This is a genomic window from Malikia granosa (assembly GCF_002980595.1).
Classification (GTDB): Bacteria; Pseudomonadota; Gammaproteobacteria; order Burkholderiales; family Burkholderiaceae_C; genus Malikia; species Malikia granosa.
In genome coordinates this window covers 1-57,671 of the sequence record NZ_PVLQ01000011.1, presented here as the reverse complement: position 1 = coordinate 57,671, position 57,671 = coordinate 1, and the positions used below count along the sequence as shown (strand labels likewise).

General features: G+C 68.7%; 43 protein-coding genes (1 of these 43 running past the window's edge). 18 read left to right on the top strand and 25 right to left on the bottom strand.

Features of this window, described 5'->3' with window-relative positions; translation table 11 throughout:
- The 3 genes from C6P64_RS02930 to recA all read right to left on the bottom strand — a co-directional run.
- Positions 1–257, bottom strand: partial view of a GGDEF domain-containing protein gene (locus tag C6P64_RS02930; protein WP_105747096.1) — the 5' end (the start) only. The gene continues 898 nt to the left of window position 1, outside the view; the window shows 257 of its 1,155 coding nt (coding positions 1–257); its start codon is at positions 255–257; its stop codon lies off the left edge, out of view.
- 122 nt (positions 258–379) lie between these two features.
- Entirely contained in the window at positions 380–940 is a 561-nt protein-coding gene (recX, locus tag C6P64_RS02925) for a recombination regulator RecX (RefSeq protein WP_105747095.1), read from the bottom strand.
- The gene (gene recA / locus C6P64_RS02920) at positions 937–2,025 is read right to left on the bottom strand and encodes a recombinase RecA (protein WP_105747162.1); all 1,089 of its coding nucleotides are present in this window, start codon (positions 2,023–2,025) and stop codon (positions 937–939) included. Before recA ends, recX begins: the two co-directional genes overlap by 4 nt.
- Before the next feature lie 140 nt (positions 2,026–2,165).
- Here recA and C6P64_RS02915 point away from each other — a divergent pair, with 140 nt between their 5' ends.
- The 3 genes from C6P64_RS02915 (at position 2,166) to C6P64_RS02905 (ending at position 4,962) form a co-directional block, all read left to right on the top strand.
- Positions 2,166–2,702, top strand: a complete 537-nt coding sequence (locus C6P64_RS02915; protein ID WP_105747161.1) for a MarR family winged helix-turn-helix transcriptional regulator — start codon at positions 2,166–2,168, stop codon at positions 2,700–2,702.
- Between the two features lie 96 nt (positions 2,703–2,798).
- Positions 2,799–3,473: a response regulator gene (locus C6P64_RS02910; protein WP_105747094.1), complete on the top strand. Its 675-nt coding sequence runs from the start codon at positions 2,799–2,801 to the stop codon at positions 3,471–3,473.
- A 91-nt stretch (positions 3,474–3,564) separates the two neighbouring features.
- On the top strand, positions 3,565–4,962 hold the full coding sequence (locus tag C6P64_RS02905; protein ID WP_105747160.1) for a sensor histidine kinase: 1,398 nt from the start codon (positions 3,565–3,567) through the stop codon (positions 4,960–4,962).
- A 6-nt stretch (positions 4,963–4,968) separates the two neighbouring features.
- Here C6P64_RS02905 and C6P64_RS02900 read toward each other — a convergent pair whose 3' ends face one another.
- Positions 4,969–7,674, bottom strand: a complete 2,706-nt coding sequence (locus C6P64_RS02900; protein ID WP_245911607.1) for a DNA topoisomerase III — start codon at positions 7,672–7,674, stop codon at positions 4,969–4,971.
- A gap of 92 nt (positions 7,675–7,766) precedes the next feature.
- On the opposite strand from C6P64_RS02900, the gene C6P64_RS02895 reads away from it, so the two are divergent.
- The 3 genes from C6P64_RS02895 (at position 7,767) to C6P64_RS02885 (ending at position 9,694) form a co-directional block, all read left to right on the top strand.
- Positions 7,767–8,294, top strand: coding sequence for an SET domain-containing protein (locus C6P64_RS02895; RefSeq protein WP_105747093.1), 528 nt, complete (start codon positions 7,767–7,769; stop codon positions 8,292–8,294).
- Positions 8,291–9,133, top strand: a complete 843-nt coding sequence (locus tag C6P64_RS02890) for a biotin--[acetyl-CoA-carboxylase] ligase (protein ID WP_105747092.1) — start codon at positions 8,291–8,293, stop codon at positions 9,131–9,133. Before C6P64_RS02895 ends, C6P64_RS02890 begins: the two co-directional genes overlap by 4 nt.
- Positions 9,134–9,217: 84 nt before the next feature.
- Positions 9,218–9,694 (top strand): FKBP-type peptidyl-prolyl cis-trans isomerase, encoded by a 477-nt coding sequence (locus C6P64_RS02885; RefSeq protein ID WP_105747091.1) that lies wholly within the window; start codon positions 9,218–9,220, stop codon positions 9,692–9,694.
- Positions 9,695–9,741: 47 nt separating this feature from the next.
- Here C6P64_RS02885 and C6P64_RS02880 read toward each other — a convergent pair whose 3' ends face one another.
- Entirely contained in the window at positions 9,742–10,875 is a 1,134-nt protein-coding gene (locus tag C6P64_RS02880; protein ID WP_245911606.1) for a methyl-accepting chemotaxis protein, read from the bottom strand.
- 310 nt (positions 10,876–11,185) lie between these two features.
- Between C6P64_RS02880 and C6P64_RS18690 the strand changes: the two genes are divergently transcribed.
- Positions 11,186–12,904, top strand: coding sequence for a methyl-accepting chemotaxis protein (locus C6P64_RS18690; RefSeq protein WP_211296786.1), 1,719 nt, complete (start codon positions 11,186–11,188; stop codon positions 12,902–12,904).
- Between the two features lie 4 nt (positions 12,905–12,908).
- On the opposite strand, the gene C6P64_RS02870 is transcribed toward C6P64_RS18690, so the two are convergent.
- The 6 genes from C6P64_RS02870 to C6P64_RS02845 all read right to left on the bottom strand — a co-directional run bounded on the left by C6P64_RS02870 (position 12,909) and on the right by C6P64_RS02845 (position 23,335).
- Positions 12,909–13,508 carry a 4'-phosphopantetheinyl transferase family protein gene (locus C6P64_RS02870; RefSeq protein ID WP_105747089.1) on the bottom strand — a complete coding sequence of 200 codons (600 nt, stop codon included), beginning with the start codon at positions 13,506–13,508 and terminating at the stop codon, positions 12,909–12,911.
- Entirely contained in the window at positions 13,508–17,479 is a 3,972-nt protein-coding gene (locus tag C6P64_RS02865; protein ID WP_105747088.1) for a Pls/PosA family non-ribosomal peptide synthetase, read from the bottom strand. Before C6P64_RS02865 ends, C6P64_RS02870 begins: the two co-directional genes overlap by 1 nt.
- A 168-nt stretch (positions 17,480–17,647) precedes the next feature.
- On the bottom strand, positions 17,648–18,190 hold the full coding sequence (locus tag C6P64_RS02860; RefSeq protein WP_105747087.1) for a hypothetical protein: 543 nt from the start codon (positions 18,188–18,190) through the stop codon (positions 17,648–17,650).
- A gap of 270 nt (positions 18,191–18,460) precedes the next feature.
- Positions 18,461–19,462 (bottom strand): type I glyceraldehyde-3-phosphate dehydrogenase, encoded by a 1,002-nt coding sequence (gap, locus tag C6P64_RS02855; RefSeq protein WP_105747086.1) that lies wholly within the window; start codon positions 19,460–19,462, stop codon positions 18,461–18,463.
- A gap of 116 nt (positions 19,463–19,578) precedes the next feature.
- Positions 19,579–21,654 (bottom strand): transketolase, encoded by a 2,076-nt coding sequence (gene tkt, locus C6P64_RS02850; protein WP_105747085.1) that lies wholly within the window; start codon positions 21,652–21,654, stop codon positions 19,579–19,581.
- Between the two features lie 67 nt (positions 21,655–21,721).
- Complete coding sequence (locus C6P64_RS02845; protein WP_105747084.1) at positions 21,722–23,335, bottom strand: M48 family metalloprotease; 1,614 nt, start codon at positions 23,333–23,335, stop codon at positions 21,722–21,724.
- A gap of 54 nt (positions 23,336–23,389) precedes the next feature.
- Here C6P64_RS02845 and moaC point away from each other — a divergent pair, with 54 nt between their 5' ends.
- Positions 23,390–23,872: a cyclic pyranopterin monophosphate synthase MoaC gene (gene moaC, locus C6P64_RS02840; RefSeq protein ID WP_211296785.1), complete on the top strand. Its 483-nt coding sequence runs from the start codon at positions 23,390–23,392 to the stop codon at positions 23,870–23,872.
- A 33-nt stretch (positions 23,873–23,905) separates the two neighbouring features.
- On the opposite strand, the gene C6P64_RS02835 is transcribed toward moaC, so the two are convergent.
- Both C6P64_RS02835 and C6P64_RS02830 read right to left on the bottom strand, forming a co-directional pair.
- The gene (locus C6P64_RS02835; protein WP_105747082.1) at positions 23,906–25,462 is read right to left on the bottom strand and encodes a methyl-accepting chemotaxis protein; all 1,557 of its coding nucleotides are present in this window, start codon (positions 25,460–25,462) and stop codon (positions 23,906–23,908) included.
- Between the two features lie 192 nt (positions 25,463–25,654).
- Positions 25,655–26,005, bottom strand: coding sequence for a MarR family winged helix-turn-helix transcriptional regulator (locus C6P64_RS02830; protein ID WP_105747081.1), 351 nt, complete (start codon positions 26,003–26,005; stop codon positions 25,655–25,657).
- Between the two features lie 240 nt (positions 26,006–26,245).
- On the opposite strand from C6P64_RS02830, the gene C6P64_RS02825 reads away from it, so the two are divergent.
- Positions 26,246–26,731, top strand: coding sequence for a universal stress protein (locus tag C6P64_RS02825; RefSeq protein WP_105747080.1), 486 nt, complete (start codon positions 26,246–26,248; stop codon positions 26,729–26,731).
- Positions 26,732–26,749: 18 nt separating this feature from the next.
- On the opposite strand, the gene C6P64_RS02820 is transcribed toward C6P64_RS02825, so the two are convergent.
- Positions 26,750–27,370 carry a MarC family protein gene (locus C6P64_RS02820; protein ID WP_105747158.1) on the bottom strand — a complete coding sequence of 207 codons (621 nt, stop codon included), beginning with the start codon at positions 27,368–27,370 and terminating at the stop codon, positions 26,750–26,752.
- A gap of 77 nt (positions 27,371–27,447) precedes the next feature.
- Here C6P64_RS02820 and C6P64_RS02815 point away from each other — a divergent pair, with 77 nt between their 5' ends.
- Entirely contained in the window at positions 27,448–28,137 is a 690-nt protein-coding gene (locus C6P64_RS02815; RefSeq protein WP_105747079.1) for a dienelactone hydrolase family protein, read from the top strand.
- A gap of 123 nt (positions 28,138–28,260) precedes the next feature.
- On the opposite strand, the gene C6P64_RS02810 is transcribed toward C6P64_RS02815, so the two are convergent.
- The gene (locus C6P64_RS02810) at positions 28,261–30,441 is read right to left on the bottom strand and encodes a PhoX family protein (protein ID WP_105747078.1); all 2,181 of its coding nucleotides are present in this window, start codon (positions 30,439–30,441) and stop codon (positions 28,261–28,263) included.
- A gap of 133 nt (positions 30,442–30,574) precedes the next feature.
- Positions 30,575–32,533 (bottom strand): PhoX family protein, encoded by a 1,959-nt coding sequence (locus tag C6P64_RS02805; protein WP_105747077.1) that lies wholly within the window; start codon positions 32,531–32,533, stop codon positions 30,575–30,577.
- A 177-nt stretch (positions 32,534–32,710) separates the two neighbouring features.
- On the opposite strand from C6P64_RS02805, the gene C6P64_RS02800 reads away from it, so the two are divergent.
- The 5 genes from C6P64_RS02800 to secF all read left to right on the top strand — a co-directional run bounded on the left by C6P64_RS02800 (position 32,711) and on the right by secF (position 40,091).
- Entirely contained in the window at positions 32,711–36,319 is a 3,609-nt protein-coding gene (locus C6P64_RS02800; RefSeq protein ID WP_105747076.1) for an indolepyruvate ferredoxin oxidoreductase family protein, read from the top strand.
- A 67-nt stretch (positions 36,320–36,386) separates the two neighbouring features.
- On the top strand, positions 36,387–36,767 hold the full coding sequence (locus C6P64_RS02795; RefSeq protein WP_105747075.1) for a hypothetical protein: 381 nt from the start codon (positions 36,387–36,389) through the stop codon (positions 36,765–36,767).
- Positions 36,768–36,829: 62 nt separating this feature from the next.
- Complete coding sequence (yajC, locus tag C6P64_RS02790; protein WP_105747074.1) at positions 36,830–37,150, top strand: preprotein translocase subunit YajC; 321 nt, start codon at positions 36,830–36,832, stop codon at positions 37,148–37,150.
- 69 nt (positions 37,151–37,219) lie between these two features.
- Entirely contained in the window at positions 37,220–39,124 is a 1,905-nt protein-coding gene (gene secD / locus C6P64_RS02785; RefSeq protein WP_105747073.1) for a protein translocase subunit SecD, read from the top strand.
- A 13-nt stretch (positions 39,125–39,137) separates the two neighbouring features.
- Entirely contained in the window at positions 39,138–40,091 is a 954-nt protein-coding gene (gene secF, locus C6P64_RS02780) for a protein translocase subunit SecF (RefSeq protein ID WP_105747072.1), read from the top strand.
- Between the two features lie 55 nt (positions 40,092–40,146).
- Here secF and dprA read toward each other — a convergent pair whose 3' ends face one another.
- Both dprA and C6P64_RS02770 read right to left on the bottom strand, forming a co-directional pair.
- Positions 40,147–41,292: a DNA-processing protein DprA gene (dprA, locus tag C6P64_RS02775; protein WP_105747071.1), complete on the bottom strand. Its 1,146-nt coding sequence runs from the start codon at positions 41,290–41,292 to the stop codon at positions 40,147–40,149.
- 18 nt (positions 41,293–41,310) lie between these two features.
- On the bottom strand, positions 41,311–42,543 hold the full coding sequence (locus C6P64_RS02770) for a LysM peptidoglycan-binding domain-containing protein (RefSeq protein ID WP_105747070.1): 1,233 nt from the start codon (positions 42,541–42,543) through the stop codon (positions 41,311–41,313).
- A 223-nt stretch (positions 42,544–42,766) separates the two neighbouring features.
- Between C6P64_RS02770 and def the strand changes: the two genes are divergently transcribed.
- Both def and fmt read left to right on the top strand, forming a co-directional pair.
- Positions 42,767–43,285: a peptide deformylase gene (gene def, locus C6P64_RS02765; RefSeq protein ID WP_105747069.1), complete on the top strand. Its 519-nt coding sequence runs from the start codon at positions 42,767–42,769 to the stop codon at positions 43,283–43,285.
- Between the two features lie 10 nt (positions 43,286–43,295).
- Positions 43,296–44,270 carry a methionyl-tRNA formyltransferase gene (gene fmt, locus C6P64_RS02760; protein ID WP_105747157.1) on the top strand — a complete coding sequence of 325 codons (975 nt, stop codon included), beginning with the start codon at positions 43,296–43,298 and terminating at the stop codon, positions 44,268–44,270.
- Positions 44,271–44,311: 41 nt separating this feature from the next.
- Here fmt and C6P64_RS02755 read toward each other — a convergent pair whose 3' ends face one another.
- The 6 genes from C6P64_RS02755 to C6P64_RS02730 form a co-directional block, all read right to left on the bottom strand.
- Positions 44,312–46,153 carry a response regulator gene (locus tag C6P64_RS02755; protein WP_105747068.1) on the bottom strand — a complete coding sequence of 614 codons (1,842 nt, stop codon included), beginning with the start codon at positions 46,151–46,153 and terminating at the stop codon, positions 44,312–44,314.
- A 4-nt stretch (positions 46,154–46,157) separates the two neighbouring features.
- On the bottom strand, positions 46,158–46,679 hold the full coding sequence (locus C6P64_RS02750) for a putative pterin-binding protein (RefSeq protein ID WP_146115850.1): 522 nt from the start codon (positions 46,677–46,679) through the stop codon (positions 46,158–46,160).
- Between the two features lie 37 nt (positions 46,680–46,716).
- On the bottom strand, positions 46,717–48,762 hold the full coding sequence (locus C6P64_RS02745; RefSeq protein ID WP_105747066.1) for an ATP-dependent helicase: 2,046 nt from the start codon (positions 48,760–48,762) through the stop codon (positions 46,717–46,719).
- Between the two features lie 117 nt (positions 48,763–48,879).
- Positions 48,880–51,066 (bottom strand): replication restart helicase PriA, encoded by a 2,187-nt coding sequence (priA, locus tag C6P64_RS02740; protein WP_211296784.1) that lies wholly within the window; start codon positions 51,064–51,066, stop codon positions 48,880–48,882.
- Between the two features lie 282 nt (positions 51,067–51,348).
- A complete protein-coding gene (gene hemE, locus C6P64_RS02735) occupies positions 51,349–52,482 on the bottom strand; it encodes a uroporphyrinogen decarboxylase (RefSeq protein WP_105747065.1) in 1,134 nt (377 codons plus the stop codon).
- 82 nt (positions 52,483–52,564) lie between these two features.
- Positions 52,565–54,736, bottom strand: coding sequence for a protein-disulfide reductase DsbD family protein (locus tag C6P64_RS02730; RefSeq protein ID WP_105747064.1), 2,172 nt, complete (start codon positions 54,734–54,736; stop codon positions 52,565–52,567).
- 105 nt (positions 54,737–54,841) lie between these two features.
- Here C6P64_RS02730 and C6P64_RS02725 point away from each other — a divergent pair, with 105 nt between their 5' ends.
- A complete protein-coding gene (locus C6P64_RS02725; RefSeq protein ID WP_105747063.1) occupies positions 54,842–55,687 on the top strand; it encodes a creatininase family protein in 846 nt (281 codons plus the stop codon).
- 4 nt (positions 55,688–55,691) lie between these two features.
- On the opposite strand, the gene C6P64_RS02720 is transcribed toward C6P64_RS02725, so the two are convergent.
- Positions 55,692–57,632 carry an ATP-binding cassette domain-containing protein gene (locus tag C6P64_RS02720; RefSeq protein ID WP_105747062.1) on the bottom strand — a complete coding sequence of 647 codons (1,941 nt, stop codon included), beginning with the start codon at positions 57,630–57,632 and terminating at the stop codon, positions 55,692–55,694.
- Positions 57,633–57,671: the final 39 nt, after the last annotated feature.

Genomic DNA, 57,671 nt, shown 5'->3' with positions numbered 1-57,671 from the left:
ATCTGGGTCGCTACCAGGTTGAGCCAGGCCGCGGTGAAGAGCAGGACTTGCGAGATGATGACCGACACCCCCTCGGGGCTGTAGGGCCTGAGCAGGAAGCTCAGGCAGAGCAGCAGGCCGCCGAGGTAGGAGTAGGCCCAGGCGCGCAAGCCGGGAATCTCCTGGTTCGCCCGCTGCACGGCAAACAGCACGACGGTCATGATCACGACCAGGATCACTGTCAGGAGCATCAGGATCTGGAATATCGGGCTGTTCATGTCGCGGCTTTGGTGTCGATGCCCTTCACTGTGCCATAGGTCCGGGTCGATCGGACCAGGATGCTGCTCGCTGACCCCGTGCCGTGGCCACTCCAGCGCCGCGGGCCGTGGTCGGCGACAGCTCAGACCTCGTCGTCCGCACCCGCGATCACCCGCCTGGCAGTCTCGCCCGAGAAGCCGCGCGCGGCCAGGAAGCGCATCTGCTTGGCGCGCTCGCTCGCGTCGGCGGGTGGCTGGCCGAACTTGCGGCGCCACACTTCGCGTGCGCGCTCGAGCTCGGTGCCGCGCAGCTGCTCGACCGCCTCGCGCACCACGGTCTCGTCCAGGCCCTTGGCCTGCAGCTCGGCCTTGATCCGGCTGGCGCCGAGCTTGGCCGATCTGCGGTGCAGCAGGCTGTCGGCGACGCGCTCGTCGCTGATGAAGCCGCGCGCGGTCAGCACGTCGAGCGCTTCGGCCAGCTCGCCCTCGTGCGTCTCGTACTGGCTCAGCTTGCGTTCGAGCTCGAGCCGGGAATGCTCGCGCATCGAGAGCAAGCGCAGCGCCCGGCCCTTGAGCGAGGGTTCGGGTCGGGTGCGCCGGCCTGGCGCGGCTTCGGCCAGGTCGTCGGTCGGCGCGCGCCCGGCCTCGTCCTCGGGCTGTTGCGGCAGACCGCGCGCCGGGTCGGGGCGGCGCCAGCCGCTCATTCGGCGCCGGACGGGTCGAGCTCGTCGGCGGATGCCGCAGGCTTGACGCTGGCCGGGTCGAAGGCGGGCAGGGCCGGCACGCCGAGCGCGGCGCGGATCTTGTTCTCGATCTCGTGCGCCAGCTGCGGGTTCTCGCGCAGGAACTCGCGCGCGTTCTCGCGGCCCTGGCCGATCTTCTCGCCCTGGTAGGCATACCAGGCGCCCGACTTGTCGACCACCTTCTGCGCCACGCCGAGGTCGATGATCTCGCCCTCGCGGCTGATGCCCTCGCCGTACAGGATGTCGAACTCGGCGGTCTTGAAGGGCGGCGCGACCTTGTTCTTGACCACCTTGACCTTGGTCTCGGAGCCGACGACTTCCTCGCCCTTCTTGATCGAGCCGATGCGGCGGATGTCGATCCGCACCGAGGCGTAGAACTTGAGCGCGTTGCCGCCGGTGGTGGTCTCGGGGCTGCCGAACATGACGCCGATCTTCATGCGGATCTGGTTGATGAAGATGACCATGCAGTTGGTCTTCTTGATCGTCGCGGTCAGCTTGCGCAGCGCCTGGCTCATCAGGCGCGCCTGCAGGCCGGGCAGGCTGTCGCCCATGTCGCCCTCGATCTCGGCCTTGGGCGTCAAGGCGGCGACCGAGTCGACCACGATCATGTCGACCGCGCCCGAGCGCACCAGGCTGTCGACGATCTCGAGCGCCTGCTCGCCGGTGTCGGGCTGGCTGATCAGCAGGTCCTGCAGGTTGACGCCGAGCTTCTGCGCGTATTGCACGTCGAGCGCATGTTCGGCATCGACGAAGGCGCACTGGCCGCCGAGCTTCTGCATCTCGGCGATGACCTGCAGCGTCAGCGTGGTCTTGCCCGAGGATTCCGGGCCGTAGATCTCGACCACCCGGCCGCGCGGCAGGCCGCCGACGCCGAGCGCCACGTCCAGCCCGAGCGAGCCGGTCGAGACGACCTGGATGTCCTCGGCCTTCTCGCCTTCGCCCAGGCGCATGATCGCGCCCTTGCCGAATTGCTTCTCGATCTGGGCCAGCGCGGCCTGCAGGGCCTTGGCCTTTTCGGTGTTCAGGGTCTTGTTCGGTGCGTCCATGGTGGGCTCCTTGAAAAACAATGGGTTGCAGCACCCTGGAGCGGAATTTCCGGTTCGGCCTGGAGTGCTTGGGATGCAGTGTAGCGAGTAATTGAAATCAATAAACTGTTTTTTTAGTCAGTTTGCATTACCATTTTCCGATGGAAAAAAGTCTCGATTCCACTACCTCCGACGAGGGCTGGCGGCTGACCCACATGGGCCGGCTGCTCGGTCATGCGCTGCGCCGCTTCGACGAGCGGGTGCTCGAGCTGATGGCCCATGCGCTCGACGTGCCGCTGGCGCTGTCCAACCTGGCGGCGCGTGGCCAGGTCGGAGCGGCCCATGTGCACATCACGCGCCATCTGCCGCTGGCCGGTGCGCGCCTGACCGAGCTCGCGCAGAGCGCGGGCATGAGCAAGCAGGCCATGGCCGATCTGGTCGACCAGTGCGAGGCCTGGGGCCTGGTGCGGCGTGAACCCGATCCGCTCGACGCGCGCGCGCGTCGCATCCGCTTCACCCCGGTCGGGCTCGAATGGCTGCAGGCGTTCCGGCAGGCGGTGCAGCAGGCCGAGGCCGAGTTCCGCGACCAGGTTGGCGCGCCGGTCGCCACCGTGATCGCGCTGGGCCTCGAGGCCTACGCGATCGGCTACGATGCTGGCCGCCGCGCGCAGTCCGGCCGGCCTAGGGCAGGGGCCTAAAATAGTCCGTATACAACATGCAGCGTCGCGGATGGCGCTGCCGTTCCGGTCGCGGCAGTCCGACCAGGCCGCCGGAATGTCACAAGAGGAGATCCCATGCGCATCCTGATTGCAGAAGATGACCAGGTCCTGGCCGATGGACTGTTGCGCATCCTGCGCACAGCCGGTGCAGCGGTCGATCATGTCGCGAGCGGCAGCGAAGCCGACGCGGCGCTGATGACCAACCACGAATTCGACCTGCTGATCCTCGACCTCGGTCTGCCCAGGATGCATGGCCTGGAGGTGCTCAAGCGCCTGCGCGCGCGCGGCTCGACGCTGCCGGTGCTGATCCTGACCGCTGCCGACAGCGTCGAGGACCGGGTCAAGGGCCTGGACTATGGCGCCGATGACTACATGGCCAAGCCCTTCGCGCTGCAGGAGCTCGAGGCGCGCGTGCGCGCGCTGACGCGGCGCGGCCTGGGCGGTGCGACCAGCCAGATCAAGCACGGGCCGCTGGTCTACGACCAGGCCGGCCGGGTCGCGAGCATCGATGGCAAGATGATCGACCTGTCGGCGCGCGAACTCGGCCTGCTCGAGGTGCTGCTGCAGCGCGCCGGTCGCCTGGTCAGCAAGGACCAGCTGGTCGAGCGCCTGTGCGAATGGGGCGAGGAGGTCAGCAACAACGCGATCGAGGTCTACATCCACCGCCTGCGCAAGAAGATCGAGAAGGGGCCGATCCGGATCGCGACCGTGCGCGGGCTGGGTTACTGCCTTGAAAAAATCCCCGGCTGATTCCGACCGTCCGGCCCGCCTGCGCGGCACGACCGCGTTCGGGCTGTTCCAGCGCGAGCAGCGCAGCCTGTTCGGCGAGATCCTGGACTGGATGCTGACGCCGCTGCTGCTGCTGTGGCCGCTGTCGCTGGCGCTGACCTGGTTCGTCGCCCAGGGCATCGCGAACAAGCCCTTCGACCGCGCGCTCGAGTTCAACCTGCAGGCGCTGACGCAGTTTGTCGTGCTGCGCAGCGGGCAGCCGCAGTTCAACCTGACCCCGCAGGCGCGCGACCTGCTGCGCGCCGACGACACCGACCAGGTGTTCTACGTGGTGCGCAAGGCCGATGGCCAGTTCATCAGCGGCGACCCCGAATTCCCGGCGCCGCCCAACTATGTGCTGCCCGATGCCGGCCATGTGCGCCTGCGCGACGACCAGATCCGCGGCGAGGAGGTGCGGGTGGCCTATACCTGGATCGCGCGCGGCGAGCGCGACGAGCAGCTGGTGCTGCTGCAGGTGGCCGAGACGCTGGGCAAGCGCTCGCGGCTGGCGACCGAGATCATCAAGGGCGTGATGGTGCCGCAGTTCGTCACCCTGCCGCTGGCGGTGCTGCTGGTCTGGATGGCGCTGGTGCGCGGCATCCGGCCGCTCAACGAGCTCGAGCAGCGCATCCGCGCGCGCAAGCCCGACGACCTGAGCCCGCTCGAGCAGGAGTTGATCCCGCAGGAGGTGACGCCGCTGGTGGGCTCGATCAACGACCTGCTCGAGCGGCTGGCGGTGTCGCTGACGACGCAGCGGCGCTTCCTGGCCGATGCCGCGCACCAGCTCCGGACCCCGCTGGCGGGCTTGCGCATGCAGGCCGACATGGCGCTGCGCGCGCAGGATGCCGAGGAGGTCAGGCGCTGCCTGCAGCAGATCACGCGCTCGAGCGTGCGCGCGACCCACACCGTGAATCAGCTGCTGTCGCTGGCGCGCGCCGAGACCACCGGGCGTGCGCTGCCGAGCGAGCCGGTCGATCTCGGCGACCTCGCGACCGAGGTGATCGCCGATTCCTTCCCGCTGGCGCAGGACAAGCGCATCGACCTCGGCTACGAGGGGCCGGACCGCATACCCGAGGCCTGCCTGCTCGACGGCAACCCGACCCTGCTGCAGGAGCTGGTGCGCAACCTGGTCGACAACGCGATCCACTACACGCCGGCCGGCGGCGTGGTGACGGTGCGGGTGCGGCTCGACGGCGAGAGCGGCGCCCAGCAGCTCGAGGTCGAGGACGACGGCCCCGGCATCCCCGAGTCCGAGCGCGAGCTGGTGTTCCAGCCCTTCTACCGCGTGCTGGGCAGCAACGTCGATGGCTCGGGCCTGGGGCTGGCCATCGTCAGCGAGGTCGCGCAGCAGTACCGCGCCACGGTCGAGCTGGCCGATGCGCACCCGGGCCAGGGCACGCGCCGCGGCCTCAGGGTCACGGTGAGCTTTCCGCCGCGCCCGGCGCCGGATGGCGCTTGGCCGGGCGCCTGAGCGGCCTCAGCTCGCGGTGGCCTTGGCGGTCTTCTTCGCGGCCGCCTTCTTGGCAGCGGCCTTCTTGGCCGGCGCCTTCTTGGCGGCGGCGGTCTTGCGCGGCGGGTACTTGCTCTCGCGCGGCTCGAACTCGAAGCCGACCTTGCCGGCTGTCGCGTCCCAGGCCAGGAAGGCCTTGAAGGCGCGCTTGGTCTTGTTCGAGACGAACTTCTCGAGCAGGTCGGTCTTGCCGGTGCTCAGCAGCTTCTGCATCTGCTCGGGCGCGATCTCCTGCTGCAGGATGGTGGTGCCGCTCTTGAAGTCGCAGCTCGGCACGGCCTGCTCGAGCGTCGGCACTGCCTTGCTGCAGACATAGTTGCTGCCATGGGCATGGACCGGGCTGCCGCACTTGGGGCAGTTGCCGAGCGGCTCGCGGCCGCTGAAGTCGGCCAGCTCGCCGGTTTCCTCGTCCTTCTTGTCGCCGAAGTCGAACTCGAGCTTCCAGTTCTGGTCCTCGTCGTTGAACTTGAGCGCCAGTTCGGCCACGAAGGGCCAGCCGGCCTTGGAGCGGAAGCCTTCGAGCGGGCCGATATGCTTGTTGGCCAGGAAGGACTCGGCCTCCTCGATCTCGAAGGTGCGACCGGCCGGCGACTTGCCGAACGAGAAGCCGCAGCCGTCCGACTTGCCGTCGGCGCCGCAGCAGGCGTAGCGGCGGTAGTTCTCCTTGACCACGCCGCCGCAGTTCGGGCAGGGCGTCTGCAGCGTGGCGTAGTTGCCCGGCACGCTGTCGCGGTCGTATTCCTTCGCCTTGCGCACGATGTGCTCGGTCATGGCCGCGATCTCGCGCATGAAGGCCTCGCGGCTGAGCTGGCCGCGCTCCATCAGCGACAGCTTGTGCTCCCACTCGCCGGTCAGCGCCGGCTTGGACAGTTCCTCGACCCCGAGGCCGCGCAGCAAGGTCATGAGCTGGAAGGCCTTGGCGGTCGGGATCAGCTCGCGCCCTTCGCGCAGCATGTATTTCTCGGTCAGCAGGCCCTCGATGATGGCCGCGCGCGTGGCCGGCGTGCCCAGGCCCTTGTCCTGCATCGCGCTGCGCAGCTCGTCGTCGTCGATCAGCTTGCCGGCGCCTTCCATCGCGCCGAGCAGGGTGGCTTCGCTGTAGCGTGCCGGCGGCCGGGTCTTGAGCGGCTTCGGTGCTGCCTCGAGCGTCTCGACCTGCTCGCCCGGCTGCACCGGCACCAGGTTCTGGCCCTTGTCGCCCTCTTTCGCGTCGGCCACGTCCTCGGCCGCCTCCTTGCCATAGACCGCCATCCAGCCCGGCTTGACCAGCACCTTGCCCTCGGTCTTGAAGTGATGGACCGCGCCCGCTGCCTCGACCTTGCTGATGCGGGTCGTGACCATGAACTCGGCCGCCGGGAAGAACACCGCCAGGAAGCGGCGCACCACCAGGTCGTACAGCTTCTGCTCGGCTTCCGACAGGCCGCTGGGCGCCTGCAGCGTCGGGATGATGGCGAAGTGGTCGCTGACCTTGCTGTTGTCGAAGACGCGCTTGCTCGGCTTGATGTAGCCGTTGTTGAGCGCCACCAGCGCGTGCGGCGCCAGGTGGTTCAGCCCGCTGTCGGCGATCATCTCGAAGGTCTGCCTGACCGTCGGCAGGTAGTCCTCGGGCAGCGCGCGGCTGTCGGTTCGCGGGTAGGTCAGCGCCTTGTGCTTCTCGTACAGGCTTTGCGCCAGCGCCAGCGTGGTCTTGGCCGAGAAGCCGAAGCGGCCGTTGGCCTCGCGCTGCAGGCTGGTCAGGTCGTAGAGCAGGCCGCTGGCCTGGGTGGTGGGCTTGGATTCCTCGCTCACGCTGGCCGGCTGGCCACGCACCGCGTCGGCGATCTGCTGCGCCTGCTGCGCGTTCCAGATCCGGTCGGCCTTGAGCTCGGGGTCGATGCCTTCCTCGCCGTTCTTGGCCGAGGGCTTCTTGAACGCGGGATCGAACCACTTGCCCGGGTAGTTGCCAGCCTGGGCGCCGAAGCTGGCGTGGATTTCCCAGTAGTCGCGGCTGCGGAAGGCGCGGATCTTTTCCTCGCGCTCGACCACCACTGCCAGCGTCGGCGTCTGGACCCGGCCGACGGTGGTGAGGAAGAAGCCGCCGTCGCGCGAGTTGAACGCGGTCATGGCGCGGGTGCCGTTGATGCCGACCAGCCAGTCGGCCTCGGAGCGGCTGCGCGCGGCGTCGGCCAGCGGGCGCATCTGCTCGTCGCTGCGCAGCTGTTCGAAGCCGTCGCGGATCGCCTGCGGCGTCATCGACTGCAGCCACAGGCGCTGCACCGGCTTGCCCAGGCCCTTGGCACCGCCGGCGTACTGCTCGATCAGGCGGAAGATCAGCTCGCCCTCGCGCCCGGCGTCGCAGGCGTTGATCAGCGCGCCGACATCCTTGCGCTTGGCCAATCGGACCACCGCCGACAGGCGCGACTTGCTCTTGTCGATCGGCTTGAGGTCGAAGTGCGGCGGGATCACCGGCAGGTGGGCGAAGCTCCACTTGCCGCGCTTGACGTCGTAGGCCTCGGGCGCGGCGATCTCGACCAGGTGGCCGACGGCCGAGCTGACCAGGTAGCGCTCGTTCTCGAAATGGTCCTCGTGCTTCTCGAACTTGCCCACCACGGGCGTGAGCGCCCGCACGATGTCCTGGGCGACGGAAGGTTTCTCGGCTATGACCAGCGTTTTGGCGGAACTTTCGGTTTTCATCTCTACAATCTGCTCCCGTGCGCGCCTGCGCGCATCTGTGTGTGCGCACTCGCGCGCACCTGCATGAATTCACCATACCAAAAATTTGGCCCATGGCCGACGGCAACGCAGTTTCTTCCCCCGCCAGCGCCGCCCAGCCGCGGCGCCGCCTGCAGGTGCGCCGCTCCGGCGTGCATGGCAAGGGCGTGTTCGCCGTCGTCGACCTGGCGGCCGGCGAGCCGCTGATCGAGTACACCGGCGAGGTCATCAGCTGGGACGAGGCGCTGCGCCGTCATCCGCATGACCCGGCCCAGCCCAACCACACCTTCTACTTCCACATCGACGACGGCCATGTGATCGATGGTGGGGTCGGTGGCAATTCCTCGCGCTGGATCAACCACAGCTGCGAACCGAATTGCGAGGCCGAGGAAGACTGGCGCAAGCGGGTCTTCATCCACGCGCTGCGCGACATCAAGGCCGGCGAGGAGCTGTTCTTCGACTATGGCCTGGTGGTCGACGGGCGCTACACGGCCAAGCTCAAGGCCGAGTATGCCTGCCACTGCGGCAGCGCCCATTGCCGCGGCACCATGCTGGCGCCCAAGCGGCCACCGAGCAAGGCATCCCGAGGGCAGGCGGCATGAACGGGCCCGATCCGACCGGCAGCCAGCAGGCGGCGCTGCAGGTCCTGACGCGCCAGGCCGAAGGCATCTGGCAGGCGGTCTATCCGCACTGGCCCGACTTCTCGGTCGAGGTGCTGCCGAGCATAGCCTCGACCAATACCGAGCTGATGCGGCGTGCCCGTGCCGGCGAGCGCGCGCCGACCCTGCTGGTCGCGCTCGAGCAGAGCGCCGGGCGCGGCCGGCGCGGCAAGACCTGGCACAGCCGGCCCGGCGGCTCGCTGACCTTCTCGCTCGGCCTGCCTTTCCAGCCGGCGGACTGGTCCGGCCTGTCGCTGACGGTCGGTGTCAGCCTGGCCGAGAGCCTGCATCCCGAGCTCCGGCTCAAGTGGCCGAACGACCTCTGGTGGCGCGGGCGCAAGCTCGGCGGCATCCTGATCGAGGCTGCCACGCTGGGCGCGCAGCGCTATGCGGTGATCGGCGTCGGCCTGAACGTCGAGCTGCCCGAGCCGGCCCAGCTGCGCCCGGATGCCGGCCTCGTCGACGAGGCCGCCGCCGTGGCCCTGCCGCCGGTGCCGCCGGCCGCGCTGTGCGAGCTGCTTGCCGGCCGCGATGCCGGCCAGTGGCTGGCTGCCGTGGTGCCGGCCCTGGTGCAGGACCTGCAGGCCTTCGAGCGCGCGGGCTTCGCCGCCTTCGCGGCCCGCTTCGCCGCGCGCGATGCATTGGCCGGCCTCGAGCTGCGCCTGTCCGACGGCCAGCAGGGGCTGGCTGCCGGCGTCGGGCCGGACGGCGCGCTGCGGCTGCAGACCGCCTCCGGCCTGGTCGACATCACGAGCGCCGAAGTCAGCGTGCGTCCGCGCTGACCCGGCCTGCCCGTGCGCCCGGCGGGGTGGCGGCAAAGCCGGCACAATCACGCCTTTCCTTTCAACGCTGCCCGGAAACTCCCCATGCAAATCACCAAAGACACCGTCGTCACGATCACCTACCAGGTTTCCGATGCCCAGGGCAAGCTGCTCGAAACCAGCCCCGAGCCGATGGCCTATCTGCATGGCGGCTATGGCAATACCTTCGAGAAGATCGAGGCCGCGCTCGAAGGCCAGCAGGCCGGCTTCGCGACCACCGTGGTGCTCGAGCCCGCCGATGCCTTCGGCGAGCGCGACGAGAGCCTGGTGCAGACCATCTCGAAGGCCGATTTCCCGCCCGGCGTCAAGGTTGGCGGCACCCTGCGCGGCGTCGCCGATGACGGCGGCGAGCGCATCTTCACCGTGGTCAAGATCAAGGGCCCGCAGGTGATCCTGGACGGCAACCATCCGCATGCCGGCAAGACGCTGCGCTTCAGCCTCAAGGTGGTCGACGTCCAGGCCGCCTCGGCCGAGGAAGTCGCCCATGGCCACGCGCATGGCGCGCACGGTCACCACCACTGAAGCGGCTCTGACGCGACCGTGCCTAAGCCGCACGGTCCGGCGGCCTGTCAGTCGAGCTTGAAGGCGCCGACCACCTGGTCGAGCTGCTGCGCCTGCTGCGCCAGTTCCAGCGCGGCCTCGGCCGCCTTGTCCACCTGGGTCACGTTGTGCTGGGTCACGCCATCCAGGTGGTTCATGGCCAGGTTGACCTGCTGCAGGCCTTCGCGCTGTTGGCCGGAGGCGGTCGAGATCTCGCCCAGGATGCTGGTGACGCGCTTGACCTCCTGGACAATCTCCTGCATCGTCTGCCCTGCCTGATGGACCAGATGGGCGCCGTCACCGACATGCCGGACCGAATCGCTGATCAGCTGTCCGATCTCCTTGGCTGCCGTGGCGCTGCGCTGCGCCAGGCTGCGCACCTCGCCGGCCACCACGGCAAAGCCACGCCCCTGCTCGCCGGCCCTGGCCGCTTCCACCGCCGCATTGAGTGCCAGGATGTTGGTCTGGAAGGCGATGCCGTCGATCACGGCGATGATGTCGCCGATCTGGCGCGAACTGTTGCTGATGACCTCCATGGTCTGCACCACCTGACCCACCACCTTGCCGCCGCGTTCGGCAATGCCGGACGCGTGGCTGGCGAGCTCGCTGGCTGAATCCGCCCGTTCGGAGTTCTGCAGCACGGTGGAGGTCAGCTGCTGCATGCTGGAGGTGGTTTCCTCGACCGAGGCCGCCTGCTCTTCCGTGCGCCGGGCCAGGTCCGTGTTGCCCTTCGCGATGGCTTGCGAGGCGACGCTGATCGAGTCCGAGGAGGCCTTGATCCGGCTCACCAGGTCGGTCAGCGTGTCTTCCATGTTCCCGAGTGCCCGGATCAGGCGGCCGAACTCCCCGCCCCGCTGGGTGCTGAACTCTTGGCTCAGGTCGCCGGCGGCGACGGTTTCGGCAATCAGGATGGCTTCTCCCAGCGGTTCCGTGATGGCGCGTGTCAGGCCATAGCTGATTCCTATGCCGCACAGCACCGTCAGGCCAAACAGGCCGTACAGCATGAAGCGCGTCGTGCCCAGGTCGGTCGCCAGCGCTGCATGGGCCGCCCCGATCTGGTCCAGGCCGTGGAGGGCCAGCATCAGCATCGCCGTGGTCAATAGCAGCAGGCTGCCGAACGCCAGCCCCAGCAGGGTGCCTATCCTCAGGTTCGAAAAAATCACGAATTGTCTCCAGCTTGTATTTGTAGCCACGTTTTAGGCGATAAATCGACCCGGCCTCTTACGTACTCCTACGTAGCCAGTGCCGCGAGGCGAGTGCCGGGAGGGGGCGCCAGGACGTCCCTGTCATCGCCAGACCTTGATTGACCTCAAGGATTGCTCAGTCTTTGTTGACCAATTGGGCATATTGATTAGAATAAACATATTAATTAAAGTTATTTGAGTGAATTACTCCTGCAGCATTCTTGGAGTGATTGATTTGCTTTTGGTTTCTGTAGGTGGTCGGTTGGTATCCTATAAAAAGGTGGTGAAAATGAACTTGCGCGATATGTCGGTCCGGCTCAAGCTGACCCTGGCCTTTGGGGGCATCGCGGCTCTGGTCTTGCTGGTGGCAGGGCTGTCCCTGCTGGCGCTCAATGCGGCCAACCAGCGCTTCATGGACTATGTCGACGGACTCAATGCGCGTGCCACGCTGGCGGCGCATATCCAGGCGGCGGTCGACAACCGGGCCATCGCCGCCCGCAACCTGGTCCTGGCCAGCAAGCCCGAGGAGGTGGCGCGCGAGAAGGCCAATGTCCAGCAAGCGCATGAGGCGGTCCAGTCCAGCCTGGTCCAGCTCAAGCAGTTGATCAGCAGCGCCACCAACACCACGGCGCAGGGGCGTGAACTGGTCGCCGGCATCGAGCGCGTCGAGCAGCGCTATGGCCCGGTGGCGCTGTCCATCGTCGATCTGGCGCTGCAGGGCAAGACGGCCGAGGCCATCGCCAAGATCAATGACGAGTGCCGCCCGCTGCTGGCCGAATTGCGCCAGGCCACCCAGGCCTATACCGAAGCGGCCGAGACCCGTACCGGCCAGCTGAAGCAGGAGGCGGAAGCCGCCTATCTGGCGCAGGAGATCCAGCTGATCGTCGCCTCCCTGGTGGCGGTGGCCGCCGCCACCCTGGCGAGCTGGCTGATTGCGCGCGGCATCACCGTGCCGCTGGGCCAGGCGGTCGCGGTGGCCGACCGGATTGCCGGCGGTGACCTGGGCAACCGGATCGAGGTCAAGTCCCAGGACGAGACCGGCCAGCTGCTGCGTTCGCTCGACCGCATGCAGAGCGGACTGGTCAAGACGGTCCAGTCGGTGCTCGCCAGTGCCGACGGCGTGGCTTCGGCCAGTTCCGAGATCGCCCAGGGCAATATGGACCTGTCCTCGCGCACCGAGAACCAGGCCAGCGCGCTGGAGCAGACCTCGGCCTCGATGGAGCAGCTCGGCTCGACCGTGCGGCAGAACTCGGACAACGCGCGCCAGGCCAACCAGCTGGCCCAGAGCGCCAGCGAGATCGCGGTCCGGGGCGGCGAAGTGGTGGCCCAGGTGGTCGACACGATGAAGGGCATCAACGACAGCTCGCGCCGCATCGCCGACATCATCGGCGTGATCGACGGCATCGCGTTCCAGACCAACATCCTGGCACTGAACGCCTCGGTGGAGGCGGCGCGCGCTGGCGAGCAGGGGCGCGGCTTCGCTGTGGTGGCGGCAGAGGTGCGCAGCCTGGCGGTGCGCAGCGCCGAGGCGGCCAAGGAGATCAAGGGCCTGATCACGACCAGCGTCGACCGGGTCGAGCAGGGTTCGCTGCAGGTGGACCAGGCGGGGGCGACGATGAACGAGGTGGTCGCGGGGATCAAGCGCGTGACCGACATCATGGGCGAGATCAGCGCGGCGAGCGCCGAGCAGAGCTCGGGCGTGGGTCAGGTGGGCGAGGCGGTGATGCAGATGGACCAGGCGACGCAGCAGAACGCGGCCTTGGTCGAGGAGATGGCGGCGGCCGCGACCAGCCTGAAGGACCAGGCCCAGGAGCTGGTGCAGGCGGTGTCGGTCTTCAAGCTGGGCCATCACGACAGCGGCCTTGCCCGGAGCCGGCCGCAGTCCAGCCATCAGCACCTGGTGGCGCCGGCCGTCCGTGCTGCCGAACCCCATGCGGTCGCGCCGGCGAGCGCCGCCCGGCAGGCTGCACCGGCCAGCAGCGGGCACGGCGACTGGGAAACCTTCTGAGGTTTCAGCGCCGGGCGCGGGGTCCCCGGGCCAGCGCCCAGGCGAACTCCGCGCTGTCCGCCGCAGCGGGCCAGCGCACCATGCCGACCGACAGCTGGCAGCTGTCCAGGCGCTGCTGCCGTTCAGCGCTCCATTCCTCCAGCGCCAGGCCCAGGCATTTGCCGGCGGCTTCCAGGCAAGCCCAGTCCCGTGCGAACTGTCGCGCGCGCGGGCCGGCCGCGAGGCCGGCCAGCCTGGCGACGGCCAGCGGGCCGAGGTAGAGCCTGGCCACCGCCTCCCAGTCCGGCAGCGCCGTGACGGTCGCCAGGTCGATGCCGAGGCTGGCGCCGGGGCAGATCCCGACCAGCGCCTGCCCGCCGCAGTAGCTCAGGCTCAGCGACAGCGGCAGGCCCTGCCAGCGCGCCGCCACCGCTGGCGCCTGGCCGGGGATGAACTGCAGCGGCACCTCGGGTCCGGGCTGCTGCAGGTAATGCGCCAGGCGCTGGCGCAACAGCTGGCGCGCCGCCGCACGCGGGTGCGCGCCGTCTGTCTGGCAGTGCCAGACCAGTGGCTGGCCTTCGACCAGCGCCGGGCATTCGTGCGCTGCCAGCAGCCGGGCCGACATCAGGCCCGCCAGCTGCGCGCCGGTGAGCCGGTCCAGCGGCTCTGCGCCGGCAGCGCTTCGCCCTTCATGACCAGCGACAGCGGGCCGAGCTGGACCTGGTCGCCCAGCACCGTGTCGTACAGCACCGTGCTGCGCGTGCCCAGGGTGACCCGGTTGCCGATCTGGATCCGGCCTATCTTCATCACCCGGTCTTCGAACAGATGGGTCTGCGGTCCTGACCAGGCGTTGAGCTCGCCATGGTCGCCGATGCTGACGCAGTCGAACTCGGTGAAGTCGGTGCTGTCGAGGTAGACGCCGCGTCCCAGGCGCACGCCGAGCAGGCGCAGCGCCACCGGCAGCATCGGCGTGCCGCGCAGGTATTCGAGGCAGTTGGGCACGGCGATCGATTCGTAGATGCTGGTCAGCGCCTCGCTGATCCAGACGAATGGAGTCCACATCGGCGCGGCATGCGGCCGGTAGCGGCCGATCAGCAGCCACTTGAGTGCGACCACGAACAGGAAGCAGCCGATGCCGTAGTAGATGCCGGCCAGGCCGAGCTCGACCGCCAGCCGCAGCCAGTCGCTCTCGGCGGCGACCGGCATCTCGACCCCGACGATCACATAGCCGGCGCCGATCACGAGCGCCAGCGGCAGCAGGATGCGCAGGGCCTCGACCAGCGCCCGGCCCAGGCGGCGCCAGGCCGAGGGCCTGAAGGTCAGCGCGTCGGGGAAGCCGTGCAGCGTCTCGCGCGCGGGCAGCTCGAGTGCCGGCGAGCCGACCCAGGTCTGGCCGGGCTGCATCTGCTCGGTTGCCGGTGCCTTCGACTGCACGCCGATCAGCACGTCGTGCGGCAGCTGGGTGCCGTCGGGAATGTAGGCGCCATTGCCGACGAAGCTGCGCGGTCCGATCACCGTGTAGTCGACCGACATCCAGCCGCCGTCGATCTCCTCGTCGCCCAGCATCACGGCGTCGGCGATGAAGCAGTCGTCGCCCAGGGTCAGCATGTCGGGGATCAGGCCCATGGCGGTCGAGATCTCGGCATTGCGGCCTATCTTCGCGCCGAGCAGCCGGTACCAGAGCGGCGCGTAGACGGTGGCATAGACGCCGTGCAGCACATGCAGGCTGGCGACCTGGATCTGGTTGGCCAGCCACTTGCGGCAGTACAGATTGCTGTGCACCGGCCAGCGGCCCGGTGTCAGGCGTGGCAGCACCGCCCAGCGGATCGCGGCCGCGATCAGCGCGGTGCCGACGATCAGCAGCGCGCTGGCCGGCAGCGCATAGAGCGCGTAATGGAGCACTGCGACCAGCTGGCCGTAGGCCTCGATCGAGGGCTGCTGGACCCGGACCTCGATCGCGTCGATCAGCATGAAGGCCGGGAAGATCGGCAGGAAAAACAGCACCGCCGTCAGCGCCGCGCCGAGCGAGAAGAACAGCGCCTCGCCTGCGCGCCGCAGCCTTGTTACCGTCGGACGCGGCGGGCGCTGCTCCGGCGACCAGCGTCCCTGCCGTTGCGCCGGGGCGCCATCCCAGACCTCGCAGGCGCCGATGCGGCCGCCCCGGGCCAGCGCGGCCAGACCCTCGAGCCGGCCGAAGTCGGCGATCGCGCTGTCGCCCTCCATCACCGCGTAGGAGCCGACATAGGCCTCGCGGCCGATCTCGATCGCGCCGACCACCAGCTCGCCGCGCTCGACGCGCACGTTCTCGAGGTTGACGTTGGAGCCGATGCTGGCGCCGTCGGCGATGCGCAGCAGATGCGGCTGCCGGATCGTCACCGAGCCGACCACGACATCCTGGCCGATCTGCGCGCCCATCGCGCGCAGGTAGCCGTTGTAGAGCGAGCTGCCCGACAGCAGGTAGGCCGGTGCGATCTGGTGCAGCCGGTCGGCCAGCCACCAGCGGAAATAGTGGCCGCCCCAGAGCGGGTAGCGCCCGGCCTCCAGCCCGCTCAGCAGCAGCCGGCTGCCGGTCACGGCGATGCCCAGGCTCAGCAGGTGGCTGGCCAGGAACACCAGCACCGAGGCCAGCACCGCGAACGCGACGCTGTCCTCGGGCTCGCCGGTGTAGTAGTGGTAGGTGAAGAAGGGCGCCAGCCAGTTCATGATGTGCAGCGCGATCAGCGCCGGCAGCACCAGCGCCTGCGCGAGGCCGCAGAGCCAGCGGCGCGAGCGCGGCGCGATAGCGAAGGCTGCCGGCGCTTCTTCTGCCTGCGGCGCCATGCCGGCCTGCATCGCTGCGGCAATCGCCGCGATCCGGCGCTGGCCGTAGACATCGTTCACCGTCATCCGGGCGAAGCGCGGGTCCTCGCGCAGCGCCGAGACCAGCCGGGCCGCCAGCAGCGAATGACCGCCGAGATCGTCGAAGAAGTCGGAATGGCGGCGCAGCGGCAGGCCCGGGAAGAAGCGCGCCAGCGCGGCGAACAGCGCGGTCTCGGCCTCGGTCTCGGGCAGGTCGGATTCGGCCTGCTCGCTGGCTGTCGCAGGGCTCATCGGCAGCGCGCGCAGCGCCTTGCGGTCGATCTTGCCCGAGGTCAGGCGCGGGATGGACGCCACCGGCTCGAAGCGGCTCGGCACCATATAGGGCGGCAGCGTCTCGCGCAATTGGGCGCGCAGCGGCGCGATCTGCAACGGCTGGCCCTGGCCCGGCACCAGGTAGGCCACCAGCTGCTCGATGCCATCGACCGGCTTGAGCACCACCGCGGCGGTGCCGTTGGGCAGCTGCCGGTTCAGCGCCGCCTCGATCTCGCCGAGCTCGACCCGGAAGCCGCGTACCTTGACCTGGTCGTCGGCCCGGCCCAGGCAGTGGATCTGCCCCTGCTCGTCGATGCGCGCCAGGTCGCCGGTGCGGTAGAGGCGCGCTTCGCCCTCGTGTTCGGCCCAGGGGTTGGGCAGGAATTTCTCGGCCGTCAGCTCGGGCCGGCCCAGGTAGCCCGCGGCGACGCCGGGACCGATGATGCAGAGCTCGCCGGTCTCGCCGGCCGGCAGCAGTTGCAGCTCGGCGTCGACCACCAGCAGCCCGTAGTTGGGCAGCGGCTGGCCGATCGTGACCGGATCGCCGGGCCGCAGCTCGGCCATGCTGGCCGACACCGTGGCCTCGGTCGGGCCGTAGCTGTTGAACAGGCGGCGCGCTGGCGTGGCCCAGCGCTCGACCAGCGCCGGCGGGCAGATCTCGCCGCCCAGGTTGATCAGGCGCAGGCTGGGCACGTCGGCGCTGAACAGCGCCAGCAGGGTCGGCACCGCGTGCAGCACGGTGATGCCGTTGGCCGCCAGCGCGCGCGGCAGCGCATCGGGGTCGGCGGTGATTTCGCGCGGTGCGATCCAGAGCGTGGCGCCGACCAGGTAGGAGATCCAGATCTCCTCGAACGACATGTCGAACGCGACCGAGAAGCCCTGGTAGACCCGGTCGTCGGCGCGGATGCCGAGCCGCTCGTTCTCGCTGCGCAGGAAATGGCAGATCGCGCCCTGGCTGATCGGTACCCCCTTGGGCTTGCCGGTCGAGCCCGAGGTGTAGATGACATAGGCCGGGTGCTGCGGACTGGTGCCGCTGCGCCGCAGCAGCGGGCCGTCGGCCTTCTGCAGCAGCTTGGCCTGGTCCCAGACGGGACAGTCGATCGCATCGAGTTCATGCTGCAGTCCATGGCCGGTCACGATGCCGGCTGCCTGGGCGTCCTCCAGGCAGACCATCACCCGCTCGGCCGGCGTGTCGGCATCGAAGGGCAGCCAGGCGGCGCCGGTCTTGGCGATCGCGAGCTGGCTCACCAGCAGGTCGATGCCGCGCGGCAGCCAGAGGCCGACGATCTGGCCCGGCCGCAGGCCCTGGGCGATCAGCTGATGCGCCATCAGGTCGGCGCGCGCGTCGAGCTCGCGGTAGCTCAGGCTCAGGGCGCCGCAGACCAGGGCGGTCTGCTCGGGCTGGCGGGCCGCGCTGGCCTCGAACAGGTCGGCCAGCAGTTCCTGGCGCAGCAGCTCGGGACGGGAAGGACCCCTCAGAATCATAGGGAAAGCAATCAGCGTGAATGGGGGAACTCCCGCCCGCGAGCAGCCCAGGCTTGCAGGCCTGGGGTCGGAGCGGACTCAGGTGGCGATTCTGCTGCAGTTTCGCTGCGGGACGGCCAAGGGCCTGTCGTGCTCAGCGCAGCGCCGGGCTGGTTGTGCGGGACGGATTCAGGTCCGCACCGGCGCGATGATCCGGGCCGTCAGCAGCACCAGCAGCATGATGACGCCGGTGCCCAGGAAGTCGCCGAAGGACATCGCCAGCGCGGCCGGCCAGAAGGACTCGCTGCTGCGCAGGCCCAGGGCCCAGAAATAGCTGTTGACGGCGATGCCGTGCAGCAGGGTGTTGAGCATGTCGATTTGTACCAGGTCCCAGAAGCTCAGCCCCTCGAGTGCCGGCCCCAGTGCCCGATACCTGAGCATCGTGTTGACCACGAGCCAGGTCATGCCGACCGACAGCACCGCATAGAGCAGCAGCCAGATCGGCTCCAGGCCGGGCCAGAAGCGGGTCGACAGGCTCAGCAAGGACAGGGTGCAGCCCACGGCACCGCGCCAGCCCGCCACCATGATCATGACCAGCTTGACGCCCGCTGGCAGGAACAGCAGATCCACGCCCTGCGTGTAGGCGACATACGGTGTCACCCATTCGTGGCACTCGTAGCTCAGCCGGGAGAGCACGAAGCTCAGCACGATCAGGCCTAGGTTCTGCACCATCAGCGACCTGGGGGAGGATGGAGGGGGGCGTGAGGAGATGGACATGTGTGGCGGCATCCCGAGAGGCAATGCCGTCCTGTGGGTGCTTTTTTGTTAAAGCTGTTACGGTTTGTGTCTGGGCTTGATCCCGTATTCTCGCACTCGCGCGGGGCTCCTGCATTCCGCGACGGCGCTGCTGGGCGCTGCCCGCTCCTGCCAGACATGAAAAACCCGCCACCAGGGCGGGTCTTCGGGCCGGCTGGCCACCCGCAGGCGGGCGGCCGGGATCGATTATTTCGATACCACGCGTACCATCTCGAGGCACTTGGCGGCGTAGCCCCATTCGTTGTCGTACCAGGCCACGATCTTGACGAAGCTCTTGTCGAGCGCCAGGCCGGCTTCGGAGTCGAACACGCTGGTGCAGTACTCGCCGCGGAAGTCGGTCGAGACCACCTTCTCGTTGGTGTAGCCCAGCACGCCCTTGAGCGCGCCCTCGGACTGGGCCTTCATCTCGGCGCAGATTTCCTCGTAGCTGGCTTCCTTGTCGAGCTCGACCGTCAGGTCGACCACCGACACGTCGCTGGTCGGGACGCGGAAGCTCATGCCGGTCAGCTTCTTGTTGAGCTCGGGGATGACCTTGCCCACCGCCTTGGCGGCGCCGGTGCTCGACGGGATGATGTTTTCCAGGATGCCGCGGCCGCCGCGCCAGTCCTTGCGCGAGGTGCCGTCGACGGTCTTCTGGCTCGCGGTGGCGGCGTGCACGGTGGTCATCAGGCCGCGCTTGATGCCCCACTTGTCGTTCAGCACCTTGGCCACCGGGGCCAGCGCGTTGGTGGTGCAGGAGGCGTTCGAGATCACGGCCTCGCCGGCGTACTTGCCGTGGTTGACGCCGTAGACGAACATCGGCACGTCGTCCTTGGACGGGGCCGAGATCACGACCTTCTTGGCGCCGGCGTTCAGGTGGATCTGGTTGCTCTCGGCGGTCAGGAACTGGCCGGTGCACTCGAGCACCACGTCGACGCCCATCTCGGCCCACTTGAGCTGCGGGTTGTCGCGCTCGTGGCTCAGCGCGATGCGCTTGCCGTTGACGATCAGCGCCTCGTTGCCCTCGAAGCTGACTTCGCCCTCGAAGCGGCCGTGCACGCTGTCGTACTTCAGCATGTAGGCCAGGTAGTCGGCCGGCTTGGGATCGTTGATGCCGACGATCTCGATGTCGGCGAAGCGTGCGACGGCGGCGCGCAGCGCCAGGCGGCCGATGCGGCCGAAGCCGTTGATGCCCAGTTTGATGGTCATGATTTGCTTTTTCCGGAAGTTACAAAATCGTTACGTACCCCAAGCATGGACGGGTGCGCTGACGGCACCCTGTCGGGCCGGGTGGCGGCGGGACCGGCCCGCCGCCTGGAGCGGGATCAGAGCTTCTCGCCGACGACGGCCAGCACGGTGGCGGCGACGTTCTCGGGCGTGAAGCCGAAATGCTTGAACAGTACCGGTGCCGGGGCCGACTCGCCGTAGCTGTCGATGCCGACCACGGCGTCGCAGCCGTATTTCCACCAGCCCTCGGTCACGCCCATCTCGACCGCGATGCGCGGCAGCTCGGCCGGCAGCACGCTGTACTTGTAGTCGCCATCCTGCTGGTCGAAGGTGGTGTTGCTCGGCATCGAGACCACGCGCACCGCCACCTTCTGCTCGGCCAGCAGCTTCTGCGCCGCCAGCGCCAGCTGCACCTCGGAGCCGGTCGCGATGATCACGGCCTTGGCCTTCTTGCTCTTCTTGAAGCCGACATCGGCCGGCTCGCTCAGCACATAGGCACCCTTGGCGATGTCTTCCAGCGCGGCCTTGGGCGAATAGGCCAGGTTCTGCCGGCTCAGCAGCAGCGCGGTCGGCTTGGTGGTGTTGCGCAGCGCGACGGTCCAGGCGACCGCGGTCTCGGCGGTGTCGCCCGGGCGCCAGACGTCCAGGTTCGGGATCAGGCGCAGGCTGGCGGCATGCTCGATCGACTGGTGGGTCGGGCCATCCTCGCCCAGGCCGATCGAGTCGTGGGTGAACACGTGGACCACGCGCTGCTTCATCAGCGCGGCCATGCGGATCGCGTTGCGGCTGTAGTCGCTGAAGGTCAGGAAGGTGCCGCCGTAGGGGATGAAGCCGCCGTGCAGCGCGATGCCGTTCATGACCGCGGCCATGCCGAACTCGCGCACGCCGTAGTTGATGTGGCGACCGCCCTGGCCAGCCTCGTTCTTGACCACCGCGCCGGCCGCGTCGAAGCGCAGGTTGGGCGTGGACTTGGTGTTGGTCAGGTTGGAGCCGGTCAGGTCGGCCGAGCCGCCGAGCAGCTCGGGCAGCGCGGCGGTGAAGGCTTCCAGCGCCAGCTGGCTGGCCTTGCGGCTGGCGACGGTCTCGGCCTTGGCATGGGCGGCGGCCAGGGTGTCGGCGGCGACCTGCTCGAAGTGCTTCGGCAGCTCGCCCTTCATGCGGCGCTCGAATTCCTTGGCCTCGGCCGGGAAGGCCTTCTTGTAGGCCGCGAAGCGGTCCTTCCAGGCCTTCTCGGCGGCCTTGCCGGCGTCCTTGGCGTCCCAGGCGGAATAGACTTCCTTCGGGATCTCGAACGGGCCGTAGGTCCAGCCCAGCGCTTCGCGGGTCAGCTTGATTTCCTCTGCGCCGAGCGGCTCGCCATGCGCCTTCGAGGTGTTGGCGCGGTTGGGGCTGCCCTTGCCGATATGGGTCTTGCAGCAGATCAGGGTCGGCTTGCTCGCATCGAGCTTGGCCTGGGCAATGGCGGCATCGACCGCGTCGGCGTCATGGCCGTCGACGGCGCGGATCACGTTCCAGCCGCAGGCCTCGAAGCGCTTCGGGGTGTCGTCGATGAACCAGGGCGCGACCTGGCCGTCGATCGAGATGCCGTTGTCGTCGTAGAGCGCGATCAGCTTGCCCAGCTTCCAGGCGCCGGCCAGCGCGATCGCCTCGTGGCTGATGCCTTCCATCAGGCAGCCGTCGCCCAGGAAGACATAGGTGCGGTGGTCGACGATCTCATGGCCGTCGCGGTTGAACTCGGCGGCCAGCAGCTTCTCGGCCAGCGCGAAGCCGACCGCGTTGGTGATGCCCTGGCCCAGCGGGCCGGTGGTGGTCTCGACGCCCGGGGTGTGACCGACTTCCGGATGGCCGGCGGTCTTGCTGCCGAGCTGGCGGAAGTTCTTCAGCTCGCCCATCGGCAGCTTGTAGCCGCTCAGGTGCAGCAGCGCGTAGATCAGCATCGAGCCGTGGCCGTTCGACAGCACGAAGCGGTCGCGGTCGAACCAGGCCGGATTGGCCGGGTTGTGCTTGAGGTGGCGGCCCCACAGCGCGACAGCCATGTCAGCCATGCCCATGGGCGCACCCGGGTGGCCGGAGTTGGCTTGCTGCACGGCATCCATCGCCAGCGCGCGGATGGCATTGGCCATGGTTTGCGCATTGACGGTGGAGGCTTGGGATGGGGTCTTGGCGTCGGTCATGGGAGCCTCAAAAATCTAAACCCCTGATTTTATCTGTGCCCCTCCGGCGGCCGCAAGAAATGCAGTTTCAGCGTGGTTTCTGGCAGACGGCGTCGCGCTGTTCGCGCTCCTCGCAGAACTGCTCGCGCAGCAGGCGCTCGAACTCGCGCGTGCGCGCGTCGATGATCGACAGTTCGGCGTGATCCATGTTGCCTTGCTGGCGTGCCAGCGTCTGGGCCGATTTCATGCGGCTCAGCGCGCCCGCCAGGTCGAGCTGGGCGCGCTGGGCCTCGGCCATGGCGCGCGCGGCGCGCACCGGCTGGCCTTGCTGTTGCGCCACCAGGGCCAGCGCCTGCCAGGCCGGGATGTCGTCGGGGTGCAGCGCTAGCCAGGTCTGCAGGCGCTGGCTGGCGCTGTCGAGCGCGCGCGCATCCGCTGGCGCGGCGGCGGCGCGCGCGCCCAGGATCAACGCAGCGCGCTCGGGGGCTGCCAGGGCCTGGCGCTGCAACGTCGCGCGCTCCAATCCCGCCAGGCGCTCGCTCTGCGTCAGCTGCATGGCCTCGAGCGCGAGCAGGTCGACCGCCTGCCGTGCGGCTGCGTCGTCGGGCAGGGCGGCGAGCAGCCGCCCGAGCTGTTCCTGTGCCGTGCCGACATCGCGCAGCTGGGCCGCGGCCAGGGTCGCCGCATAGCGCAGCGCCAGCGTGGCCGGGTCGCGCAGCGGCGCCGCGTTCGAGCGCCCGGCCTGCGCCAGCGCCTGCAGTCGCTCGATCCGGCTTTCGCCCAGCACGCGCGCGCGCGCCGACATCAGCGCATGCAGGGCCGGGCTCGGGCCCACCCGGTCATGTGCCGGGGTCTGGTTCAGCGCCAGCCGCGCGCGCATGTCGGCCATGCGCTCGGTGCTCAGCGGGTGGCTGCGCAGGTAGGGGAAGGCACCGTCGTCGTTCAGCCGCGAGGCCTGCTGCAGCTTGTCGAACAGGGTCGCGAAGCCAGCGCCGTCGAAGCCGGCCTCGGTCATGATGCCGTAGCCGACCCGGTCGGCCTCGCGCTCCATGTCGCGCGAGAAGTTGAGCTGGGTCTGCATGGCCAGCGCCTGTCCGCCGACGATGGCGGCGTTGCCGATGTCGGCGTTCTTGGACTTGCTGGCCGCCAGCACGCCGAGCAGCATCGAGGCGATCATCCAGGGCGCCTGCCGGCTCTGCTGCGTCAGCAGGCGCGCGATATGGCGCTGCGAGACATGGCTGAGCTCGTGCGCGAGCACCGAGGCCAGCTCGTCGGCGCTGCTCACGGTCGCCAGCAGGCCCAGGTGCACGCCGAGGTAGCCGCCCGGCAGCGCGAAGGCGTTGACCGAGGGGTCGCGCAGCAGCAGCAGGCGCCAGGCATAGCGCTGGTCGGCGTCGGGCGGCAGTTCGCCACGCGCCAGCGCCGAGTCGAGCAGCGGCCGCCAGACCTGCTGCAGGTAGTCGGCCAGCAGCGGGTCGTCGAGGTACTCGGGGTCGCGGTAGATCGAGCGGGCGATCTGGTCGCCGATGCGGCGCTCTTCGCCCAAGGTCATCTCGCCGCCGTCGCCCAGGCTGGGCAGGGCGCGCCCGGATGGCAGCTGGGGCGGATCGGCCGGCGCCTGGGCCTGCGACCAGGCCAGGGGTGTCAGCAGCAGGGTCGCGGCCAGCCAGGGCCGCCAGCGGGAACGGAAGGGAACGCGCATCGCCGTATCATGCCTGTTCCGGCAGCTGATCACATCACCTAGGTAAATCTGAGCATGAGCGATTCTCCCCTCACCCATTTCGATGCCAGCGGCCAGGCCCACATGGTCGACGTCGGCGCCAAGGCGCAGACGCACCGCATCGCCATCGCGCAGGGACGCATCAGCATGCAGCCCGCCACCTTCGAGCTGGTGCGGCACGGCAGCCCGAAGAAGGGTGATGTGCTGGGCGTGGCGCGGCTGGCCGGCATCATGGGGGCCAAGCGCACCGCCGACCTGATTCCGCTCTGCCACCCGATCGCGCTGACGCGGGTGACGGTCGAGTTCGAGCTGCTCGAGGCCGAGCAGGCCGTGCTCTGCCGCGCCAGCGCCGAGACCGTCGGCCCGACCGGGGTCGAGATGGAGGCGCTGACCGCCGTCAACTGCGCGCTGCTCACCATCTACGACATGTGCAAGGCCGCCGACCGCGGCATGGTGATCTCGGACCTCCGGCTGCTCGAGAAGCACGGCGGCAAGTCGGGCAGCTTCGTCAGCCCCTGAGGTCCGGGGCCGCTGGCCCCGCTTCCGCGCGGTTCAAGCCAGCTTGAACGCGGCGACGGTCTGCACCAGCTCCTGAGCCTGGTCCTTCAGGCTGGTCGCAGCCGCCGCCATCTCCTCGACCAGCGCCGCGTTCTGCTGCGTCGCCTGGTCCATCTGCATCACCGCCTCGCCCACCTGGCCCACGCCCGAGCTCTGCTCGGCGCTCGCCGCGCTGATCTCGCCCATGATGTCGGTCACCCGCTTGATCCCCGCGACCACCTCGTTCATCGTCGCGCCGGCCTGGTCCACCTGCAGCGAACCCTGCTCGACCCGGTCGACGCTGGTCGTGATCAGACCCTTGATCTCCTTGGCCGCCTCGGCGCTGCGCACCGCCAGGCTGCGCACCTCCGCCGCCACCACCGCGAAGCCGCGCCCCTGCTCGCCAGCGCGCGCCGCCTCCACCGAGGCGTTCAGGGCCAGGATGTTGGTCTGGAACGCGATGCCGTCGATCACGCCGATGATGTCGGCGATGCGGCGCGAGCTGTCGTTGATGCCCTTCATCGTGTCGACCACCTGGGCCACCACTTCGCCGCCCCGGACCGCGATCTCGCTGGCGCTCTGGGCCAGCTGGTTGGCCTGGCGCGCGTTGTCCGAGTTCTGCCGCACGGTCGAGCCCAGCTCTTCCATCGAGGCCGAGGTCTGCTCCAGCGCGCTGGCCTGGTTCTCGGTGCGCGAGGACAGGTCCAGGTTGCCCTGGGCGATCTGGGTGCTGGCCGAGGCCACGCTTTCCGAGCGCTGGCGCACCTGGCTGACCACGGTGGCCAGCTGCGTGCGCATGGTCTCCAGCGCCGTCAGCAGGTTTTCCTGGCCGGGGTACTTGATTGCGATCCTGGTGCTCAGGTCTCCCGCCGCTATGCGCCGCGTGACCTCGGCCGCGTAGTTGGGCTCGCCGCCCAGCTGGCGCAGGATGGTGCGCGCAATCAGCAGGCCCAGCGCCAGCACGGCGGCCATCAGCACCAGCACCCCGGCGATCAGGCTGGTGGCGCGTTTGACCAGGGTGGCATTGATGTTGTCCACATAGACCCCCGAGCCGATGATCCAGCCCCAGCCGGGCAGGCTCTTGACATAGGAGATCTTGGGTTGCGGGCTGTCGCTGCCAGGCTTGGGCCATTGGTAGCTGACAAAGCCCGCGCCTTCCCGCTTGGCGACATCGACCATCTCCTGGAAGAACAGCTTGCCGTCCGGGTCCCGGTTGCCGCTCATGTTCTGGCCGTCGAGCTTGGGCTGGATCGGGTGCATCAGCATCTGGCCCTGCATGTCCTGGATCCAGAAATAGTCGCCCTGGCCATAGCGCAGGCCCTTGATCGCGGCCTTGGTCTGCTGCTGGGCCTGTTCGCGCGACAGGCTGCCTTCGCGTTCCAGGGTCTCGAAATAGGTGACGATGCCGGCTGCGGTCTCCACCGACTGGCGCACGCTGCCGCTGCGTTCGTCCAGGATGAGCTGGCGTTCAGTGAACAGGAGATTGGCCGCCAGGGCTGCCATGCCGAGCAAGGCGCTGACGATCAGCAGGGTCAGCCGGGCTGACAGCGAGCTATTTTTGATACTGAACATGTCTCGGGGCGTCTTGTTGTGTGATCGCGGGAGCAGGGGCCATCTGGCGATAGCTCGAGGGATGATAACCAGGATCGGCGGCGGCCGATTGGCGGCCCGGTCGTTGCCCGTACCCTGGCTATGGACACAAAAAAGCCGCCTGGCTCTTGCGAGCAGGGCGGCTAAGCCTTGGATCTGAAATCGGTGCGCGGCTCAGGCCTGGCGTGCAGCGTCCATGCATTGGCCGAGTTGGTCGAAGCACTGGTTGGCCAGCGTGGTCGGCATCACGTACTTGGTGCGGCTGTCGACGCTGTCGTTGACCAGGGTGATCATGCCCTTGGCGCGCAGCGTCTTGAGGCGACGGTGCACGGTGCTGGGCGAGATTTCCTTCGACATATGCATGGCTTCGAGCACGGTGATCTGCTTGCCGGTGTGCCAGACTGCCGCGAAGCTCTCGAGCAGGGACTGCTCGACCGCATCCAGCATCGGGAAGGTCGGCAGGTCGCGGATCGCCTTGACCAGGTTCAGAAATTTCAGATAGGCCTGAGAATGGTGTGTAGTCATTTGCATGTTGCTAAATATGTCGTGTCGACCCTGCCGAAGTCAAGAGGGCCTTGACGAAAAATGGCACGAATTATCGCCCCTGATGGCCACTTGCGAACAGCTGCAAGGGTAAACCCTATTGGCGACTCGACCTCCCGGACCTGCCAGCTCGCGCGCTGGCCCCTGGCGGTGGAGTGCCTGAGCGGGTCTATGATAGCCATGACCGAGCCGCCATCCGGGCGGCCGCATTGGAGGCTGGATATGAAGTTGCTCGTCCCGATTGATGGTTCCGAACTGGCGCTGCAGGCGCTGCAGCATGCCATCGCCCTGGCGCGTGCCGGGCTCGAGCTCGAGCTGGTGCTCGCCAACGTGCAGGAGCCGGCCTCGGCCTACGAAATGCTGACCCTGCATGACCCCGAGGCGCTGGCCGAGGTGGCGGTCGGCGCCGGGCGCGACCTGATGGCGCCCGCGGTGCAGCTCGCCGACATCGCGGGCCTGCCCTATGCCGAGACCGTGGTGGTCGGCGACGTGGTGCCGGCCTTGCTCGAGCTGATCGAGGAGGAGGGCTGCGACGCGGTCATCATGGGCAGCCATGGCATGGGCCTGGTGCGCAGCGCATTGGGCTCGGTCTCGCGCGGCATGCTGGAGGATGCCCCGGTGCCGGTGACCTTCGTCAAGGCGCCGCCCGAGCCCGAGGAAGACGCCGAGGAGGCCGCTGACGAGGCGCCAGCGCCCGAGGCGGACTGAGCGCGCAGCCGGCCGGCGTCAGCCGTTCAGCGCCGGGAAGATCTTGATCAGCCCGGCCGCCATCACCTCGACCGAGATCGCGGCCAGGATCAGGCCCATGATCCGCGTCATGACGTTGATGCCGGTCTTGCCCAGGATGCGCTCGATCGGTTCGGCCAGCGTGAAGCAGACCGCCGTCGCCAGCCCGATCACGACGCCGTAGCCGACCAGCGCGGCATGCTGCAGCAGGCTCTGGGCCCGGTCGGCGTAGATCACGACGGTCGACATCGAGGCCGGGCCGGTCAGCAGCGGGATGGTCAGCGGCACCACCGCGATCGACGCCCGCGCGTTGGCGTCGTCGACCTCGTCCTGGGTCGTGCGCGCCTCGGCCGGCTGGGCGTTGAGCATCGACAGCGCCGAGTTCAGCAGCAGCATGCCGCCGCCGACCTGGAAGCTCGCCAGCGAGATGCCGAAGAAGTCCAGGATCTGCAGGCCCAGCAGCGCGCAGGCCGCGATCACGGCGAAGGCGCTGAACGAGGCGATCAGCACCGTGCGTCGGCGCTGCTCATCGGAAAAGCCCTGGGTGTAATGGATGAAGAAGGGCACGATCGCCAGCGGGTTGACGATCGCCAGCAGGGTGATCAGCGGCTTGAGTTCCATCGCTGCATTGTCGGCCATGCCGCGCCATCGAAGTCCGCTAACCTATCGGTTTTTGACCCTTCAGGAGGACTGTTTTCATGGGCCAATTCATCGCCATCACCGCTGCCGACGGCCGCAGCTGTCCCGCCTACCTGGCCGAGCCGGCCGGCCAGCCGCGCGGCGCCGTCGTGGTGCTGCAGGAGATCTTCGGCGTCAACTCGCATATCCGCGCCGTCGCCGACGGCTATGCGGCCGCGGGCTACCTGGCGATTGCGCCGGCCACCTTCGACCGCGTCAAGTCCGGCGTCGAGCTCGGCTACACCGATGCCGACATGCAGGCCGGCTTCGCGCTCAAGCTGGCGGTCGAGGCGCTGCCGGCGCCCGGCGTGCTGGCCGACATCCAGGCCGCGATCGCCGAGGCCGCGCGCCGCAGCGGCGGCAAGGTCGGCATCGTCGGCTATTGCTGGGGCGGCCTGCTGACCTGGCGCAGCGCCTGCGAGCTGCAGGGCCTGTCTGCTGCCGTGCCCTACTACGGCGGCGGCATGACCACCCCCGAGGAGGCCGCGCGCCAGCCGCAATGCCCGGTGCTGGCGCATTTCGCCGAACAGGACAACTGGATTCCGATGGATACGGTCGAGGCCTTCCGCACTGCCCAGCCCGGCGTCGAGGTCCACAGCTACGACGCCCACCACGGCTTCAACTGCGACCAGCGCGGTGCCTCGCACCCGCCTTCGGCCGCGCTGGCGCGCGAGCGCACGCTGGCCTTCTTCGCCAAGCACCTGGGCTGATTCCCAGCCTGATCTCTGGCGCCGCTTGACGGCGCCTCGACATGCAAAACCCCTGCGCGCCTTGCGGCGGCAGGGGTTTTGCACGGTGGCCTGGGCCGGCCCATCAGGCCGGCGCCGTCGTCATCAGAGGCCGATCGGGCCGCCGTCGATGCGGGTGATCACCATCGTGGCCGAGCGCGGGCGCTGGGTCGAGCCCGGGTTGGTCTGGCTGTCCGGCCAGTGGCTGGACAGGGACTCGAGCTTGCTCTCCTCGCCCGGGTGCTGGATGTTGCAGAACATGGTGCGGCCATCCGGCGTGATCGCGATGCCGGTGATCTCGCAGTCCTTCGGGCCGACCAGGAAGCGGCGCACGCTGTCGGGCGTCGCCTTGGCGCCGACCCGGGTCTCGGTGCCGCCAGCCGCCACGGCCTTGGCACCATCACCGACCTTGCCGGGCACGGCGGCCAGCATCATGCAGTTGGTCTGGTCGGTATAGGCGTTGTCGTCGGTCTGGATCCAGAGCAGGCCGCGCGGGTCGAAGTACAGGCCGTCCGGGCTCGAGAAGTCGTTGACCGCGGTCAGGCCCGACAGGTTGATGTCGGCAGCGGCATCGCTCTCGGCGCCGAACAGGTAGATGTCCCAGCTGAAGCGGGTCGCTGCCTGGGCTCCGGCTTCCTTCCAGCGGATGATGTGGCCGTGCGGGTTGCCCTTGTTGACCTTGCTCTTGCCGTCGGCGCTGTAGTTGTCGCTGTAGTAGCGCGGGTTGGCTGCGTCGGGCTTGAGCTGCACGCCGGTCGGAGTGGCGTCGTTGGCGACGCGGTTGCTGTTGTTGGTCAAGGTCATGTAGACCTCGTGGTTCAGCGGGTTGACCGCGCCCCATTCCGGGCGGTCCATCTTGGTCGCGCCGAGCGCGTCGGCGGCCAGGCGGGCGTGCACCAGCACATCGGCCTGGTCGGCGAAGGGGTAGAGCTTGTTGCCGGCGTCGAGGCCGTTCTTGCCATGGGTCAGCTCGAGCCATTCGCCGCTGCCGTCGGCATTGAAGCGGGCGACATACAGCGTGCCCTCGTCGAGGTACTTGGCGCCAGCGGCCAGGCCGCCGTTGACATCGGCCTCGTCCCACAGCGCCTTCGAGACATACTTGTAGATGTACTCGTTGCGCGAGTCGTCGCCCGAATAGATCACGATCGGCTGGCCCTTGACGGCCGGCACCGGCCAGGCGCCTTCGTGGTTGAAGCGACCCAGCGTGCTGCGCTTGACCGGGGTGCGGTCGGGATTGAAGGGATCGATCTCGACCACCCAGCCGAAGGTGTTGAAGATGTTGCGGTAGTCGTCGCCGGCGGTCGCGCCGGTGACGGCGCTGTTCCAGCGCGCGAACAGGTCGTCGCTGCCGGCGGTATCCCACAGGTAGGGGCTCTTGCGGCCGTCGGTCATGCCGTAGCGCTTGAGGCCGGTGATCTCCTTGGCGCTGCGCTTGGCGTCATCGCCGGCGGCGCGGCTGATCACGTTGGTGTAGTTTTCCTCGCAGGTCAGGTAGGTGCCCCAGGGGGTGTAGCCGTTGGCGCAGTTGTTGTTGGTGCCACGGGTCTTCATGCCGTCGGGCGAGAACTTGGTCTTGACCAGCTCGCTGCCCTTGACCGGGCCGGCGAAGGCCATTGGGGTGGCCGAGGTGACGCGGCGGTTGTAGCGCGAGCCGCGCACCATGCTCATGCCGGCGCCCTTGGCGTCGCGCTTGACCTCGACCACGCTGATGCCGTGGGCGTAGATCTCCTTCTCGACTTCGCTCGCGACACGGGCAGCGCCAGCGGTCTTGCCGTTCGGGTGCAGTGCATAGGGTGCGACCACGTATTCGTGGTTGACGCACAGCAGGCCGCGGTCCGAGCGCTTGGCGTCGAACTTGCCGGCTTCGCCCAGGCCGAAGAAGTACATGCCGTCGTGGCCGTCGCCGATGCGGCGGTTGTAGGAGTCGGCGCTTTCGCTGCCGTCGCCCTTCCAGGACTCGTCGCCCCAGTGCAGCGGGTCGCCCAGCGCATGCAGGATGGTCATCTGGTAGCCGGCCGGCAGGGTCACCTTGTCGTCGCGGTGCTTGGCCACCGAACCGAAGCCGAGCTTGAGGGCGGCTTGCTTCGCGCGCGCGGCGCCCTTGGCCTGGCCCTGTGCGGCCATTGCCGAGCCGCCCAGCAGCAAGCCGGTGGTCACGCCGATGCCGCCCTGGAGCGCGAGGCGGCGGTTCAGCCGTGCCTCGAGCAGGTCATCGATATGGGCGTTGGCGGAGAAGTTGACGTTCTCGCCGTCGTTGAACTCGTCTTTGGGGGGCGGGTGAGACATGCAGGATTCCTTCGGGGGAGCAATGGCACGGATCCTCGCAGCTGAGTGTGACGGTTTCATTTCGAACGCAAAAAAGCCCCCGGGCCTGTCATCCTCGGGGGGCGGTCATGGCGGCCGTGGCCGCACTCCAGGCTCAGCGCTTGGTCAGCGAGAACTGTGCCGAATCGGCGGTCAGGTAGCCGACGGCAGCGCCGAACTTGTCCTTGTAGTTGGCCTTGATCAGCGGATCGAGCGTGGCCTTGACCGTGTTGTGGATCGCGCCCCAGTCACCGGCGTGCTGGAAGTTGCTCATGATGTAGGTCCAGCCGTTGATCTCGTCGACCGCCTGCAGGCCGGTCGATTCACCGCCAGCCGGGATCGACATCACGCGCGACAGCACCTTGGTGTCGACGTTGTAGGCCCACAGGAAGTTGTTCACATGCTGGCCGCTGTCTTCGCCGATGAACAGGGTGCGCATCTTCTCGGAGAACTTCAGGTTGTCCGGGTTGGCGATCTTGTCCGGGTTGCCGGTGTTGCCGAGCGCGTCGGAAGCGATGTCCTCGCCGACCAGCGCGGCGGGAGCGGCCATGTCGACAGCCACCCACTCGCTGTTGATCGCGTTGCCTGCGGTGTCCTTGATCGAACCCTTGAGGTTCATTGCGTAGACCGCGCCGGCAGAGATCTTCTTGTCGAGCTCGATGCTGCCGGTCTGCGCAGCTGCGTTGCCCTTGATCATCGACGCTTCCAGGCGCGACATTGCCGAGTAGGCGATCTTGTCCTTGATGTTGACCGTCGTGCCTTCCATCTTGGTGAAGCCCATGCTGGCGCCCATCAGGGCTGCGTAGCGGTGGGTTTCGAGGAAGGCGGCGGCTTTTTCCATGCCGGGCTTGAGCTTGACCCAGTTGAACTTGCCGCTGTAGTTGATCTTGGTGTAGCCCGTCGCGGTCGGGTCGGCGATGGTGGGATCGACCGTCTTGACATCCATGATGTCGGTCGGCTTGAGCGTCTTGGCCAGGTTCTCGATCTCGGCGCTGGTCGCGCTGCCGAGCTTGATCCAGCTCAGGTTGGCGGAGCCGGCGCCGGCCGAGGAGGTCTGGCTCCACTTGGCGACGTAGAGCGAACCGGAGGACAGGTCGCGCGCCTTGTCGGCGACGAACATGAACAGGCCGCCGTTGGTCCAGTCGTCACCGCACAGGGCCGTGCGCTCGTCGGGCATGATCTGGACCAGCTCCTTCGAGATGCGGCCGGTGCAGTAATGCTTCTTGATGCTGCCGGTGCCGTCGGGGTTGACGGTTACTTCGGGCAGGTGGCCGTAGAGATAGGGGTTGGCCTTGCTCGCGTCGCCGTACAGGTTCAGGCTGAAGGCGTCCATGTTGTTGGCGCTGCGTGCGGCAAACGCGTCGGGCTCGTACTCCTCGCTCGACAGGTGGGTGCCCCAGGGCGACAGACTGGCGCCGCAGGTGATCCACAGGCCGTGGACGCTGCTGGTGTCGACGTTGTGGTACTTGACCAGGCTCAGCTTGCCGGTGTCGGGGTTCTGGTCCAGCGTCAGCACGGCGATCGGCGACGGCAGCTTGCCGTACATGTCGCTCTTGCCGTCCTGGGCCCAGGTGGTGTATTCGAACTGGACCACCGCGAACACCGTGTTGCCCTTGACGCCAGCCATCTTGGCGCCTTCGATCTTGATCAGCGAGGTGCCATCCGGGCAGTCCGAGAAGAACTGACGCTCCTTGCCGGCCACGGTCTTGTCGATGATGGGCTTGTTGTTGATGTCGAAATAGCCGCCGGCGAGCACCTTGCCGCCCTTGCCATCGTCGACCAGGTCGCCGGTGATGAAGAACGGTGCGTAGGACAGCTTGAAGTCGACCTTGCTGCCGTCGTCGAAGCTGGCGCTCATCACCGAGCCGACGGTGGTCGTTGCCATGGCCGCCGGGTTGGCCAGCGTCGGTGCCGGCATCGAGCTGAAGCTGACTCCGGTGAGCTTGGCGTCGTCGCCACCACCACAACCTGCCAGCAGGGCGGAACCGGCAAAACCGGTAGACAGCGGCAGCATGGGGGCTGCCGACAGCATTTTCAGGAGGTTGCGACGGGAGGTTCCGGGATTGTGGTTCATGTCTGTGTGACGTTTGGTAGCGAATAACACGACAAGCTTCCCATCCGAAAGTGAAATTTCGATGAAAAACCAGGTTTGACAAACGCGCGGCGGGCGGGCATACAGTCGTCTGTAGCGGTCGCGGCCCGGAATTCGTTTCCCCGCGAGTCGTCGCCATCCGTCCGCAGGAGAACGTCGATGAATGCACCGGTTCCTTCCCGTCCTGCAGCGCAGTCCGTCACGCTCGACGACAAGTACGCGCTGGCGCGCGGCCATGTCTTCATGAGCGGCATCCAGGCCCTGGTGCGCCTGCCCATGCTGCAGCAGCAGCGCGACGCGCTGGCCGGCAAGAACACTGCCGGCCTGGTCAGCGGCTACCGTGGTTCGCCCTTGGGCGGCTATGACCTGGCGCTCTGGAAGGCGAAGCAGCATCTGCGGGCGCACGACATCGTGTTCCAGCCCGGCGTCAATGAGGAGCTGGCCGCGACCGCGCTCTGGGGCACGCAGATGCTGGGCTACGCGCCGCCGGGTACGCACAAGCATGACGGCGTGTTCGGCATCTGGTATGGCAAGGGGCCCGGCGTGGACCGCTGCTCGGATGTGTTCAAGCACGCCAACCTGGCCGGCACCACGCCCTGGGGCGGCGTGATCGCGGTCGCCGGCGACGACCACGCGGCCAAGAGCTCGAGCGCGCCGCACCAGAGCGACCATGTGTTCAAGGCCTGCGGCCTGCCGGTGTTCTTCCCGTCCAGCGTGCAGGAGATCCTGGATCTGGGCATCCATGCCTTCGCCATGAGCCGCTATGCCGGGCTCTGGGCCGGCATGAAGACGATCCAGGAGGTGGTCGAGTCGGGCGCCGGGGTCGAGGTCGATCCGCAGCGGGTGCAGATCTGGCTGCCGGACTTCCCCGTGCCCGAGGGCGGCCTGCATATCCGCTGGCCCGACACCCCGCTGGCGCAGGAAGACCGGCTGATGAACCACAAGTGGTATGCCGCGCTGGCCTATGTGCGCGCCAACCGGCTCAACCGCGATGTCTGGTCCGGCCCGGACGACCGCTACGGCATCATCGCCAGCGGCAAGGCCTGGGGCGATACGCTGCAGGCGCTGGCCGACCTCGGGCTGGACCAGGCGGCCTGCCGCGCGCTCGGCATCCGGCTGCACAAGGTGGCCGTGGTCTGGCCGCTGGAGGCGCAGACGGTGCGCGAGTTCGCCACCGGCCTGCAGGAGATCCTGGTGGTGGAGGAGAAGCGCCAGGTCATCGAGTACCAGCTCAAGGAGGAACTCTACAACTGGCGGCCCGACGTGCGCCCGGACGTGCTCGGCAAGTTCGACGAGGCTGGCGCCGACCACAGCGGCGGCGAATGGAGCCTGCCCGACCCGAGCGGACAGACCCTGCTGCGCGCGACCGCCGACCTGACGCCGGCCTTGATCGCGCGCGCGATCGGCCGCCGTCTCCAGCGGCGCGGCCTGCTGGCGGCGGGCAGTTCGATCGCGCAGCGGGTGCAGGCCCATCTGGAGCTGCTCGACGCGCGCGAACGCTCGCTGCAGGCGCTCTACGCGGGCGGCAGCGCGCCGGACCGGCCGCCCTGGTACTGCTCGGGTTGTCCGCACAACCGCTCGACCGTGGTGCCGGAAGGCTCGCGCGCCATTGCCGGCATCGGTTGCCACTACATGGTGACCTGGATGAACCGCCGCACCCAGGGCTTCACCCAGATGGGCGGCGAGGGCGTGCCCTGGGTCGGCCAGCAGCCCTTCAGCCGCGAGCCCCACCTGTTCGCCAACCTCGGCGACGGCACCTATTTCCACAGCGGCCTGCTGGCGATCCGCCAGACCATCGCCGCCGGCGTCAACATCACCTACAAGATCCTCTACAACGACGCGGTCGCGATGACCGGCGGCCAGCCGGTCGGCGAGCGGCCCGAGGGCCATTCGGTGCTGCAGATCGTGCACAGCCTGCGCGCCGAGGGCGTGAGCCGGATCGTGATCGTGACCGACGAGCCGCTCAAGTATGTCAACGCCGAGCACCGCACCGTCGGTGGCGTCACGCTGCGGCTGCCCCCGGATGTACCGGTCGAGCACCGCGACGAGCTCGACCGTCTGCAGCGCGAGTTCCGCGAGATCCCCGGCACCACCGCCATCATCTACGACCAGACCTGCGCGACCGAGAAGCGGCGCCGGCGCAAGCGCGGCCTGCTGGTCGAGCCGGCGCGGCGCGTCTTCATCAACGCCGCCGTCTGCGAGGGCTGCGGCGACTGTGGCGAGAAAAGCAACTGCCTGAGCGTCGAGCCGCTCGAGACCGAGCTGGGCCGCAAGCGCCAGATCAACCAGGGCAGCTGCAACTTGGACTATTCCTGCCTGGACGGCTTCTGCCCCAGCTTCGTGACCGTCGAGGGCGGCCGGTTGCGGCGCGGCACCGCCAAGGCACTGCCCGATCCGGCTGAACTGGGCGAGCTGCCCGAGCCCGAGCTGCCAGCCACGGTCCATCCCTACGGCATCCTGATCGCTGGCGTCGGCGGCACTGGCGTCATCACGCTGGGCCAGCTGATCGGCGAGGCGGCCTTCCTGGACGGGCGCGGCGTCGTGACGCAGGACGCCGCCGGGCTGGCGCAGAAGGGCGGTGCGACCTGGAGCCATGTGCAGATCGCCGACCGGCAGCCCGACATCCTGACCACCCGCGTCAGCATGGCCGAGGCCGACCTGCTGCTCGGCTGCGACCCGATCGTCGCCGCGCAAGCCGAGTCGGTGTCACGCCTGCGCGCCGGCCGCAGCCGGGTCGCGCTGAACTCCCATGTCGCGCCGACGGCGGCCTTCGTCCACCAGGGCGGCTGGAAGAGCCCGGGCGCGCAATGCCAGGCCATCCTGGGCCAGACGGTCGGGGAGCCCGCGCTGTCGGTGCTCGACGCCGAGGCCATCGCGCGCCAGCTGGTCGGCGACGCGCTCTACGCCAACCCGGTGCTGCTCGGCCATGCCTGGCAGCGCGGCTGGGTGCCGGTGCGGCGCGAGTCGCTGCGGCGCGCGATCGAGCTCAACGCGACGGCGGTCGAGAAGAACCTGGCTGCCTTCGAATGGGGCCGGCTGTCGGCGCATGACGGCGCCCGCGTGCAGGCCTTGCTGGCGCCGGCGGAGCAGCCGCTGCGCTTCCAGCCCAGGCCGCGGCTGGACGGGCTGCTGCGCGACCGCGTCGAACGGCTGACTGCCTACCAGGATGCGGCCTACGCGCGCCGCTACGAGGCGGCCGTGCGCCGCGTGCAGCAGGCCGAGGCCGAGCGCGTGCCCGGCAAGACCGCGCTGGCCGAGGCAGTCGCGCGCCACCTGCACGACCTGATGGCCTACAAGGATGAGTACGAGGTGGCGCGTCTCTATACCGACGGCCGCTTCGAGCGCGAGGTCGCCGAGCGCTTCGAGGGCGACTACCGGCTGCGCTTCCACCTCGCGCCGCCGTTCTGGGCCGAGCGCAACGCGCGCGGCGAGCTCAGCAAGCAGGACTACGGCCCCTGGATGCTGGGCCTGATGCGCGGTCTGGCCAGGCTCAGGTTCCTGCGCGGCACCGCCTTCGACCTGTTCGGCCGCAGCGACGAGCGCCGCAGCGAGCGCGCGCTGATCGACGACTACCTGGCGCTGGTCGAGGAGCTGCTGCGCACGCTGAAGCCCGACAACCACGCGCTGGCGCTGCAACTCGCGCACCTGCCGGGGCAGATCAAGGGCTTCGGCCATGTCAAGGCGCGGCACCTGGCGGCGGCGCGCGAGCGCTGGGCCGAGCTGCTGGCGCAGTGGCGCGCGCAGGCAGCGGCCGGCGACGGGGCCTGAGCCGGCCCGAGCCGCGACCGGTCGCAGCACAATCGGACTCTTCTGAAAAAATGGAACCTCCCTCAACATGAGCCAGACCCTGCGTTTCCTCCATTTCGACTGCAGCGAAGACAGCGCCGGCCTTGCCAGCTTCGAGGCGATGGCCAGCGTCGGCGCCGCGCAATGGCCGGCCTTGCAGGCCGAGGTCGCCGCCCTGCTGGACTGGGCGCACCAGGGCTTTGCCGGCGTGCGCGGCCCGCTCGAGGAGGATGGCGACTGGGACTACGACTTGCACGCCAGCCTCGAGACCGTCGCCGCGCTCGAGCTCGACTACGACCCGGCCGCGCGCCGCCTGGCTGGCGGCCCTGTCGGCGAGGGCCTGCCGCGCTACACCTTGACCTTGACCCTGGGCGGCACGCCCGGCTTCGCCCAGGCCCTGCGCGAGCGCTTCGACTTGGGCGACGATTAGAATGGCCGCAGGCCGGCCCTCCAGGCTTGCTGCATCCGAATTCTTTTCTGACAGGACCCCAAGTGTTCATTTCTCCCGCTTTCGCCCAGGCCGCCGCTGGCGGCGACACCCAATCGACCCTGATGAGCATGCTGCCGCTGGTGCTGATGTTCGGCGTGCTGTATTTCGTCATGATCCGGCCGCAGATGCGCAAGCAGAAGGAACACAAGGCCATGATCGACGCGCTGGCCAAGGGTGACGAGGTCGTCACCGCGGGTGGCCTGCTCGGCAAGGTCAGCAAGATCGGTGACAGCCATATCGGCGTCGAGATCGCCAGCGGCGTCGAAGTCCAACTGCAACGCTCCGCCGTGGTGCAGGTGCTGCCCAAGGGCAGCCTCAAGTAATTCCCCTGCGACTGAGTTCGGCCGGGCCCGGGTCCGGCCGTTCGGCTTTTTGAACGGAGCGCCAGGCTCATGAACCGATATCCCCTGTGGAAATACGTGACCATCGTGGTCGCGTTGCTGATTGCCACCCTCTACACCCTGCCCAACTTCTTTGGCGAGGCGCCGGCGGTCCAGGTCTCCTCGGGCAAGGCGACCATCAAGGTCGACCTGTCCATGGTCGGCCGCGTCGAGCAGGTGCTGGCGCAACAGGGGCTGGCGGCCGAAGCGATCCAGTTCGACGGCAACTCGGTCAAGGCGCGCTTTGCCAGCACCGACCTGCAGATCAAGGCGCGCGACGCGATCGACCACGCGCTCAACACCGACCGGGCCGATCCCGGCCATGTCGTGGCGCTGAACCTGCTCCCGCGCACCCCGGCCTGGCTGCAGTCGCTGCATGCGGCGCCGATGTACCTCGGTCTGGACCTGCGCGGCGGCGTGCATTTCATGCTGCAGGTCGACATGCCGGGCGCGCTGGTCAAGCGCGCCGACGGGCTGGCCGGCGATGTCCGCACCGCCCTGCGCGAAAAGAACCTGCGCGCCATCGTGCGCCGCGAGGGCCAGGCGCTCGACATCCGGCTGCGTGATGCCGAGTCGCTCAATGCCGCGAGCGAGCTGCTCAAGACCCAGTTCAACGACTGGGTGTTCACCGAATCCGCCGCCGAGGGCGAGTTCCGCCTGACGGCCCGCCTCAAGCCCGAAGGCGCGCGCGCGATCCAGGAGCAGGCGCTCAAGCAGAACATCAACACCCTGAACAACCGCATCAACGAGCTAGGCGTGGCCGAGCCGGTGATCCAGCAGCAGGGCCAGGACCGCATCGTGGTGCAGCTACCGGGCGTGCAGGACACGGCCAAGGCCAAGGACATCCTGGGTCGCACCGCGACGCTGGAAGTGCGCATGGTCGAGGCCCATGGCCAGCCCGGCGCGCGTGACTACAACCCGGCCCGCCTGCAGGAGGCCGAACAGGGCCTGGTGCCGCCCGGCACCGAGCTGCTCTACTCGACCCGCGACGGCCGCAAGGAGCCCTTGCTGCTGTCGCGCGAGGTGGTGTTCAGCGGCGAGAACCTGACCGGCGCCGATGCCTCGATCGACCAGCAGCACTCGAGCTCGGTGGTCAGCGTGACGCTCGACGCCAAGGGCGGCGCCGCGATGCGCGCCGTCACCCGCGACGGCATCAAGCGTCGCATGGCGGTGGTGCTGATCGAGAAGGGCCGCCCCGAGGTGCTGACCGCGCCGACCATCCAGTCCGAGCTCAGCAACCGCTTCCAGATCACCGGCATGAACAGCCCGCAGGAGGCGACCGACCTCGCGCTGCTGATGCGCGCCGGCAGCCTGGCCGCGCCGATGGAGATCATCGAGGAGCGCACCATCGGCCCGAGCCTGGGCGCCGAGAACATCGCCAAGGGCTTCAACAGCGTGATCGGCGGCTTCATCGTGATCGCCGTCTTCATGTGCGTCTACTACATGCTGTTCGGTCTGTTCTCGAGCATCGCGCTGTCGGTCAACCTGCTGCTGCTGGTCGCCGTGCTCTCGATGCTGCAGGCCACGCTGACCCTGCCCGGCATCGCCGCGATGGCGCTGGCGCTCGGCATGGCGATCGACTCCAACGTGCTGATCAACGAACGCATCCGCGAGGAGCTGCGCAACGGCGCGGCACCGCAATCCGCGATCCACGCCGGCTACGAGCATGCCTGGGACACCATCCTGGACTCCAACATCACGACGCTGATCGCCGGCGTGGCGCTGCTGGCCTTCGGCACCGGCCCGGTGCGCGGCTTCGCGGTCGTGCACTGCATCGGCATCCTGACCAGCATGTTCTCTGCCGTGTTCTTCTCGCGCGGCCTGGTCAACCTCTGGTATGGCCGCCAGAAGAAGCTCAAGTCCGTGTCGATCGGCACGGTGTGGAAACCGGCCGATGCCGCGGCCAAGGCCGACTGACAGGAAGAACCCGATGGAACTGTTTCGAATCAAGAAGGACATCCCCTTCATGCGCCACGCGCTGGTGCTCAACGCGGTGTCGTTGATCACCTTCCTGGCGGCGGTCTTCTTCCTGTTCTCGCGCGGGCTCAACTTCTCGGTCGAGTTCACCGGCGGCACCGTGATGGAAGTCGCCTACGAGCAGCCGGCCGACCTCGAGTCGGTGCGCAAGGTCGTCGCGAGCCTGGGCTATGCCGACGTGCCGGTGCAGAACTTCGGCACCTCGCGCGACGTGCTGATGCGGCTGCCGGTGCTGCAGGGCCAGAGCTCGGGCCAGCAGAGCGAGGCCATGATGGCCGCGCTCAAGGCGCAGAATCCCGGGGTGTCGCTGCGCCGCACCGAGTTCGTCGGTCCGCAGGTCGGCAAGGAGTTGTTGCAGGATGGCCTCAAGGCGCTGGCCTTCGTGATCGCCGGCATCATGCTCTACCTCGCGATCCGCTTCGAGTGGAAATACGCGGTCTCGGGCATCATCGCCAACCTGCACGACATCGTCATCATCCTGGGCTTCTTCGCCTTCTTCCAGTGGGAGTTCTCGCTCGCGGTGCTGGCGGCGGTGCTGGCGGTGCTGGGTTACTCGGTCAACGAGTCGGTGGTGATCTTCGACCGCATCCGCGAGACCTTCCGGCGCCAGCGCAAGATGGACTCGGTGCAGGTGATCGACCACGCGATCACCTCGACCATCAGCCGCACCATCATCACCCACGGCTCGACCCAGATCATGGTGCTGTCGATGCTGCTGTTCGGCGGCCAGACGCTGCACCATTTCGCGCTCGCGCTGACGATTGGCATCTGCTTCGGCATCTATTCCTCGGTGTTCGTCGCCGCCGCGATCGCGATGTGGCTTGGCATCAAGCGCGAGGACCTGGTCAAGGCGCCGAGCAAGAAGGCCGGCGATCCGGACGACCCGCATTCGGGCGCCGTGGTCTGAGCGTCCCCAGCCTTGACCTGCAAGCCCCCCTGCCTGACGGCCGGGGGGCTTTTTTTCAGGCGCGCGCGCGCCGCTGGTAGAGCCCGCCCGGCAGGCGGGCCACCCAGCCGTCGAACTCGAGCTCGAGCAGCCTGGCCTGCAGGGTCGGCAGGTCCAGGCCGCAGCGGGCTTGCAGCGCATCGAGTCCGCAGGGCTCGAAGCCGAGCACCCGCAGCAGCGCATCGTCCGGCAGCGGATCTCCGCCAGCCGTGGCACCCTGCGGGTCTGGCGCCGCGCCAGCCGTCCCATCCTGAGCCGGCGCAGCCGCCTGGCCCTGCAGTTCCTCCAGGATGTCCTGTGCCGACTCGACCAGCTTGGCGCCCTGGCGTATCAGCGCATGGCAGCCGCGCGACTGCGGCGAGTGGATCGAGCCGGGAATCGCGAACACCTCGCGTCCCTGCTCGGCGGCCTGGCGTGCGGTGATCAGCGAGCCCGACTGCAGCGCCGCCTCCACCACCAGCACGCCCTGGCTCAGGCCCGAGATGATGCGGTTGCGCCTGGGGAAGTTGGGCGCCAGTGGCGGCGTGCCGAGCAGGCATTCGCTGACCAGCGCGCCCTGGGCGGCAATGCGCCGCGCCAGCGCCTGGTGCTTCTTCGGATAGACCAGGTCCAGCCCGGTGCCAACCACCGCCACGGTATGGCCGCCGGCCTCGAGTGCGCCCTCGTGCGCGGCGCCATCGATGCCGAGCGCGAGCCCCGAGATGATGCAGGCGCCGGCCTCGGCCAGCGCGCGCGCGAACTGGCGCGCATGGTCGGCGCCCTGGGCGGTCGGGTTGCGGCTGCCGACCATGGCCAGCCGCCGCGGCTGGCGCAGCGCGGCCGGATCGCCTTCCAGGTGCAGCAGCAGCGGCGGGTCCTCGATCTGCAGCAGTTCGGCCGGATAGTCGGGGTCGCCCAGCGTCAGCAACTGGCGCCGCGCATCGCCGTCCAGCCAGCGCCGGGTCTGCTCGCACAGCTCTTGCCAGCCCTCGGGCTCGGCCAGCAGTCGCTCAGCCAGGGCCGGACCGACCACCGCGGCCAGCGCCGCGCGGGGCTGGGCGAACAGGTCCGGCGGCAGGCCGAAGGCCGCCAGCAGCTTGCGTGCGGTCGCATCGCCGACGCCGGGCGTGAGCTTCAGGCGCAGCCAAGCGTCGCGCTCGGCATCCGGCAGCGCGCGGCTCATGTGCGGCTCATGTGCGGCTCAGGGGTTGCTGAAGCGGTCGCCGACCTTGACGCCGTCGGTGATCTGCAGCAGCAGCGCGTAGGAAACCCGCTCGAAGGTCCGGAACACCATCATCAGGCCGTTGCGTTCGCCCGGCAGGCGCAGCTCGGGCTTGTCCGGATCGGTTTTGTCGCGCAGCACCCCGCCTTCCTTGAGCAGGGCCAGCACCTGGCCGGGCTCGACGCCATCGCGCGCGCCGCGGTTGATCGCCACGATCTGGCTCTGGCCCGCGTAGCGCACGGCATTGCCGTAGATCGACACCACCTGCCCCTGCTGCTCGGGATCGGGCGCATGCGGGATGAACACCGGCCACTCGGGCGGCGGCGCGGGCAGCAGGCGGTCGCCGATCCGGACCTCCTCCTTGGCCACGGTGATGTCCACGGTTGCCGGCATGACCTGCTGGCGCGGCTGGCCGTCCGGGCCGGTGCTGACGACGATGTCCTCGGAGCGCGCGAGCTCGGCCTGGCCGACATATTGCGCCTCGTAGCCCAGGATCTCGCCGCTGCCCGGGTCCTTCAGCGCGACCGCGTTGCGGAAGATGCGCAGCAGGCGCGGCGAGCCCGCCTCGAGCCGCAGCGGCAGGCCTTGCGGGCGCTCGCTGTCGCCATACTGGCCGCGGGCATAGGCCCGGTCGCCTTGGCTCAGCAGCACCCGGTTCTCCGGCGTGGCGACCAGCCGGGCCGCACCGGCCAGCGTGCCTTCGTCGACCACCAGGGCCTCGTTCAGGAAGGGCAGGATCTTGTCCAGCGGAATCGGCGGGATCGCCGCCTCGGCCAGGTTCTCGCTGCGCACGCGCGGCGACAGCCTGACCACTGGCAGGTCCTTCTGCTCCAGGCTGAGCCAGGCGCGGCCGTCGGCCTTGTTGAGCACCAGCCACTGGCCCGGGAAGATCAGGTGCGGGTTGCGGATCTGCTGCAGGTTCATGCCCCAGAGCTCGGGCCAGCGCCAGGGCCGCCTGAGGTAGAGCCCCGAGATGTCCCACAGGGTGTCGCCGCGCTTGATCCGATAGCGCTCCGGCGCGTTCGGGCTGAGCTCGGACAGCGGCACGCCGGCCTGCGCCACCCTTTGCGCGGTGCCGCGCTGGCCGGCCGTGATCGGATAGTCCGGGAAGGCCAGTGCCGGAGCTGCTGCCCACAGCAGCGTGAAGCCCGCGGCACCGGCCAGCAGGTCGCGGCGCCCGCCCGCCGGTCGGTCGGGCTTGACGGCCGGCATGGCGGTTTCTCGGGTTTGTGCCTCCTGGCCCGGCCCGGGCTTGCTCGTGGCTGCCATCGCTTCCTCCCTCGGGTGGTTTTTATGCCGATCTTGCCTCCAGTCCCCCCTTCTGGCAAGCGCAAAACCCGCAGCGCCAGACGCGACGCGGAAAAGCCGCGAAAATAGTCACCTTTGCGCTGCGCCTCTGGCGGCGATCTTGCGCCTTCTACCGATATAGCTCCCCATGTCCGATACCGAACTGCTGACCATCCTGCGTTACCCCGATCCGCGCCTGCACACCGTGGCCAAGCCCGTGGCGGCGGTCGATGACGCCATCCGCGCCATGATCGCCCGCATGCTGGCGACCATGTACGACGCGCAGGGCATAGGCCTGGCGGCGACCCAGGTCGACTTCCACCAGCGCCTGGTCGTGATCGACACCAGCGAGGAGCGCAACCAGCCCCTGGTGCTGATCAACCCCGAGATCGAATGGGCCAGCCCGACCAAGCGCCGCGGCGAGGAGGGCTGCCTGTCGGTGCCCGGCATCTACGACGGCGTCGAGCGCTCGATCGCGGTCAAGGTGCGCGCGCTTGATGAAAAGGGCGAAAGCCGGCTGATCGAGGCCGAGGGCCTGCTCGCGGTCTGCATCCAGCACGAGATCGACCATCTCAACGGCAAGGTGTTCGTGCAGCACCTGTCCCAGCTCAAGCGTGACCGCATCAAGGCCAAGCTGGTCAAGGCCGAGCGCGAGGCGAAGCGCTGAGATGGCGAGCCTGAAGGTTGCCTTCGCGGGCACGCCCGAATTCGCCGCGGTGGCGCTGCAGGCGCTGCTGGCCGCCGGCTTCGAGGTGCCGCTGGTGCTGACCCAGCCGGACCGCCCGGCCGGGCGCGGCATGAAGCTGCAGGCCTCGCCGGTCAAGCAGCTGGCGCTCAAGCATGGCATCCCGGTGGCGCAGCCGATGAGCCTCAAGCTCGACGGCAAGTACCCGGAAGATGCAGCGGCTGCGCGCGCAGCGCTGCTGGAGGCCGGTGCCGACGTGCTGGTAGTGGCCGCCTATGGCCTGATCCTGCCACAGTGGACGCTGGAGCTGCCGCGCCTGGGCTGCCTGAACATCCACGCCTCGCTGCTGCCGCGCTGGCGCGGTGCGGCGCCGATCCATCGCGCGATCGAGGCCGGCGACGCCGAGACCGGCATCACCATCATGCAGATGGACCAGGGGCTGGATACTGGCGACATGCTGCTGGTGGAAAAGCTGGTCATCCGTCCCGACGACAGTACCGGTACGCTGCACGACCGGCTCGCCGGACTGGGCGGGCGCCTGATCGTCGAGGCGCTCGAACTGGCGGCCTGCGGCGGCCTGAGCGCCACGCCCCAGCCGGCCGCGGGCGTCAACTACGCGCACAAGATCGAGAAGGCCGAGGCCCTGCTCGACTGGTCGCTCGACGCACAGACGCTGGCGCGCCGGGTGCGTGCCTTCAACCCCTTTCCGGGCGCGGTCACGAGCTGGCAGGGCGAGTCGCTCAAGGTCTGGGCCGCCGTGGCCGAGGGTGAGCAGCCCGCCAGCGCCGATTGCCCCGTGGGCAGCGTGCGCAGCGCCGATGCCGATGGCGTCCTGGTGCAGGCTGGCATTGGCTTGCTGCGCCTGACCGAGCTGCAGCGTGCGGGTGGCAAGCGCCTGCCGGTGGCCGATTTCCTGCGCGGGGTCGCGCTAGCGGCTGGCGACCGCCTGGGCCAGCTACCGGTCTGAGCCCTGGCACTGGGCCGACCCGCGGTCAGGGCGGGCGGCGCTCAGTGGCGCTGCCGGCTCCAGTGCAGCAGCGCTTGTTGCAGCTGCTGCTTCTGCACCGGCTTGGACAGGAATTCATTGACCCCGGCGGCCAGCGCCTGCTCGCGCGCCTCGTTCATCACGTCGGCGCTCAGGGCAATGACCGGAATCTGCCGCTTGTCATCGCTGCGGGCGCGCAGCGCCCGGGTCGCCTCGAGGCCGTCCATCTCGGGCATGTGGATGTCCATCAGGATCAGGTCGAAGTCCCGTTGCTCGACCTGTTCGAGCGCCTCGCGGCCATTGACGGCGAAGCTGGCCCGGTGTCCGAGCCGCTCGAGCAGGGTGCCGATGAAGCTGCGGTTGACCGGGTGGTCCTCGGCCACCAGGATGTCGAGCGCAGGCGCCGCTTCGTTCGGACCGACCGCCGGCAGCGCTGCCGGGCTGGCCGCTGCTAGCTGCTGGACCGCGGGGCCGGGGCAGAGTGGCGTCTCCAGCGTCAGCGTGAAGGTCGAGCCTTGCCCGGCCTGGCTCTCGACGGTGATGTCGCCGCCGATCAGGCGGGCCAGCGTGCGCGAGAGCTCCAGCCCCAGGCCGTTGCCACCGAAGCGCCGGTTCGCGTCCGCCTCGAGCTGGTGGAAGCGCTGGAACAGCTGGGCCAGCCGGGCCGGGTCCATCCCGATGCCGGTATCGCTGACCGCGCAGCGCCAGTGCAGCCGGCCATCTGGCCGGGCCGCGCAGCTCACGCTCAGGGTGATGCGGCCGCTGTCAGTGAACTTGATCGCATTGCCCAGCAGGTGGAACAGGATCTGGCGCACCCGGGTCGGATCGGTCTCGATCCAGCCTGGCCACTGTTGCGGTGCCTCGAACCGGAACTCCAGGCCCTTGTGCCGTGCCTGGCTGGCCATGAGCTGCTGGATGTCCGCGAGCAGTTGGCGCATGTCGACTGGCTCGAGCTGGGTCTTGATCTGGCCCGACTCGAGCGCCGACAGGTCGAGGATGTCGTTGAGCAGGTGCAGCAGATGCTGCGCCGAGTCCTTGGCGGTCTGCATGTGCGTGCGCTGCAACGGGTCGAGCTGGCTGTCCTCGAGCATGCCGAGCATGCCGAGCATGCCGTTGAACGGGGTGCGCAGCTCGTGGCTCATGTTGGCCAGGAAGCGGCTCTTGCTGCGGCTCGCGGCCTCGGCCAGGTCGCGCGCCGTGGCGAGCTCGCCATTGAGCGCCTGCAGCGCGGCCTGTTCCTGCTCCTGGCGCCGCTGGCGCAGCAGCAGGCCGGTCGCCGCCAGCAACAGCAGCAGCAGCTGGGCGCCGACCAGCCACCGGATCTGGGCGCTCTGCGCATTCAGTACCAGCACCTGTTCCTCGATCAACCCGGCGACCACCAGGCTCGAGGCGACCGAGAGGGCCTGGATGTCCGGCCCCAGCTGGTAGAGGTGCTCGAGCAGCGCTTCGAGCGCGGCGCGATGCTGCTGGGCGGTGTTCAGCAAGGGCGTGGCATCGGCGATCAACTGCTCCAGCCGTGGCATCAGCTCCTGGTATTCCGAGCGCAGGCGCAGCTTGAGGGTGCTCGGGTTGTCGCGCAGCAGTTCGACCCGGCTCAGGAAAATCTCGTAGCGCAGCGTGACCGCTTCCCAGTCGGGCGGGTTGCGGCTGCGCAGCGTCAAGGCCAGGTCCGAGCGCAGGCGCAGGAACTCGCGCTCGAGCTGGAAGGTCAGCGCGGTGATCGAGTCGCCCTGGAGCCGGGTCGCTGTTTCGACGGTACGGCTCTGGCGCATCAGCACCGCGAGCATGATCGCGAATGCCACGGCCAGCAGCGCTGCCGTCAGCGACAGTCCGAGCAGGAGGCGGCGATGGCTGGGCAGGCGCATGGACTCATTCAACCTCGATCGCCTTGAGCTGCCAGATCGATCGGCTGTAGTAGAGCGTGCTGCGCAGCTCCTCGTCGCTGTCGTAAGGGTAGACCACGAACAGCGGGCCCTTGCTGCGCACGGGAATCCGTTCGCCATTGACGCGCAGGGCCAGCAGCATGTCGAAGCGCTGGGTATCGGAGACCGGGATGCTGACCTTGTAGTCGTTGAGCGCAATCGCCTTGAGCTGGCTGCCCTGGGCCTTGACCGAGGCCAGCACCTCGCGCAGCAGCGGACCGGTGAACTGGAGCGGCTTGTCCTGCCAGGGCGTCTGGGTCGTGAAGCTGCGCTGTGGCAGCGCCTCCAGCCGGGCCAGGTCGAAGGCGACCGGCACACCCGGCGGCACGGCGCCTATCCTGCCGCTGATCGTCAGCACCGTCTTGCCGGGTGGCGTGGCTTCCTGGGCCAGTCCAGGCCAGGTCAGCAGCAGGCAGCAGCCTGCCAGCAACAGGCCCAGCACGGGTCGGCGCGATCCGGCTTGGTGCATGATTGTCCCCATCGATTGCTTGTTTTCATGGTGGCGCTCATGGCGCCGCTTGTGCCTGTGCCGCACGGGCGGCGAACTCGGCGCGCAGTGCGCGCAACTTCTCGCGCGGGTCTTCCTTGACCGTCGCCTGGTCCAGCCCCATCTCCTCGATGAAGCGGCTCGGCTGGCCCGGAACCATCTCGCGCCCCTTCTTGCGCCGCTTGAGCCAGCTCACCACCAGGGTCTGCTGGGCGCGCGTGATGCCGACATACATCAGCCGTCGCTCTTCCTGGATGCGCAAGGCCAGCGCCGCGCCGTCGCCATCGTCGTCGGGCTTGAAGGGCAGCAGGCCTTCGTTGACCCCGGCCAGGATCACATGCGGCCATTCCAGGCCCTTGGAGGCGTGCAGGGTCGACAGTGTGACCTGGTCGGCCTCTTGCTCGCGCTCCGAGATGGTGGAGATCAGCGCGATGGTCTGCGCGACTTCCAGCATCGACCTGACCTCGCGCTCGGTCGTGATGCCGCCGCTGTCGTCGATCTGGCCGCCGCAGCGCTGCGCCACCCAGTCGCAGAAGTCGATCACGTTGCCCCAGCGCGCGGCGGCAGCCTTCTCGCTGTCCTCGCTGTCGTAGAGGTATTGCTCGTAGCCGATGTCCTTGAGCCAGTCGCTCAGGAAGGCCTTGGCCGCCTCGGCGCCGCGGGTCTGGCGCGCACGGTGCTCGAGGTCGTTGAGGTAGCGGCCAAACTCGTGCAGTCCGGCCAGCGCGCGCGCGTTGACCGCCGCCGCCAGCGAATGCGAAAAGAGGGATTCGAACAGGCTGAGCTTGTACTGGGTCGCGAAGGCGCCGAGCTGTGCCAGCGTCTGGTGGCCGATGCCGCGCTTCGGGGTCGTGATCGTGCGCAGGAAGGCCGGATCGTCATTGTTGTTGACCAGCAGCCGCAGCCAGGCGCACAGGTCCTTGATCTCGGCCCGATCGAAGAAGCTCTGCCCCCCCGACACCTTGTACGGGATCTGCGCCCGGCGCAAGGCAGTCTCGAGCGCGCGCGCCTGGTGGTTGGCGCGGTACAGGATCGCGAAGTCCTTGAAGGCCTTGTGCTTGTGGTTGGCGCGCAGGCTCTGGATGCGGGCCACGGCGCGCTCGGCCTCGTGGTCCTCCTGGTCGCAGGCGGTCACGCGCACCGGCTCGCCCTCGCCGAGCTCGCTCCAGAGCGTCTTCGGGAACAGCTTGGGATTCGGGCCGATCACGTTGTTGGCCGCGCGCAGGATGGCACTGGTCGAGCGGTAGTTCTGCTCGAGCTTGATCACGCGCAGCTCGGGATAGTCCTGCGGCAGCTTCTTGAGGTTGTCCAGCGTCGCGCCGCGCCAGCCGTAGATCGACTGGTCGTCGTCGCCCACCGCGGTGAAGCGGCCGCGCTCGCCGACCAGCAATTTCAGCAGCTCGTACTGGGTCGCGTTGGTGTCCTGGTATTCGTCGACCAGCACATGGCCGAGCTTCTTCTGCCATTTCTCGCGCACCTCGGCATGCTCGCGCAGCAGTTTCAGTGGCAGCGCGATCAGGTCGTCGAAGTCCACGCTCTGGTAGGCGGCCAGTCGCTCCTGGTAGCGCGCCATCACCAGCGCGATCACGCGCTCGTTCTCGTCACTGGCCTGGGCTAGCGCCTGTTCGGCGTTCAGGCCGGCGCCCTTCCAGCCGCTGATGGTCCATTGCCACTGGCGCGCGGTCGCGCTGTCGGTGGTGCCGCCGCAGTCCTTCAGGATGCTGGTGATGTCATCGGTGTCGAGGATGGAGAACTGGCTTTTCAGCCCGAGCGCCTTGCCGTCCTCGCGCAGCAGCCGCACCCCGAGCGAGTGGAAGGTGCAGATCAGCACGTCCTTGGCCGCCTTGCCGACCAGCTGGCGCGCGCGCTCGCGCATCTCGGCCGCCGCCTTGTTGGTGAAGGTGATGGCCGCGATCCGGTTCGCCGCCAGCCCGGCCTGGATCAGCCGTCCGATCTTGTGCGTGATCACCCGCGTCTTGCCCGAGCCGGCGCCTGCCAGCACCAGGCAGGGGCCGCCGAGGTGATTCACGGCATCGAGTTGGGCGATGTTCAGTCCGGCTGACATGGGGTGGGGCGCATGAAAAGGCTCTCAATGATAAAGGTAGAGCAGTTTTTTCGCTTCTGGTTGCCGTTTCATGTGTCGATTTCGTCCCCGCTCCAGCCTATGTGTGGCAGCCGCGCTTCAGATCGCCTGCGGATCGACGTCGATGGCCCAGCGCAGCACGCCCTTGGCCTCGGGCCGGCTGCGCGCGAGCTGCAGCTGCTCCTGCCAGGCCGCCAGGAAGGCCTGCAGCGCCGGTCGCGAATCGCTCTCGATCAGCATCTGCGCGCGCTCGATGTTGGCCACGCGCTGGATCGCCATCGGCACCGCCGGGTAGAGCGTCAGGTGTTCGCGCCCGGGCAGCGCCTCGCCGGCCTGAGCTGCCAGGTTCAGCAGTGCCTGCGCTGCCTCCTGGGTGCGCGCTTCGGCACGCACCAGCGCCTGGAAGGAGTAGGGCGGCATCAGCGCCTCTTCACGTTCCTGCAGCTGCTGCGCGGCGAAGGCCGGGTAGTCATGCTGGGCCAGGGCTGCGAACAGCGGATGCTCGGGGTACCAGGTCTGGACCCAGAGCTCGACCGCCGTGCCCTGGCTGGCGACGAAGCTGGCATCGCGTCCGGCCCGGCCCGCGGCCTGCAGCAGCAGGGCGAACAGCCGCTCGGGCGCCCGGTAGTCGCTCGCGAACAGGCCGCCGTCGGCGTTGACGCTCGCGACCAGCGTGATGCGGCGGAAGTCATGGCCCTTGGCGATCATCTGGGTGCCGACCAGCACGTCGAACTCGCCCTCGTGCATGCCGGCGAGCTGCTGCTCCAGGCTGCCCTTGGCGCGCGTGCTGTCGGCGTCCAGCCGCAGCACCCGGATCGGCCCGCCATCGGCGCGCCGGGCATCGGCCAGCAGGCCGGCGATCTGTTCCTCGAGCTGCTCGGTGCCACGCCCGACCGGCGCGATGTCGAGGTTGCCGCAGTCCGGGCAGGCATAGGGCACGCGCGCACTGTGGCCGCAGTGGTGGCAGCGCAGCGTGCGGTCGATCTTGTGGAACACCGCATGCGCGCTGCAGTGCGGGCAGTCGCTCTTCCAGCCGCAGGCGTGGCAGGCCAGCACCGGCGCGTAGCCACGGCGATTCAGCAGGATCATGCTCTGCTCGCCGCGTGCGGCGCGCTCGGCGATCGATTCCAGCAGCGCTGGTGCCAGCACGCATTGCTTGGGCTGGTGGTTCATGTTGACCAGCCGCAGCCTGGGCAGCGCGCCGCCGCCGATGCGCTGCGGCATCTCGAGCTTGAGATAGCGGCCGATCTCGGCTGCGCGCCAGCTCTCGAGCGAGGGCGTGGCCGAGCCCAGCAGCACGCGGCAATGCCCGGGCGATCGGCCCTCGCTCTCGCGCTTGGCCCGGTAGATCGCGAGGTCGCGCGCCGAGTAGCGCGCGCCTTCCTGGCTCTTGTAGCTCGGGTCATGCTCCTCGTCGACCACGATCAGGCGCAACTGCGGCAGGCTGGCAAAAATCGCCATCCGGGTGCCGAGCAGGATGCGCGCCCGGCCCTGGTGCGCCAGCAGCCAGTGGTCTAGCCGCTGCGCCGGCGTCAGCCCGCTGTGCAGCGCGACCACGCCCCAGCGCGCGAAGCGCTCCCGGAAGCGGGCCTCGAGCTGCGGCGTCAGGTTGATCTCGGGCACCATGACCAGGGCCTGGGCCTGCGGGTCCTGCTCGAGCAGTTCCTGCACCGCGCGCAGATAGACCTCGGTCTTGCCGCTGCCGGTGGTGCCGAACAGCAGCGCCGGCCGATCGTCGGCCTGGAAGCGCTGCAGCGCGACGGCCTGTTCCGGGCTGAGCTCGGGCGGGGCGCTGTTGTCCGCTGCGGATTCCGCCGCCGGCGCCCCGGCGTTCGAGTTTGCGGCATCAGGCTGGTGCCCGCCCTTCGTGCTGCTGCCCGCCGCCTTGGCCAGCCGCTTGAGCTTGCGCGCGAGCTGCTCGGCTTGCAGATCGCGCAACTGCGGCGGCAGCGCGGCCAGCGCGACCTCCCCCAGGCTGCGCTGGTAGTAGCGCGCGGCAAAGCTCGCCAGCCCGCGCCAGGCGGCGTCGAGCGGCGGGATCGCATCGAACACCTGCAGCACTGCGCGCGCCTGTCCGGGCTCCAGTCCTTCCAGACTCAGACCGGGCGCCTCCCAGACCAGGCCCAGCACCTCGCGCTGGCCCAGCGGCACCCGCACCAGGGTTCCTGGCTCCAGCGGGCGCTCATGCACATAGGTCAGCGCCGGGCCCAGGCCGCTGTAGGCGGGCGTGGTCACGACCACCGCCAGCGGGGTCAGCGACAGGTTCGGGTCGCCAGCATCAGCCATTCATCGAGACCGGAAATTGGCTGCCGACCTGCCGCTGTCGCGTAGGCGGAATTTCTGTGGATAACTTTGTTGGCAACCGGTGCGGGTGAACTGGACATTTGCCCCTGCTGCTTGGCCTTCTGGCCCGGAGTCCGTCCATGGGCTGGAGAAAAAATCCAATATTTACAAAGGCTTGAAGATTTCTTCTCGCCGGACTCAGCCAGCTGGCGGGCACCAGGATTGTCCCCTGACGCTGCGACCAAACTGTGCAAAAGCCCGTTTTCCACATCGGATTTCGTCGCTTCAGCCGCGCGCGCGCATCAGGCGCGAATGCGCATGCACGGTATCGACCAGCACCTTGACGATCTCGGGTGGCGTATGCTGGCTGATGCCGTGGCCCAGGTTGAACACATGGGTCGGGCCGGTCGTGTCGCGGTCGGTATGCGGCGTGCCGAAGCTCTCCAGCACGCGCACGGCCTCGGCAGCCACCTGCTCGGGATCGGCGAACAGCACATTCGGGTCCAGGTTGCCCTGCAAGGCCTTGCCCGGTCCACCGACCTGGCCGCCGACCCGGGCGCGCGCCTGCGCCAGGTTCACCGTCCAGTCCAGGCCCAGCACGTCACAGTCCAGGCTGTTCATGTCGTCCAGCCATAGGCCACCGCCCTTGGTGAACACGATGCGCGGGATGCGCTGGCCATTGAACTCCTTGGGCAGCTGGTCCAGCACCCGCCTGGTATAGGCCAGGCTGAACTGCTGGAAATTGCCATCGGCCAGCACGCCGCCCCAGCTGTCGAAGATCATCACGGCCTGGGCACCGGACTCGATCTGGGTGCGCAGGTAGAGCGCGACCGCGTCGGCATTGACCTCGAGCAGGCGACGCATCAGGTCGGGGCGCTGGTACATCAGCGTCTTGACCTGGCGGTAGTCGTCCGAGCCGCCGCCCTCGACCATGTAGCAGGCCAGCGTCCAGGGGCTGCCCGAGAAGCCGATCAGCGGCACCCGGCCGTTGAGCGCGCGGCGGATCGAGGTCACCGCATCGAACACGTAGCGCAGCTTGTCCATGTCCGGCACGGCCAGCGCGGCGATATCGGCCTCGGTGCGCACCGTCTTGGCGAACTTGGGGCCTTCGCCGAGCGCAAAGCTCAGGCCTAGTCCCATCGCGTCGGGCACCGTCAGGATGTCGCTGAACAGGATCGCTGCGTCGAGCTCGTAGCGCTCGAGCGGTTGCAGCGTGACCTCGGTGGCGTAGTCGACGTTGGTCGCCAGTCCCATGAAGCTGCCGGCCTGGGCGCGCGTGGCGCGGTACTCGGGCAGGTAGCGCCCGGCCTGGCGCATCAGCCAGATCGGGGTGTGGTCGGTGGCCTGGCGCAGGCAGGCGCGCAGGAAGCTGTCGTTTTGCAGCGGGGCAAAGCTGCCGGGGGTCGCGTTCGTGCTCATCCCGACATTGTCGCAGCAGCGCTGCCAGCCGGCCGGCCTCCCGCTCCCGAGATCGCGCAGGACTTGATCGATCGCAAACGGCTCAGCGTCGACCCAAGGCCTCGATCACCTCGGCGCGGCTCGGCAGTTCGGACAGCAGCCTGGGCGCCTGGCCGGGCAGGTAGAGCGCGTAGGTCGGCACGCCATTGCGCCCGATCGCCGCCAATGCCTGGGTCACTGCCGGGTCGCGCCGGGTCCAGTCGGCGCGCAACAGCACCACCCCCGCGTCGGCCAGATGGGCCAGCAAGTCCCGGTCGGCCAGCACCGTGCCCTTGTTGTACTGGCAGGTCACGCACCAGGCTGCGGTGTAGTCCACCAACACCGGCTGGCCGCTCGTTTGCAACTGAGCCAGGCGCTCGGGCGTCCAGCCGTGCCAGTTCCGGTCGGCAGTCGGCAGCGCGGATGCCGTCGTCGCCTGCGCCGGCTCATTCAGCGGAGTCCAGATCCGTCCCCCCGCTTGCCAGAGCCAGCCCAGCAGTCCGGCCAGCAGCAGCGGCGCGAGCCAGCGGCGGGTCTTGCCGCGTCGGCTGATTGCCCAGGCCAGCCAGGCCAGCAGCAGCAGCGCCAGCAGCAGCGTCGCCGCGCCATCGATGCCGGTCTGCTGACCCAGCACCCAGAGCAGCCAGACCACGGTCGCGAGCATCGGGAAAGCCATGAACTGGCGCAGCGTCTCCATCCAGGCGCCGGGCCTTGGCAGCGCATGGGCGACCCAGGGGAAGAAGCTGGCTGCCAGATAGGGCAGCGCCATCCCGATGCCGATGGCCGCGAAGACGGACAAGGCCTGTGCCGCCGGCAGGCCGATCGCCAGTCCCAGCGAGGCCCCCATGAAGGGTGCCGTGCAGGGCGACGCCACCGCCACTGCCAGCACGCCGGTCAGGAAGGCATCCGCCAGCGGATGGCGCAACTGCAGCCCGGCCAGCGAGGCCGGCAGCAGGCGGCCGAAATCGAACAGCCCGGCCAGGTTCAGTCCGATCACGGTGAACAGCAGTGCCAGCCCGGCCACCACCGCCGGGTTCTGCAGCTGGAAGCCCCAGCCCAGCTGTTCGCCCGCTGCCCGCAGCAGCAGCAGCAGGCCGCCCAGCGCCAGGAAGGACAGCAGCACGCCCGCCGTGTAGGCCAGCCCGGCCCGGCGGTGCGCACGCCGGTCATCGGCATGGCGTGCGAAGGCTATTACCTTGATCGCGAGCACGGGAAACACGCAGGGCATCAGGTTCAGGATCAGACCGCCCGCCAGCGCACCGAGCAAGGCGGCCCACAGGCCGATGCGGCCCGTCGTTGCGGAATTGCTGCTGGCGCTTGTATCTTGAGGCGCTTGCGCCAGCGCCTGCTTCAGTGCCTCCGGGATTTCGCTGCGCGCGGCGGCGGCCGGCCACTTGCCTTGCACCGGCACTTCCATCCGCACCCCGGCCGGCGATTCGGCCTTGCCTGCCAGCGCCACGACCAGCGCCACCTGGCTCGGCCCCTCGCTGCGCTCCGGTGACAGCGGCAGGCGCGCGCTCCATTGCGCACCGTTCCAGGCCTGGGTCCAGGGTGCGCCCGGTGCGATCAGCCCGGCCGTCTCGGGAAATATCTCCAGCGACTGGCCGCGCCAAGCCGCCGGCAATCCGTCCAGGCTGACTTGCAGGGATTTTTCGTCGGGCTGCAGCCGGCTGCTCGCCGCTGCCTGGGCGCGCGGCGCCGCGTCCCAGGCCTGCTGGAACAGGCTCGCATGCTGGGCCGTCGAGCCCTGGCTTGGAATCCGGAGCTGGAAATGCCCTTCCTCCGGGATGCATTCCTGGCGGCAGACCAGCCAGTTCGCCTGCAGCTTCACGACCAGCGCCTCGCCCTGGAATTCGGGGCCGACTTGCAGCGGCACCGGCAGCAACACCGTGCCGTCATAGCCGTAGTTGGCCAGTTCGCCGAGCGGGAACTTGCGCGGCGTCGGCCAGGCGATCTCGCCGGCCGTCACGCCAGCCGGCAGGGTCCAGCGCAGCTCGGTCGGCAGCCCCGAGTCGCCCGCGTTCTTCCAGTAGCTGTGCCAGTGCGGCGTATGCTGCAGTTGCAGCCCCAGCCAGAGCGGCTTGCCCGCGGTCACTCCCTCCGGGGCATGGACCAGCAGCTCGGCCCTCACCTGCTCGGTCTTGACGATGCCGCCCCCGGTCAGGTCCAGCGCCCAGCTGGGCCAGGACAGGGTACACAGCAGGGCGAACAGCAGTCGGGCGATCCAGTGACGCATCGTGAAGCAAGCAGGTAAGGGGAGATCGGGGCTGGGCAGATGCCGCAGTCCCGGCACCGCATTGTGCAGGACCGCTCCAATCCCTGTCCGGCTTAAGATCTCGCCATGCCCGATTCCCTTCCTGTCCTGCGCCGCTGGGCCGACCTCTGCACCACCGATTTCCCCAGCCTCGATCCCGAGCGCAGCGTCGCCTTGTTGCCGGTCGCCGCGATCGAGCAGCACGGCCCGCATCTGCCGCTGTCGGTCGATGCCGACCTGGTCGACGGGGTGTTGGCGGCCGCTGGCCCGCACCTGCCGGCGACTTGCCCGGCCTATGTGCTGCCAACCCAGTCGGTCGGCCTCAGTCCCGAGCACCAGCGCTTTCCCGGCACCCTCACGCTGCGGCCCGAGACCGTGCTGCGGCTGTGGACCGATATCGGTGAGTCGGTCGCGCGCGCTGGCGTGCGCAAGCTGCTGATCTTCAACAGCCACGGCGGCCATGCCGGTATCATGGACCTGGTCGCGCGCGACCTGCGCACCCGCCTGGACATGCTGGTCTACAGCGCGAGCTGGTTCAACCTGCCCCTGCTCGACGAGCAGGGCCATGACCTCAACACCCGCTTCAGCGCCGCCGAGCACCGCTTCGGCATCCATGCCGGCCAGGTCGAGACCTCGATGATGCTCGCGCTCAAGCCCGAACTCGTGCGCATGGACCGGGCCCGCGACTTCCCGTCCACCTCGCAACAGCGCGCCGCCCAGTACCCGATCCTGGGCAACGGCCGCAGCGCCAAGCTGGCCTGGCAGATGCAGGACTACCACCCGCAGGGCGCGGTCGGCAACGCCGCGCTGGCCGATGCCGCGACCGGGCGGGCACTGGTCGAAGCCGCCGGGCGCTCGCTGGCCCAGCTGCTGCAGGAGCTCAGCGAGTTGCCGCTCTCCACCCTGGTGGACCTGCCCGACCTGCAGCCCTGAGCGCTCAGACCCCGCCGAGCTGCTCCCAGCGCTCCAGCGCCGTCATCAGTGCCTCTTCGATCTCGCCGTGGCGTGCCGACAGCAAGGCAGCCTTGGCCGGTTCGTTCGCATACAGCTGGCCGTCGGCCAGTGCCTGGTCGATCTGCTGCTGCTCCTGCTCCAGCGCCTCGATCTGTGCCGGCAGCGCCTCGAGCTCGCGCTGTTCCTTGTAGCTCAGCTTGCGCTTGACCTGAGGCGTGACGCTGGGCGCCGGTGCCGCCGCAGGCGCTGCCGCCGTTGCCTGTCCCTTGGCCGCCGGCGTCTTCTCGCCCAGCTTGCCGGAAGAGGTCTTGGCGCCCCACGGCGATCCGGCCACTGCGCCCTGCGCCCGCGCCGCCTGCGTCAGCCAGTCCTGCACGCTGCCCTCGTACTCGCGCCACAGGCCGTCGCCCTCGAACACGATCGTGCTCGTGACCACGTTGTCGAGGAAGCGCCGGTCGTGGCTGACCAGGAACACCGTGCCCTCGTACTCGGCCAGCAGGCCTTCGAGCAGCTCCAGCGTGTCGATGTCGAGGTCGTTGGTCGGCTCGTCGAGCACCAGCACGTTGGCCGGGCGCGCGAACAGGCGCGCCAGCAGCAGCCGGTTGCGCTCGCCACCCGACAGCGTACGCACCGGCGCATGCGCGCGCGCCGGCGAGAACAGGAAGTCGCTCAGATAGCTCTTGACATGGGTGCGGCGGCCATTGATCTCGACCCACTCGCTGCCCGGGCTGATGAAATCCTCCAGCGTCGCATCCAGGTCGAGCTGGTCCCGCATCTGGTCGAAATAGGCCACCTGCATCTGCGTGCCGCGCTTGACCGTGCCCTCGTCGGGCTCCAGCTGCCCCAGGATCAATTTCAGCAGCGTGGTCTTGCCGGCGCCGTTCGGGCCGATCAGTCCCACCTTGTCGCCGCGCAGGATGGTGGCGGTGAAGTTCTTCACGATGGTCTTGCGCGAATCGCCCTCGCCGAACCACTTGCTCGCGTTCTCCAGCTCCGCCACCAGCTTGCCGCTCGGCGCGCCGCTGCTGACCTCCATGCGCACCCGGCCGACGGCCTCGCGCCGCTGCGCCCGCTGCGAGCGCAGCACCGACAGCCGCTCGATGCGCGCCTGTGCCCGCGTGCGCCGCGCCTCGACCCCCTTGCGGATCCAGATCTCCTCCTGGGCCAGTAGCTTGTCGGCCTTGGCGTTGATCACTGCCTCCTGCGCGAGCTGCTCCTCCTTCAGCACCTGGTATTGGCTGAAATTGCCCGCATAGCTCATCAGTCGGCCGCGATCGAGCTCGACCGTCCGCGTCGTGACCCGGTCCAGGAAGGCTCGGTCGTGGCTGATCACCACCACGCTGCCCTTGAAGCCCAGCAGCAGCTCCTCGAGCCAGCCGATCGCGTCGAGGTCGAGGTGGTTGGTCGGCTCGTCGAGCAGCAGCACATCAGGCTGGCTGACCAGGGCTTGCGCCAAGGCCACCCGCTTCTTGAGCCCGCCCGACAGCTCGCCGACCCGGGTCGAGCCATCGAGTTGCAGCTTGTCCAGCGTCTGTTCGACCCGCTGCTCCCAGTTCCAGGCATCGAGCGCCTCGATCTCGTTTTGCAGCGCATCGAGATCGACTCCCGGCGCGTGCTCCAGATACTGCTCGCGCACCCACTTGGCGCGTGCCAGTCCCTCGCTCGTGACCTCGAACACGCTGGCATCGCCATCGAGCAGCGGTTCCTGCGCCACATAGGCCTGGCGCAAGCCGTTCTGAGTCTGGACCAGGCCATCGTCGGGCTTTTCGAGCCCCGCCAATATCTTGAGCAGCGACGACTTGCCGGTGCCGTTGCGGCCCACCAGGCCGACGCGCTCCTGCGTTTCGAGGGAGAAGTCCTGGTGATCCAGCAGGGGCACATGCCCGAACGCCAGCGATACCTGATTGAGAGTGATCAAAGCCATGTGAGGGATTATCCGCCTGCCCAGCCCCAGCCCCAGCCC

Coding starts and splice junctions, on each gene's coding strand:
- recX (WP_105747095.1), bottom strand. CDS start 940: ATGAGCGGCTGGCGCCGCCCCGACCCGGCGCGCGGTCTGCCGCAACAG.
- recA (WP_105747162.1), bottom strand. CDS start 2,025: ATGGACGCACCGAACAAGACCCTGAACACCGAAAAGGCCAAGGCCCTG.
- C6P64_RS02915 (WP_105747161.1), top strand. CDS start 2,166: ATGGAAAAAAGTCTCGATTCCACTACCTCCGACGAGGGCTGGCGGCTG.
- C6P64_RS02910 (WP_105747094.1), top strand. CDS start 2,799: ATGCGCATCCTGATTGCAGAAGATGACCAGGTCCTGGCCGATGGACTG.
- C6P64_RS02905 (WP_105747160.1), top strand. CDS start 3,565: ATGCTGACGCCGCTGCTGCTGCTGTGGCCGCTGTCGCTGGCGCTGACC.
- C6P64_RS02900 (WP_245911607.1), bottom strand. CDS start 7,674: ATGAAAACCGAAAGTTCCGCCAAAACGCTGGTCATAGCCGAGAAACCT.
- C6P64_RS02895 (WP_105747093.1), top strand. CDS start 7,767: ATGGCCGACGGCAACGCAGTTTCTTCCCCCGCCAGCGCCGCCCAGCCG.
- C6P64_RS02890 (WP_105747092.1), top strand. CDS start 8,291: ATGAACGGGCCCGATCCGACCGGCAGCCAGCAGGCGGCGCTGCAGGTC.
- C6P64_RS02885 (WP_105747091.1), top strand. CDS start 9,218: ATGCAAATCACCAAAGACACCGTCGTCACGATCACCTACCAGGTTTCC.
- C6P64_RS18690 (WP_211296786.1), top strand. CDS start 11,186: ATGAACTTGCGCGATATGTCGGTCCGGCTCAAGCTGACCCTGGCCTTT.
- C6P64_RS02870 (WP_105747089.1), bottom strand. CDS start 13,508: ATGTCGGCCCGGCTGCTGGCAGCGCACGAATGCCCGGCGCTGGTCGAA.
- C6P64_RS02865 (WP_105747088.1), bottom strand. CDS start 17,479: ATGATTCTGAGGGGTCCTTCCCGTCCCGAGCTGCTGCGCCAGGAACTG.
- C6P64_RS02860 (WP_105747087.1), bottom strand. CDS start 18,190: ATGGTGCAGAACCTAGGCCTGATCGTGCTGAGCTTCGTGCTCTCCCGG.
- gap (WP_105747086.1), bottom strand. CDS start 19,462: ATGACCATCAAACTGGGCATCAACGGCTTCGGCCGCATCGGCCGCCTG.
- tkt (WP_105747085.1), bottom strand. CDS start 21,654: ATGACCGACGCCAAGACCCCATCCCAAGCCTCCACCGTCAATGCGCAA.
- C6P64_RS02845 (WP_105747084.1), bottom strand. CDS start 23,335: ATGCGCGTTCCCTTCCGTTCCCGCTGGCGGCCCTGGCTGGCCGCGACC.
- moaC (WP_211296785.1), top strand. CDS start 23,390: ATGAGCGATTCTCCCCTCACCCATTTCGATGCCAGCGGCCAGGCCCAC.
- C6P64_RS02835 (WP_105747082.1), bottom strand. CDS start 25,462: ATGTTCAGTATCAAAAATAGCTCGCTGTCAGCCCGGCTGACCCTGCTG.
- C6P64_RS02830 (WP_105747081.1), bottom strand. CDS start 26,005: ATGACTACACACCATTCTCAGGCCTATCTGAAATTTCTGAACCTGGTC.
- C6P64_RS02825 (WP_105747080.1), top strand. CDS start 26,246: ATGAAGTTGCTCGTCCCGATTGATGGTTCCGAACTGGCGCTGCAGGCG.
- C6P64_RS02820 (WP_105747158.1), bottom strand. CDS start 27,370: ATGGAACTCAAGCCGCTGATCACCCTGCTGGCGATCGTCAACCCGCTG.
- C6P64_RS02815 (WP_105747079.1), top strand. CDS start 27,448: ATGGGCCAATTCATCGCCATCACCGCTGCCGACGGCCGCAGCTGTCCC.
- C6P64_RS02810 (WP_105747078.1), bottom strand. CDS start 30,441: ATGTCTCACCCGCCCCCCAAAGACGAGTTCAACGACGGCGAGAACGTC.
- C6P64_RS02805 (WP_105747077.1), bottom strand. CDS start 32,533: ATGAACCACAATCCCGGAACCTCCCGTCGCAACCTCCTGAAAATGCTG.
- C6P64_RS02800 (WP_105747076.1), top strand. CDS start 32,711: ATGAATGCACCGGTTCCTTCCCGTCCTGCAGCGCAGTCCGTCACGCTC.
- C6P64_RS02795 (WP_105747075.1), top strand. CDS start 36,387: ATGAGCCAGACCCTGCGTTTCCTCCATTTCGACTGCAGCGAAGACAGC.
- secD (WP_105747073.1), top strand. CDS start 37,220: ATGAACCGATATCCCCTGTGGAAATACGTGACCATCGTGGTCGCGTTG.
- secF (WP_105747072.1), top strand. CDS start 39,138: ATGGAACTGTTTCGAATCAAGAAGGACATCCCCTTCATGCGCCACGCG.
- dprA (WP_105747071.1), bottom strand. CDS start 41,292: ATGAGCCGCGCGCTGCCGGATGCCGAGCGCGACGCTTGGCTGCGCCTG.
- C6P64_RS02770 (WP_105747070.1), bottom strand. CDS start 42,543: ATGCCGGCCGTCAAGCCCGACCGACCGGCGGGCGGGCGCCGCGACCTG.
- def (WP_105747069.1), top strand. CDS start 42,767: ATGTCCGATACCGAACTGCTGACCATCCTGCGTTACCCCGATCCGCGC.
- C6P64_RS02755 (WP_105747068.1), bottom strand. CDS start 46,153: ATGCGCCTGCCCAGCCATCGCCGCCTCCTGCTCGGACTGTCGCTGACG.
- C6P64_RS02750 (WP_146115850.1), bottom strand. CDS start 46,679: ATGCACCAAGCCGGATCGCGCCGACCCGTGCTGGGCCTGTTGCTGGCA.
- C6P64_RS02745 (WP_105747066.1), bottom strand. CDS start 48,762: ATGTCAGCCGGACTGAACATCGCCCAACTCGATGCCGTGAATCACCTC.
- priA (WP_211296784.1), bottom strand. CDS start 51,066: ATGGCTGATGCTGGCGACCCGAACCTGTCGCTGACCCCGCTGGCGGTG.
- hemE (WP_105747065.1), bottom strand. CDS start 52,482: ATGAGCACGAACGCGACCCCCGGCAGCTTTGCCCCGCTGCAAAACGAC.
- C6P64_RS02730 (WP_105747064.1), bottom strand. CDS start 54,736: ATGCGTCACTGGATCGCCCGACTGCTGTTCGCCCTGCTGTGTACCCTG.
- C6P64_RS02725 (WP_105747063.1), top strand. CDS start 54,842: ATGCCCGATTCCCTTCCTGTCCTGCGCCGCTGGGCCGACCTCTGCACC.
- C6P64_RS02720 (WP_105747062.1), bottom strand. CDS start 57,632: ATGGCTTTGATCACTCTCAATCAGGTATCGCTGGCGTTCGGGCATGTG.